Below are 55,081 nucleotides of genomic sequence, written 5' to 3'. Positions count from 1 at the left end.
GGTCGGCGACGTCGCGCTCCTTGAAGCCGACCCGACCCAGCTCCATCCGACTTATCTTGGACTCGGAGGAGCGGATCTCCCAGCCGGCGCCCTCCCGGGTCACCCCGCTGGACTCCCGGAGGCGGCGCAGTTGGGCGCCCAGCAGCATGCGCAGCACGGTCGGCCCGGTTGTCGGGCCGCCCTCGGCGGGAACCATCGTCACGTGCGGACCTCCGGACACCAACCCATGGCGGCCGGGCGCCCCGGCCCGGCCGACGTGTAAGCATGCCATGGACCGACAGTGAGATGAACTCCTCCGCGCCGGTGAATAAGTCCCGTCGCCGGGACGACCATCCCGGACGGTCAGTTGATCAGGTGGTCGAAATCTCCGTCCCGCGCACCGAGAACGAAGGCGGCGATCTCATCCACCGTGTAGATCAGCGCCGGCCCCTCCGGGTGCCGTGAGTTGCGGACCGCGATGCCCGCTCCCTCGGGCAGTTCGGCGAGTTCGACGCAGTTGCCGCTGGGGTTGCTGCGGCGACTCTTCTGCCAGCTCAGCGGAGGCAACTGGTGGATCGGTACGCCATTGGGTGGCTGCTGCATGGGGGCGTCTTTCTGTTACGAGCCCGCCGGTGGCCGTGGGAGGAGCGGTGACGGCGAGGGGGTGCGGTATCGACATTGGACGGTTCTGCACGTGCATCTGCTATTGCATCTGCATCCGACGGCGAGCATGATAACGCACATGATCGGTGCCCATCCGTTCACTTTGCGTTACCTCGACACGGGCAACGATCAGGCAAAACTGGGCCCGACGCGGCGCGCCGCGTCAACCGAAGGCGGGAGGCGGTCGCGGCGATGGGAGGGTTCGTGCCGGATCCGATGAGTATCGCCTCCGGCGTCTGCGCGGCGGGCGCGCTGCTCTCCTCCTGGCAACTACGCCGGCGGGCGGTGCGCGCCGAGGCCGAGATCGGCCACCTCCAGGCCGAGCTGGCCGCCGAACGGCACGCCGCCAGTCACGACCCGCTCACCGGGCTGCCCAATCGACGCGCCTTCTACCGCCTGGCAGCCGCCCTGCTCACCGACGCCGCCGGTCAGCCGTTGATCGCCGTGGTGCTCGATCTGGACGACTTCAAGCAGATCAACGACCGGTACGGGCACGCCGCCGGCGACCAGGTGCTGATCAGTGTGGCCGAGCGGCTCGCCGGCTTCGCCGGGGACAACCTCGTCGCCCGTCTCGGCGGCGACGAGTTCGCCGGGTTGCTCTCCAGCCCCACCGTCGACCGGCGCTGGATCGAGCACTCCACCCGCAGGCTCAGCGAGACCGTCGCCGCGCCGATCCGGCTGAGCGGGTGCAGCGTCCGGGTCACCGCGTCCGTCGGGCTCGCCCCGGTGACCGGTCCGGCCCAGCTCACCGACGCGCTCAGCCGCGCCGACGCGGCCATGTACCAGGCGAAGAGCCTCGGCGGCGCCCGGTCGCCCCGCCAACTCGTCGACAGCGCGTTCCTCGCGGAGCGCTGACCGTTCAGGTGACGGGCGCGCCGAACCACCTGGACAGCTGGCTGAGCAGGTCGGTCTGGTCGTCGCCGACCCACGCCACGTGACCGTCGGGCCGCAGCAGCACGGCGGGCACCTCCAACTCCTCGCTGACGTCGACGACGTGGTCGACCCGCTCCGCCCAGCCGGCGACCGAGAGCTGGCCGGTCTGGTCGAGCAGCAGGCCACGGCCGCCGTGCATCAGCTCGTAGAGGCGCCCCCGCTTCAGCCGTACGTCACGCATGTGGCGTCCGAGCATGTCGTGGCCCGGGCCGAAGTCGTAGCGAACCCCGATCGCGGTGATCTTCTCGATCAGGTACCGGTTGACGTCCTCGAAGTCCAACAGCTCCGACAACAGCTGGCGCACCGACCGCGGCCCCGGCTCGGGTGAAAGCAGCAGCATCTGCGCCCGGGTGTTGTTCAGCACGTCCGCGGCCACCGGATGCCGTTCGCTGTGGTAGCTGTCCAGTAGCCCCTCCGGGGCCCAGCCGTTGAGGTCGGCGGCCAGTTTCCAGCCGAGGTTGAACGCGTCCTGGATGCCGAGGTTGAGCCCCTGCCCGCCGGTCGGCGGGTGGATGTGCGCCGCGTCGCCGGCCAGCAGCACCCGGCCGACCCGGTAACGCTCGGCCAGCCGCGTGGCGTCACCGAAGCGGGAGAGCCAGCGCGGTGAGTGGACACCGAAGTCGGTGCCCGCGTACACCCGCAGTTGGTTCCTGAAGTCGTCGATGGTCGGTGGGACCGTGCGGTCCTCGACCACCCCCTCGGCCGGGACGAGGACGCGGTACACCCCGTTTCCGAGGGGCCCGAGACCGAATCGGAGATGGGTCTTGCGGACCTCGGCCACCACCTCGGCCACCGTCTCCGGCGGCACGCCCACCTCCATCTCGCCCAGCAGCGTCTCGACGCTGCTGGGCTCGCCCGGAAAGCCGACACCGAGCAGCCCGCGTACGGCGCTGCGACCGCCGTCGCAGCCGACGAGGTAGCGCGTCCGCAACTGGGCGCCATCGGCCAGCCGCACGGTCACCCCGTGGTCGTCCTGGCTCAGGCCGACGAGTTCGCTGCCGCGCCGGATCTCGACGCCGACCTCGCTGGCGTGCTCGCTCAGGATTCGGTCGGTGGTGGTCTGCGGGATGCCGAGGACGTACGCGTGTGCGGTGTCCAGCCCGCCCGGCGACGGCTTGGGAATCGCGGCGAAGAAGCCCCCGACCGGGTGCTGCTGTCCGACGGCGAGGAACCGCTCCAGCAGACCTCGCTGGTCCATCACCTCGATGCTGCGTGCGTGCAGGCCGAGCGCCCGGACGTAGCTGGTCGGCTCGGTCTCCTTCTCGAGCACGAGCGGGTGCAGCCCGTGCAGCCGCAACTCACTGGCCAGCATCAAGCCGGTCGGTCCGCCGCCGGCAATGATGACATCGATCATGGAATCCCCCGTTTTTCCCAGATTTGGGCGTCGGCTGGAGATTCTGCGGCACCACCGGGGTCTTGCCGCAAGCCCCCCGGTGCGATATATGTTGGAAGTGGCAGAGAGCGAATCCGCTCTTTGCCTTACTTTTTGTCCGACGTAGACGACGTGGTCGTCGCTCAGCGCTGCCCGTCAAGGTCGCGCAACGCCGCGTCGGCGAGGGTGACCAGACCCACCGGTGACACCAGCCCTCGCACGATCCGCGCCGCCCGGCTCCGGTCGGCCGCCTCGGCGTCGAGGTCCACCGCCTGGCGGGTCCAGTCGCTGAGGTCGTCGAGCGCGCGGACCGTGAGGAACCACGCCAGGCGCACAGCGTCGACGTCGGCCGTGCCGTAGCCGGCGAGCACGGCCCGCTGCTGCCCGGCGGTGATCGGCGCGAAGGCGAGCACCCCGCCGAGGACGAACATGAGGTCGCACTCGGGCGGGGCGAGCACCGCGTCGTCCCAGTCGATCAGCCAGACCCGCCCGTCCGCGCCGAGTAGCAGGTTGCCCAGGTGCGGGTCACCGTGGCAGACGACGTTCGAGCCGCGTCGGTCGCGCTGCTCGACGGCACGGCGCTCGACCTCACGGGTCAGGGTCCCCAGTCGGTCGGCCACCGCGGACCACACCCCCGCCAGCTCCGCCACCAGCGGGTCCGCGAGGTCGGCCGGGTCCGGGTCGCGCAGCCGCGCGGCCATCGCGCGGGTCGCGCCCACGATCGACGGGTACGCGGCACCGCCCGCCGGTAGCAGCCGGCTCAGCTCGTCGGTCACCGGCGCCGCGTGCACGGCGGCCAGCACCTCGCCGTACGCGCGCCAGTGCGCGCCGGTCATCGGGCCGTCGAGCGCCCGCTGGTCGGAGACCCACGGCACCACCGAGAGGCGGCGACCGTGGTGGTCGAGGGACAGCCGTCCGTCGACGGCCCGCAGCGGCGCGGCGATCCCCGGGACCCCTTGCTCGGCCAGGTACGCCGTGACAACCAGGCCGGCGGGGGTGCCACCACCGCTCAGCTTGACCGCGTACCGATTACCGTCGGCGGCCTGGGCCAGCCACAGCCGGGCGTGCTGGTCGGCCCCGTGGGTGACTCGTTCCATGCTGGACAGCCGCAGGCCGAAGCCCGTCCGTACCTGCTCGGCCACCTGCCGTGCGACGTCCTGCACCATGCGGACACCATGTCAGCGTTCCGGCCACCGACCCCAGCGATTTTGCCGGTCGCGCCGCGCTCAGCGCAGCGTGGCGAGGTGGCGGTCCAGCGCGGCGTACGACTCGGCGGCGCCCTGCGCCATGCCAGAGTCGATCATCCCGTCGCGCTCCCCCGTGGTGTCGAACCGCGTGGTGCTGGTGAGGGTGGTGCGCCCGTCCCGCTCGGTGAAGACCAACGTCTCCACCGCCACGTGGCCGGGCATGCCCTCGAACTCGAAGGTCTGCACGATCCGCTCGGGCGCGGCGATCTCCCGGTACTCACCGCGGAAGGCGTAGTCGTTGCCGTCCGTGGCGTGCTCGACGTACCGGTAGCCACCGCCCACCCGAAAATCGATCTCGACGTCCAGTGGGTTGCCCCGCCCCCACCAGTGCCGGAGGTGCTCGGCCTGGGTGTGCGCGGCGTAGACGAGCTCGCGGGGCGCGTCGAACGTCCGGGTGAGGGTGATCTCCCGGTCGGACGGCAGGTCGATCGTCAGGTCAGGGAGCTTGCTCATGGCGGGTCTCCTTCAGGTCGCGTAGGTAGTCGTCCAGGGCGTCGTAACGGTCGCTCCAGAGACGCTGGTACTGATCGACCCACTCGGCGAGAGTCCGGAGCGGCGCCGGGTCGAGCCGGCAGCGACGCCACTGGGCCTCGCGGGTCCGCACGATCAGCCCGGCACGCTCCAGCACCGAGAGGTGCTTGGAGATCGCCTGGACGCTGATCGGGAACGGCGCGGCCAGCTCGTTGACCGTCGCCTCGCCGGTTGCCAGCCGAGCCAGGATGGCCCGTCTGGTCGGATCAGCGAGCGCGGCGAACACGGCACTGAGTGAATCTTCGGCCATCTGCCTCTTTCAACCAGTAGGTTAATCAACCTTGCGGTTGAATATACAGCTCCCGGCGGCCGCGTCAACCTCCACCGACCGAACCGGGCCGCGGCGTTCTGGGACGCCGTAGGCGGGTATGGGGGAACCCGTACCCGAATACGACCGCCGAGAGGAACCGACGTGGCGACCATTCGCGCCCTCGTACTCAACTGCACCCTCAAGCCGTCGCCAACGCCGTCGAGCGCCGAGCAGCTCGGTCGGGAAGTGCTCGCCGAATTGGCCGCGCAGGGCGTGGAGGGCGAACTGGTCCGGGTCGTCGATCACGACGTGCGCTTCGGGGTGTCCACAGACGAGGGCGACGGCGACGGCTGGCCAGCCATCCGCGCCAAGCTGATGGCAGCCCAGGTGCTCATCATCGCCACGCCGATCTGGCTCGGTCAGCCGTCGAGCGTCTGCAAGATGGTCCTCGAACGCCTCGACGCCGAGTTGTCCGAAACCGACGCCGAGGGCCGACTCCGCACCTACGGCAAGGTGGCCGGTGTCGCCGTGGTCGGCAACGAGGATGGCGCCCACCACACCATCGGCGAGGTGCAGCAGGCACTCAACGAAGTGGGGTTCACCATCGCCGCCGCCGCCGCGACCTACTGGGTAGGCGAGGCACTGCACACCCTGGACTACCGCGACGCCGGCCCCAAGCCCGACACCACCGGCCGCACCACGAAGGCCCTGGCACTCAACAGCGCACACCTGGCCCGGCTCCTCGCCGACCAGCCGTACCCGCCGCCGGACGCCCGGAGCGCCGCGGTTGGCCCGAGCCGCGAGTAGAACCGACCGCCAGGTGGGTCACTGTCGGGCTGCCCCACGTTCAGCGGCAGCCCGGCGCGGAGTCAGCGCCAGCCGTAGCCAGCGCGCAACGCCTGCCCGACCCGGTCGAACCGAGGCCGATCCAACACGGCACCCTCCCGGCGGATGCTGTCCTCGCGCATGGTGAGCACCCGATCCAGCCGGACCCAGCTCGGCCGGTTGTCGCGGTCCCACTCACCCGGCCCGAGCGCGAACCAGTGCCGCTGCCCATCCCGCTCGCTCTGGCTGGACAGCATCAGCCCGAACAGGGTCCGGCTGTGCCGCCCGACGACCAGCACCGGCCGGTCCTTGCCCTGGCGGGGGTCGTCCTCGTACGGCACCCACGTCCAGACGATCTCGCCCGGGTCGGCCTGACCGTCGCGCTCCGGAGCGTAGGTCAGCTCCCGACGCTGCAACGCGCTCACCTGACGGCGGCGGGCCACCTGTGCGGGGGCCGGCCCGGTACGCCGGGGCGACGGAATCACCGCACCGACCCGGGAGATACGCGCCGCGACATTCCTCAACAGACCAGCCACGGCGGGCAGCCTACCCGCCGCCGAAGCGGGCGGTACGACAGACTGGCCCGATGGACGAGCTGCCCCGCGACCTACCGATCCTGGAGCGACGCGCGGTGCGGGTGGTGGTCACCGACGGCACCGACCGGGTGTTGCTGTTCCACACCCGCGACCCGGACCACCCCCGGCTGGGCACCTGGTGGGAGCTGCCGGGCGGCGGCATGGACCCCGGTGAGACCTATCGCGACACGGCGGTGCGGGAGCTGCGGGAGGAGACCGGCATCGTGGTCACCGTCGACCAGGTGGGCGCGCCGACCTGGCGGCGGCGGGCGAGCTTCCTGCACCGCCAGGTACGGCACGTCCAGGACGAGGTCGTCGTCGCCGTACGACTCGACGGCACCGGCCCGGACGTGGACGAGGCGCACCGGCTCGACTACGAGCGGGAGGACTACTTCGACTTCCGCTGGTGGCCGTTGCCCGAGGTGGAGACCAGTCGGGAACGGTTCTACCCCGGACAGCTCCCCCGGCTGATCAACCCCTTCCTCGCCGGCACGGAGATCGACGAGCCGTTCGAGCTGTGGTCGTGAGCCGTGCCGGCGGGCAGAGTGGGGGCATGAGGACCGATCTGCACGGGCCGCTCTCCGCGTACGCCGCGCGGCTGCACGCCACGGCCGGCGACCGGCACCACGTCGCCTCCCCGCTCGGCGCCTGGCTGCTGCTCGCGGTCGCTGCCACCGCGGCGGCCGATCCCGATCCGAACGCTACGGAGCTGGCACGCGCCCTGGGCACCGACCTGCCGAGCGCGGCCGAGGTGGCCCGAGCGCTGCTGGACGCGCCGCACCCGCTGGTCGGGTCCGCCACCGCGCTCTGGCACCGGTCGGGGCAGGGCGACCGCGGGCCGGCGGCGTGGCGGGCCGGGTTGCCGACCACGACCGAGGTCGGCGTCCTGCCCGATCAGGCCGGGTTGGACGACTGGGCGCGCGAGCACACCCTCGGCCTGATCGAGACGTTTCCCCTGCGGGTAGGGCCGGACGTGGTGCTGGCCCTGGCCAGCGCGTTGGCCACCCGGGTGTCCTGGGCGACCCCGTTCGACGTCGCCGACGCACGCGCGCTCGGCGCTGGCAGCCCGTGGGCCGGCCACCTGCGGCGGACGCTGCGCAGCCCCAGCCAGGGCCACCGGTGCGCCATCGTGTCCACCGCGCGGGTCGGTGACGTGATCGTGCACGCCGCACCGGCCCAGACGACCGACGGCGCGGGGCTGGTGGTCCTCTCGGTGGCCGCCGCGCCACAGGTGCCACCGGCCGAGGTGCTGGCCGTCGCGTACGACCTCAGCGCCGGCACGGCCGACGGTGCGCAACCGGCGGGTAGCCGCTCGCTGTTCGACCTGCCGCTCGGCGACACTGCGCTGTGGACGCTGAGCGAGGAGCGGGTACGCACCCGGGCGCGCGACGGCCGCGAAGAGCGACACCACGCCGTCCTCCCCTGCTGGTCGGCACGGAGCGACCACGACCTGACCGCCCCGGCGCTCGGCTTTCCGGCGGTGGCGGCCACGCTGGCGACGGCGATGGCGCTGCCGGTGCAGAGCTTCGAGGCACGGCAGACGGCGGTGGCCCGGTTCGACCGCTACGGCTTCGAGGCGGCGGCGGTGACCGGCATGTTCGGGCTGACCAGCCTGCCACCGGAGGGCGTGGCCCGTACCGCCGAGCTGCGCTTCGGCCACCCGTACGCCGTGGTGGCGGTCGCCACCGACACCCGGGCCGACGGTGCCACCGGTCCCTGGCACGGGGTGCCGGTCTTCTCCGCCTGGGTCGCCGAGCCCGACGACGTCACGGAGGCATGAGGTACCTCGCGGAGGATCAGGCAGCCGTCAGAACCCGCCGTCGCGGGGCAGACGCGCCACCATTTCCCGGAACTCCCGCACCGTCATCGCCGTGCGCAACGTGGCGAAGACGGCGCCGGTTCCGGCCCGGGCGGTGGCTGGGTCCACCCCGGCGCGCTGTTCCACCCGACGAAGGAACTCCGTCGGGCCGGCGTCCATCGGGGTCGCGCCGGCACCGCCGACCTCCAGGCCCACCCCGCTGGTCAACCCATCGGCGCCGGTGTCCGGGCCGAAGGCCCCGGCCGGGGCGGCTCCGGCGGCGTCCGGGGCCGGACCGCTCAGGTAGCCGTCGACCTCGTTCGGAAGGTGCCCGACGAGGTCGACGGGCGGCCCGTCGGTCACCCGCTCGGCCAACGTCTGGAGCACGGCGCGGGCGAGCACGGCGGCCTGCTCGGCCGGCAGACCGGACCGTTGGGACACCGCGTCGATGAAGTACGGGAACCCGTCTCCGTCGGTCACGCTCGGGCGGTTACCCCTGGCCGGCCACGACAAACTGCTGCTAGGCCAGCAGACCCTCGGCGAGCAGGTGGTCGAAGATGATCTGGTCGACCGGCGAGGTGCGGTGCCGGTCCGCGTACCCGAGCCAGGCCATCTCGGCGATCTCGCTGGCCGGCCGCAGCTGCCCCTGATAGTCGGCCCGGTAGCAGGTCATCCGCACGGTGATGCCGGCCGCGTGGCCGTGCGCCTGAGCGGTGAAGGTGCCCAGGTGCACGGCGCCGGGCACGTCCACCTCGACGCTCAACTCCTCGTCGATTTCCCGGCGCAGGGTCTCCAGGTCCGTCTCGCCCGGCTCGCGCTTCCCACCCGGCAGGTACCAGACGTCCTTGCCCACCGACCGGGTGCTCAGCACCCGACCGTCCTCGACGAGAACCCAGGCCACCTTGTCGATCTCGCGCACGGTGCTCCCTCCGGCCGCTGGGACCGGGGACGCTACCACCCACCACCGCGCTCAGTCGGCCAGCAGGTCGAGTAGCAGCGCGGCGGTCCAGCTGAACGCCGGTGAGCCCAGCCCGGCGCCGGTGTCCGGGTGGAAGTACTCGTGGCAGCCGGCCCCGGCGACCAGGCCGACCATCGAGCGGCGCAGCCCGGCGGCCAGCTCCGGGTGCCCGTGCGCGAGCAGCCCACGCCGGACCAGCCAGCCGATGTTGAGCCAGCTCGGCCCCCGCCAGTAGCGCAGCGGCTCGAAGTCGGGTGCGGTGCGGTCGTAGGTGGGTAGCGGCCGGTCCATCCGCCGGGCCACCCCGAAGCGCGCCGACCGGGCCTCGACGACCAGCGCGTCGGCCTGCCGGGTCGGCAGGTCGGGCAGGATCAGTGGGGTCAACCCGAGCACGGTACGGGCACCCACCAGGCGGTCCGTGCGCAGGTCACGAGGCTGGAACGTGCCGGTGTCCGGGTCGTACAACCGGCGCACGAGGGCCTCGGTGATCCGGGCCGCGCGGGCCCGGTGCGGCCCGGGGTCGTCGCCGACGAGGGCGGCGATCTCGGCGAGGGCGTGCTCGGCGGCCCCGGACGCCGCGTTGAACAGCGGGCACTCCACCAGGAACGGGTGACCGGTGGCCAGGTCGCGGTCGGAGTAGCCGTGGTCGCGGTAGGCGGCGACGATCGCCAGGTAGCGCGCGTAGTCCAGGTCCGTTGGGCGGTGCGCGGCGTCGGCGTGCGTGGTGTCGTGCCGACGGTACGCCCGCATCACGGCCGCCTCGGCCGGCACCGCGGCCATCGGCTCGTCCCACGCCGGGCTGTTGTCCAACCCGGACTCCCACGGGTGCACGACGCAGACCAGCCCGTCACCGGCTACGTCCCGCCGGTCGGCCAGGTAGCGCTGTTGGGCGACCAGCGCGGGATAGAGCCGGCGCAACGCGGCCAGCCCGGTGGGGTCGGGCGCCCGCCGGTACGCCAGCAACGCGGCGAGCGCGTGCACCGGCGGCTGGACCAGGCCGGAGGTGGCCACCTCCGGTGTTCCCGGCACGTCGGCGGAGCGCCACATCTCCGGTCCCGGGAAGTACGCGCCGACCCGCAGCGCCGGGTTGAACACGATGTGCGGCACCCGTCCGTCGGCCCACTGTGCCCGGAACAGGCTGGCCAGCTCCCGCCAGGCGCGGTCGGGGTGGACCTGGGCCAGCCCGATCGCGATGAACGCGGAGTCCCAGCTCCACTGGTGCGGGTAGAGGGTGCGCGAGGGCACCGTGTGGTCGTGCTCCCAGTTGGCGTCGAGCGTGTCGACCGCGAGTCGACGCAGCCCGGTCACGTCGGCCGGGCCACCCGTACGGGCGGCGTCGGCGCGCGTCGCTCCGACGTCAGCGGGCACGCCGACGCTGGTCGGCTCGGCAGCGGCGGGCGCGCCCACGCCTGTCTGTCCAGCACCGGCGGTCACGCGGCGGCCCGCCGGGGCAACGCGTGTCGCAGCACCGTGGCCGCCTGTTGCAGGGCCCGGACCGGGTCACCGCGGAGCCGGCACTCCAGGGCCAGCCAGCCCCGGTAGTCCAGCTCCAGCAGGGTACGCACCAGCGCCGGCCAGTCCAGGTGCCCGGCGCCGGGCTGGTACCGGTTGGAGTCGCTGACCTGCACGTGCCCGAGGTACGGCGCGGCGGCGCGCAACGCGCGGTGCACGTCGTCCTCCTCGATGTTCATATGGAAGGTGTCGGCGACCACCCGAACCGACGGCAACCCGAGCGCGGCGCAGAGCGCCACCGCCTCGTCGAGACGGTTGACCATGTGGTCCTCGTACCGGTTGAGCGGTTCCAGGAAGAGGGTGACCCCCTCGGCCTGGGCGTGTTCGCCCAGCTCGCCGAGGGCGTCGAGGAGCACCTGCCGGTCGCCGGCCGGCGGGCGGGGTGGCTCGAACGGCGGCAGTCGCCGGGAGAACATCCCCCAGGCGGCCGGGGTCATCACCCCGACGCCGCCCAGCTCGGCGATCACCGAGAGCTGGGAGCGCAGGTTGCGGACGGCGTCGGCGGAGCGGGTCGGGTCGAAGTCGCCGATGAAGTGGTCCATCTCGACGCAGACGGTGGGCATCACCACCCCGGCGGCGCGGGCCCGGCGCAGCTCGGGCAGCCGGCGGGCGAACGCGAGGTCGCCCCGGCCGCGTAGCTCGATGCCCTGGTAGCCGAGGGCGGCCGCGAGGGCGTACTTCTGGATCAGGTTGGCGCCCGGCAGGAGTTGTTCCTGACAGGCCAGCGCGATGGTGGTCATCTAGAACCTCAGCACGACTTGGAGGACGTCACCGGCGCCGCGGTCGAGCAGCGCGAGGGCGTCGGCGACCGCGCTGGCGTCGACGATGTGGCTGACCAGCGGCAGCGGGTCGACGCTGCGGTCGGCCACCAGGTCCATGAAGGTCTGCGCGACCCGGTCTCCGGTCCACCGGCCGGCCATGCTCGGCGCGGGGGTGGGGCCGGAGACCTGGGCGGCCACCAACTGGATGCGGTTGTGGTGGAACTCCTCGCCGAGGCCGAGCGCGTCGGCCTGGCCCTGGTAGAAGCCGGCGGCCACGACCCGGCCGGCGTGGGTGGTGGAGCGGATCGCCTCGTGCAGCGCCGGGTAGGCGCCGGACAACTCCAGGCAGACGTCGGCCCCCCGGCCGTCGGTGGCCTGGCGCAGCACGGCGGCGGCGGACGCGACGGTGGCGTCCACGGTGTATCGGGCGCCGTATCCGGCGGCGTGTGCCAGCCGGTCGGGCACCGGGTCGACGGCCACCACCCGGGCCCCGGAGAGCACGGCGAGCCGGGTGGCGAGCAGCCCGATGACGCCCTGCCCGAAGACACCGACCCAGTCGCCGAGGTGCAGGTCGCCGGCGAGCACGGCGGTCAGCGCGATGGCGCCGGGTCGGGCGAACACCGCGGCGAGCGGGTCCAGCCCGGTGGGGAGCGCACGGACCGCGTCGGCGGCGAGCACGGCCTCGGCCCGGTGCCCCCAGATGCCCCAGACGAGCTGCCCCGGATGCCGGTCGGTGACCTCCGGCGCGACCTCGATGACCTCACCGACCTCTTCGTAGCCGAAGCCGATCAACGGATAGGGCACCGGGGTGTGGCGGGGGACGAACATCCGGGCGGCGTCGTCCCAGTCCTTGCTGAGCCGGGGATTGCTGCCCCGGTAGAGGGTCAGCTCGGTGCCGGCGGAGATGCCCGAGTAGCAGGTGCGGACTCGGACCTGGCCGGGGCCGAGCGGATCCGGCGGGCAGGGCTCGAGGCTGATGCGTCGAGGCCCGGCGAGAGAGACCACCCAGTTGCCCATGTGTCACATCCCGGTAGCACTGGGCTCCAGGATAGACACAAAATCGCAATATGTCTTGTTATTGATCAATCGAAGGTGTTGAATCCGGCATGTACCCTTCGAGAGGAGTGCCACCGATGTCAGCACCTCCGAGGCGGATACTCGCCACCACCCTGATCATGACACTGGCAGCGTCCACCCTGCTGGCCTGCGGGGACGACCAATCAGACAGCAACAGCAAAAAGATCACCGTTTGGAGCCTGGAGGACGTGGCCGACCGGGTCACCGCCACCAAGGCGATCATCGCCGACTTCACCGCCAAGACCGGGATCCAGGTCGACCTCGTGACCGTCAACGAGGACCAGTTCCCCTCCCTGATCGCCGCCAACGCCGCCGCCGGCGACCTGCCCGACGTGGTCGGGTCGGTCTCCCTCGCTGGCATCCGTACGCTCGCCGGCAACGAGCTGCTGCACGCCTCGGCGAACGCGGAGGTCGTCGACAAGCTGGGCAAGCAGACGTTCTCGCCCCGGGCACTGGAGCTCACCGCCGACGACGGCAAACAGCTCTCCGTGCCCAGCGACGGGTGGGGGCAGTTGCTCGTCTACCGCAAGGACCTGTTCGCCGCGGCCGGCCTGCCCACCCCCGACACGTACGAGCGGATCACCGCCGCCGCGGCGCGGCTGAACACCGGCGGCGTCGCCGGCATCACCGCGGCGACCGCCCCCAGCGACGTGTTCACCCAGCAGACCTTCGAGCACCTGGCGCTGGCCAACGGCTGCCAGCTCACCGACGACTCGGGGAAGGTGACCCTGGACTCACCCCAGTGCGTCGAGGCGTTCCGCTTCTACGGTGACCTGATCCGCACCAGCTCGGTGAAGGGCGCGCAGGACGTGGACACCACCCGGGCCACCTACTTCGCCGGCAAGGCGGCCATGGTGATCTGGTCGCCGTTCATCCTCGACGAGCTGGCCGGGCTGCGCAATGACGCCAAGCCGACCTGCCCCCAGTGCCAGGCCGACCCGGCGTTCCTCGCCAAGAACAGCGGGTTCGTCACCGCGATCAAGGGCCCGAACGGCACCGAGCCGGCCCAGTACGGCGAGATCAGCTCCTGGGCCGTGCTGGACGGCGCGGCGGCCGACCCGGCGAAGTCCTTCGTGGAGTACATGCTCAGTGACGGTTACCCGCGCTGGTTCGGCATGTCCCCGGAGGGCCGCTTCCCGGTGCGCAAGGGCACCCCCGCCGAGCCGGAGGCGTACCTGACCGCCTGGAACACCAGCCAGGCGGGCGTGGACGCCAAGAAGCCCCTCAGCGACGTGTACGGCGACGAGGTGCTGGCCACCCTTCGCCGCAGCCCGGACACCTTCGGGCGGTGGGGTCTCAGTCAGGGGCAGGGCAAGCTGGTCGGCGCGATGCTCGGCGAGTTGCCGGTGCCCAAGGTGCTGGGCGACCTCGTCTCCGGCAAGTCCGACGCGGCGGCCACCGCCAACCGCGCCAAGAAGGACGTCGACGCCATCAAGGCGGGCGTCAATTGACCACCACCGCGCCCGGCCCCGGCCGCTCCCCCACCCGGGAGCGGCCGGCGCCACCCCGGCGCCGACCGTTGACCCTGCGCCGCCGCGAATCCCGGGCCGGGCTCGCGCTTGTCGCACCGACCCTGCTCGTCACCATCGCGGTCATCGGCATCCCGATCGTGTGGACCCTGGTGCTCGCCTTCCAGCGCGTCCGGCTCGCCACGCTGCGCAAGACCGGCCTGTTCGGCGAGTTCACCATGGACAACATCGACCGGGTGCTGCACACCCCGGGCTTCGCCGAGACGCTGTGGGTCACGCTGATCTACAGCATCGGCGGCACCGTCGGGTCGATCCTGCTCGGTCTGGTGGCCGCCCTGGTCGTCCGCCGGCCGTTCCGGGGCCGCACCCTGGTCCGGGCCTCCATGCTGCTGCCGTACGTGGCACCGGTGGTCGCGGTGACGTTCGTCTGGCAGGTGATGCTCGACCCGCAGCTCGGCATCGTCAACGCGTGGGGGCAACGCCTGCTCGGCTGGGACGCCCCGGTGCCGTTCCTCACCCAGGAGTCGACCGCGCTGGCCACGGTGATCGTCTTCGAGGCGTGGCGGTACTTCCCGTTCGCGTTCCTGTTCCTGCTGGCCCGGCTGCAGGCGGTGCCCGGCGAGTTGGAGGAGGCCGCCCGCGTGGACGGCGCCACCCCCACCCAGCGGTTCCGGCACATCCTGCTGCCGCAACTGCTGCCGGTGATCGCCCTGCTGGCCGTGCTGCGCTTCATCATGACATTCAACAAGTTCGACGACGTCTACCTGCTCACCGGTGGTGCGGCCGGCACCGAGGTGGTCAGCGTCCGGGTGTACGAGTTCCTCACCGCGCGTACCGACATCGGTGCCGCTGCCGCGCAGGCGGTCGTGCTGGCCGTGGTGCTCATCGTGTTCGTACTGATCTATCTGCGCTTCTTCGGACGGAGGGTGGGCTGATGGACCGGGACGTGGTCGAGACGGTGAGCCTGCGTTGGCTGCGCCGCCTGGTGATCGCCGTGTTCCTGGTGATCACCGTCTTCCCCTTCTACTACATGCTGGTGCTCTCGGTGCGCCCCATCGAGCGGCTGTTGCTCGACCCGGGCGCGCTGGTGGTCGGCTTCGGTGAGCTGACCGTCGCCACGTACGCCGAGGTGCTCAAGGCCACCGACGACGGTGGCCAGGGTTTCCTCACCTTCATCCGCAACAGCGGGCTGGTCGCCGTCGCGGCGACCGTGCTCACCCTGCTGGTCGCGATCCCCGGCGCGTACGCGGTGGCCCGGCTGCGGTTCTTCGGCCGGCGGCAGGTGGACTTCCTGTTCCTGGCGGTCTACCTGTTCCCGTCGATCGTCATCGCGATCCCGCTGTTCGTGGTGTTCACCCGGGCCGGGCTGCGCGGCTCGCTGTTCGGTCTGGTGCTGGTCTACATCTCACAGACGTTGCCGGTGTCGGTCTACATGCTGAAGAACTACTTCGAGACCATCCCGGTCAGTCTGGAGGAGTCCGCCGCCATCGACGGCGCCGGTCGGCTCGGCATCATCCGCCGTGTGAGCCTGCCCCTGGCCATGCCGTCGATCATGGCGGTCGCGCTCTACGACTTCATGATCGCCTGGAACGAGTTCCTCTTCGCCCTGCTGTTCCTGGTCGACAAACCCAACCGATGGACGGTGTCGCTCGGGTTGTCCCTGCTGGCCGACGGGGTGGAGGTCCCCAAGACGGTGCTGATGGCCGGGTCGGTCGTGCTCACCCTGCCCATCGTGATCCTCTTCTTCGCCAGCGAGCGGCTGCTCACCGAGGGGCTGACCAGCGGCGCGGAGAAGGGCTGACCGTCTCGTCCGGGTCGCCCGCCGGGTCCTCACCGGCCCGGATACGGTGGCCTCATGGCCAACCCGACCCGCTGGGCGACCGACACCGGCCCCGAGCACTCGCAGTGGTATATCGACCGTTTCCGCAAGCTCGTGGCCGAGGGCGCGGACCTGGCCGGCGAGGCCCGACTGGTGGACGCCCTCGTCGCGCCGGGCTCCCGGATCCTCGACGCCGGCAGCGGCACCGGCCGGGTCGGTGCCGCGCTGGCCGAGCGGGGGCACACGGTGGTCGGGGTGGACGCCGACCCCGCGCTGGTGGATGCCGCCCGCGTCGACTATCCCGGCCCGACGTGGCTGGTCGCCGACCTCGCCGAGCTGGACCTACCGGCGCTGGGCGAGGCGGAGCCGTTCGACGCGGCGGTGCTGGCCGGCAACGTGCTCGCCTTCGTCGCCGTCGGCACCGAGCCGGAGGTGCTGCGCCGGGTGGCCGCGCACCTGCGCCCCGATGGCGTGCTGACCGTGGGCTTCGGCACCGAGCGCGGCTACCCGCTGACCGCGTTCGACGCCGACGCGGTGGCCGCCGGGCTGCGCGTGGAGCAGCGCTTCGCCACCTGGGACCTGCGCCCGTGGCGCGACGACGCCCCGTTCGCGGTCACCGTCCTGCGCCGCCCAGCCGACTGACCACCGCCTGCCGCGCGCCGGCCGCGCCCAGCTTCCCGGTGATCCAGAGGTTTGCGTCAGTCCCGCGCCACATTCTGACGCAAACCTCTTGATCACCGCCGGGCCGGCCGGCCGGCTCGCAGGCGGCCGAGGGCTTTGGGTGGTCAGTCTGGGGCGGCGACGGCGCGCGCCGCGGCCGGGTCGAGGGTCGCGCCGGCGGGCACCAGGCTGACCAACCCGGCCGGCAGCCGTACCGGCCGCACGTCGCGGTAGCCGAGCATCGGGAGCACCTCCCGGTCGGCCAGCACGTACCGTCGGCCCAGGTCGGTGACGACGGAGACCGCGCCGCCGGTCGCGCCCGGCGCCGCCGCGGCCTCGACCACCGCCCCGCGGCCCGGCTCCACCACCACGTGGTCGGCCAGCACCGCGCCGCCGGTCGGCGCGGTGCGGGGCACGGCCGTCAGGTCCCGCAGCGGTACGCCCCAGCGCACCTCGCCAACCCCGCCGTCGTCGCCGATGCGGGTGCAGAGCGCTCCGCCGTCGCCGGCCGCGAGCCGGGGCGGGGTCGGTGGCGGGGCGTTCGGACCGGTCGGGGCGAGATCGGGCACCGTGGGCAGCGCGGCGAACCGGCCCAACGTCATCGGCACCGGCTCGACCTGCCCGGTGCGGGCCAGCAACAGCCCCGCCTGCAACTCGGTGATGCCGGCCAGACCGGCGTCGAGCGCCACCGCGTACTGCCGGCCGCCACCGGAGTTGCTCACCAGGTAGACCGTGCCGATCGCGGCACCCGGCACCCGGGTGGCGGGCCGGCCCAGCGCGGGCAGGTCGAGCGGGGCGAGGTCGGGCCCGGCGGGCAACGAGTTGAGCAGTGCCGGCGCCACCGGAACCGCCTGGGCCCGGGTGGTGGCGAGCGCCGCCAGCACCCTGCTGGGATCACGGACGAGGTAGCGGTGCTGGTGCCAGACCAGGTGCAGCCCACCGTCGGGGTGGCGCAGCAGCAGCGCGTCGTCGCCCAGCGGCCGGCCGCCCTCGGGCTCGGTGCCGATCAGCAGCGCGGAGCGGGGCGCCTCGACGCCCGCACCGGCCGGGACCGTCGAGCAGACCGTCCACGCCGTGGTGGCCAGCCGGCCTGGGGCGGGCAGTGAGTCGGGTGCGTCGGCGATGCCCAACGGCAGCCCGCGCGGCACCCCGTCGATCGTGCGTCGGGACACCAGCACGGTCTTCGACCGGTCCGCGCCGACGATGAGCAGCGCCGAGGCGTAGTTGAGCACCGGGTGCAGCTTCTGCTCGCGGTAGACGAACCGGGCCCCGGACTCCTTCTCCACGATCACCGCGCCGGGGTCGCGCCACCCCTTGCCGCCGCCGGCGAACAGGCCGTAGAGGGCGAAACCACCGAGCCCGATGGCCGCCACCAGGACGCTGGCCAGGCCGGCTCCGGCCAGCCGTCGAAACGGCGACTGCGCGGGGTCGGTCTCCCGCATGACCAGGGCGGCGACTGCCCGCTGGACGCTGAACTGGTAGGAGTGCAGCTGGTCCTGCCGCGACGGCATGAGGTCCCTCCGGTGGATCGGCCGGGCACAGGATATGCGCTGCGTCAATGTCCCGTGGACCCTGCGTGGCCGCCCGTCGCGGGGCGACCGGTACCATCCGTGGACGAATCCGGCGGCGAGAGGGCACCCGTGGGCGCGCGTTTCGAAGAGCTGGCCTGGCGGGAGACTCCGATCGGCGCGATCAGCCTGCGCCGACGCCGGGACCCGGCACTCCAGGTCGAGGTGTACGAGGTCAAGCTCGACGACGAGTACCTGATGTCCAGCCTCTTCCCGGTCGCGGAGATCGAGCTGGCCCGGCTCGGGCTCGTCGAGGTGGCCGGTGACTCGCTCGACGTGGTGGTGGGCGGTCTCGGGCTGGGCTACACCGCCTGCGCGGCACTGGGCGACCCCCGGGTGCGCTCCCTGTTCGTGGTGGAGGCGATCGAGGACGTGATCGACTGGCACCGGCGGGGGTTGCTGCCGTTCGCGGCAGGGCTCGCCGAGGATCCGCGGACCCGCTTCGTGCAGGCCGACTTCTTCGCGGCGGTCGCCGGTGACACCGGTTTCGACAGCGAGGTGCCGGGTCGGCGGTTCGACGCCGTGCTGCTCGACGTCGACCACTCCCCGCGCAACGTCCTGCACCCGAGCCACGCGGCGTTCTATCCGCCGGCCGGGTTGCGTCGCCTGGCCGCCCTGCTGCGCCCCGAGGGCGTCTTCGCGCTCTGGTCGGACGACCCACCGGACGCCGACTTCACCGACGCGCTCAGCGAGGTGTTCGCGGGCGTACGCGCGCACGTCGTGCCGTTCGCCAATCCGCTCACCGGCGGGGAGTCGGCCAACACCGTCTACGTGGCGCGCACCGGCCCCTGATCGACTCCGGTACGCCGCTGGCGCATGGTGTCGGCCGGACGGGGAACGAGAAGCCGGGCCGGCCGCACCAGGCGCGGCCGGTTACGGGAGGTCGACATGCGTGCACTGCTCTGGGTTGTCGGCGTGGTCGCCGGTGTGCTGATCCTGCTCGGATTGATCCTCGAGGCGGTCCGCTGGCTGATCATCATCGGTCTGATCGCGCTGGTGATCGTGATCATCCTGGGCGTCGTCAAGGGGCGGCAGGCCATGAGCCACCAGTCTCGCCGACGGTGACACACGGCGAACCGCTCAGAACCAGTCCGCGCGCATGTCGAGGGTCGTCCGATCCCGGCTCTCCAGCAGGTCGAACTGCGGGCCGGTTCGGGGCAACTCGACAGTGAAGAAGTAGCGTGCGGCCTGCCGCTTACCGGCGTGGAACGCGTCGCCGGCCCCCTCCGGCGGCAGCGCCAGCACCTGCTCCAGCCATATCCACGCGATCACCACGTGCCCGGCGGCCTCCAGGTAGGCGCTGGCGTTGGCCAGTGCGAGCACCGGGTCGCCGTCGGCCCAGAGTCGACGGGTGACCGTGGTGACCCGGTCCACCGCGGCGGCCAGCCGGTCCGCCAGCTCGGCCGCCTCTCCCCCGGCCTTCCGGGCCCGCTCGACCGTGTCACCGATCGTCGCGGTCAGCAGGGCCAGACCGGCCCCGCCCTGCATGGTCATCTTGCGCCCCAGCAGGTCCAGTGCCTGGATGCCGTGGGTGCCCTCGTGGATCGGGTTGAGCCGGTTGTCCCGGTAGTGCTGCTCCACGTCGTGGTCGCGGGTGTAGCCGGCGCCTCCGAGCACCTGGATCGCCAGGTCGTTGGCGGTGAGGCACCACTGCGACGGCCAACTCTTGGTGATCGGGGTGAGGACGTCCAGCAGCAGGTGCGCGCGCTCGCGGTCGGCCTCGGCCGGGGCGGTCTTCTGTTCGTCGAGCAGCCGCGCGCAGTAGAGCACCAGCGCCAGCGCCCCCTCCACGTAGCTCTTCTGTGCCAGCAGCATCCGTCGTACGTCGGGGTGGTCGATGATCGGCACCTGCGCGGCGGCCGGGTCCTTCGCGCCGACCGGCCGCCCCTGCGGCCTCTCCTTCGCGTACGCCAGGCTCTTGAGGTAGCCGGTGTAACCCAGCGCGGTGGCACCCGCCCCAACCCCGATCCGGGCCTCGTTCATCATGTGGAACATCTGCGCCAGACCCTGGTGCGGCGGGCCGACCAGGTGGCCGACCGCTCCGGCGCGGCCGGCGGGGGTGTGTGCGCCGTCGCCGAAGCTGAGCAGGGTGTTGGTGGTGCCCCGGAAGCCCATCTTGTGGTTGAGCCCGACCAACACCACGTCGTTGCGCTCGCCGAGCGACCCGTCCGGGCCGACCAGCACCTTCGGCACGATGAACAGCGAGATGCCCTTGACCCCGGGCGGTGCGCCGGGGATGCGGGCCAACACCAGGTGGACGATGTTCTCGGCCAACTCGTGGTCGCCGCCGGAGATCCACATCTTGGTGCCGAAGAGCCGGTACGTGCCGTCCGCCTGCGGCTCGGCGCGGGTGGTGATGTCGGCCAGTGAGCTGCCGGCGTGCGGCTCGGACAGACACATGGTGCCGAAGAACCGGCCGTCCAGCATGGGCCGGACGTAGGTGTCCACCTGCTCGGGGCTGCCGTGCGCCAGCAGCAGGTTGGCGTTGCCCAGGGTGAGGAACGGGTACGCCGAGGTGGCCACGTTGGCGGCCTGGAACCAGGTGAAGCAGGCCGCCGCGACCGCGTGCGGCAGTTGCAGGCCACCGACCGTGGCGTCCAGCCCGGCGGTGAGCAGGCCCGTCTCGGCGAAGCTGTCCAAAGCCGCGCGGACCTGCGGGATCAGCCGCACCCGCTGCCCGTCGAAGGTCGGCTCGGCGAGGTCGGCGGCCCGGTTGTGCGGGGCGAACTGTTCGGTGGCCACCCGCTCGGCGAGATCAAGGGCGTCGTCGAAGGTCTCCCGGGAGTGCTCGGCGTAGCGGGGACGCTCGACGAGTTCGGACACCCGCAGCCACTCGTGCAGCAGGAAGTCGAGGTCACGGCGGGAGAGCAGGGTGGACGGCACGGCACTCCTCAGCGGGCACGGGGGCGGGTCGGGCCGGGGCGACGGCCCACGGTCGCCCCGGCCCATCCTGGCCGATCGACCGGGCACGCACCACCGGCCCGGGTGGGGTTCGACGAGCGGAACTTGTCACACCGACCGATTAGCGTCGTTGCCCGTGACCGCACCCGGAGATGTCCCGCCCGAGGTTCTCGACCGGCTGCGGCCGATCTGTCTCGGGCTGCCGGAGACCTACGAGGAGCCCGCCTGGGTGGGCATCCGCTGGCGGATCCGCAAGCGGACGATCGCCCACGTGCTCACCGTCGACCCTGATCGCCAGCCGGTCCACGCCCGGGCCGCCGCACTCGATGAGCCCGCCTGCCTGCTGACCTTCCGGTCGCCACTCGACGAGATCGCCGGGCTCCTCGCCACGGGGCACCCCTTCTACAAACCGGACTGGAGTCCGAACGTGATGGGCATGGTCCTGGACGGGAACACTGACTGGGAGGAGGTGGGTGAGTTGCTCACCGAGAGCTACTGCGTGATGGCCCCGAAGCGGCTCGCCGCCCAGGTCGGCCCTCCGGCACCGCCGACCGGCTGAGCACCGAGGGCGCCCTGCCACCGGCTGAGCGCCGGCGGTGGGCTGCGACCGGCGGTTTCGGCCGGCACGCTCCGGGGATACCGCACCGGATGGCCGGAGCCGTCGTCACCGGCTGGAGCCGAGGCGCCGCCGGGCGGGTGAGGAGCGGGTCGATGTCGGCGCTGCCCACCGAGGAGGATCCCCGGTTGACGCCGGTGCTCCAGGAGGACCGGGTGTGCACGGGGGTGACCACCCTGCGCGGGCGGGTGTTCCTGAGCTACCCGTCGGCGGATGGGCCCGGCGTGCAGGTGGTCGAGGCGCTGCCGGACGGCCGTCGTGTGCCGTACCCCGATGCCGCGTGGAACCGCGCTGACCAGCCACCGGACGGGGCGTTCGTGCACGTCAACGGGTTGCGCGCGGGCCCGGACGGCCGGTTGTGGATCGTCGATTCCGGCGCGCCAGGGATCGGCGGCGCGCAGGTGCCGGGCGGCGCCCGGCTGATCGCGGTCGACCCGGACGGCGACCGCGTGGAGCGGGTCTACCACCTCGACGAGGCGGTGCACCCGGACAGCTACGTCGACGACGTCCGGTTCAACGGCCGGGTGGCGTACCTCAGCGACGCCGGAGCGGCCGGCCTCATCGTGCTCGACCTCGACTCGGGTCGGTCGCGACGGGTGCTCGACGGGCACCCGAGCACGGCGGGCGGCCCGGTGGTCGCCGACGGTCGCGCGCTGCGTGACCCGGACGGTGCCGAGGTACGCCTGCACGTCGACCAGTTGGAGGTGTCGCCGGACGGTCGCTGGCTCTACTACCAGCCGGCCTCCGGCGGGATGTCCCGGATCGCCACCCGCTGGTTGGACGATCCGTCGGTGTCCGCCGACGAGATGGCCCGGAGGGTCCAACGGTGGTGTGACACACCCAGCACCGGCGGCACGGCCATCGACGCCACCGGCGCCATCTACCTCAGCGACCTGGAACGGCATCGCGTCCTCGTCCTCGCACCCGACCGCAGCGTGCGGACGCTCGTCGCCGACCCCCGGCTGGCCTGGGTGGACGCGATGTGGCTGGACGCCGATGCCCGGCTCTGGATGCCGGCGGCCCAACTGCACCTGACCGCCGGGCTCAACGGCGGGCACTCGGCCGTCGAATACCCGGTCCAGATCTACCGGATGCCTGTCGAGGCCGGGCCGCCCGCACGGGACCACGCCTGAGTGTCTGGCCAGGCAGCGCTGGTGCGCCGGCGGCCGTCGAGCGGCACCCCCGGATCCTCGATATCCTGGCCGGCATGCACCGGAGCCGCGTGTACGCGCTTCTGATCGACGCTCCCGAGGCGGAGGCCGCCCGGGCGGCGGAGTTCTGGTCGGCGGCGCTCGGCGTCAGCACCCGGTCCGATCCTTCCGAGCCGCAGTTCGTGGGTCTGCACGAGGCGTTGCCGGGGCTGGTCACCGCGGTCCAGGCGGTCGACGACACGCCGCGCTTCCACCTCGACATCGAGACCGACGACGTGCCAGCCGAGACCGCACGGTTGCTGGCTCTGGGTGCCACCGAGGTGTCGCAGTGGCTGGAGTGCCGGATCCTGCGGGCGCCCGGTGGCCACCTGCTCTGCGTGCTTCCGGTGGCGAGTCCACCGGAGGTGTTCGCGGCCGAGGCCCGCACCTGGCCGTGACCCGCCGACCTGTCGCAGGTCGGCGTTAGGCTCCCGGCCATGGCTGAATTCGTGTTGGTGGTGGGGGCGTGGCTGGGGTCGTCGGCATGGGACGAGGTGGTCCCACCACTGCGGGCGGCCGGCCACGGCACTCACCCGCTGACCCTCTCCGGCCTAGCCGACAGGCGGGAGGCGCCCGCCGGGCAGCAGACCCACGTGCAGGACATCGTCGACGAGGTCGAGCGCCGCGACCTGCGCGACGTGGTGCTGGTCGGGCACAGCTACGCGGGCATTCCGGTGGGTCAGGCCGCCGAGCGGATCGGCGACCGGTTGACCCGGGTGGTCTTCGTGGACTCCGAGGTGCCGGTCGACGGTGGGTCGTTCGCCTCCGGTTGGTGGCAGGGCCAGGCGGCCTTCGAGGCGCAGATCGCCGACAACAACGGATTCTGGGCTCCGCTCGGCGCGGCCGACTTCGACGGTCAGGGTCTCACCGACGAGCAGATCGCGCGCCTGGTCGACGGTTCCACTCCGCACCCGGGCGCCACGCTGACCGAGCCGGCCGTGTTGAGCCGACCGCTGGGTGAGCTGCCGGCGACGTACGTCAAGTGCCTGCTCGACGGGCCTGAGCCCAACGACACCGTGGCCAAACTGCTGACCAGCGACCACTGGCGACTGGTCACGATGGCCACCGGCCACTGGCCGATGTTCTCCCAGCCCGCCGAGCTGGCCCGGCTCCTGTTGGCCGAGGCCGCCTAACCCGCGCCGCCTAACCCGCGCCGCCTAACCCGCGCCGCCTGGCCCGCGCCGGCTGGGGCCGCGCCCGCCTGGGCCAACGCGGACCGATCTGCTGACGGGGCAGCCGCGCGGTCAGTCCAACGAGCGGATACCTCAGTGGCATATTTATGACTCAGAGGTATGTGGCTCGTTCGGCTGGGTGCCGCCCACCGCGGCACGACCACGCGCCGCCGCAGCCCTCAGGCCCCGTCGAGGGTCTGGATGTGGCGCACCGGTGACGCCAGCAGCCACAGCACGGCGAGCACACCACCGAGGCCGGCGATGACCAGGGTGGGCCGCAGCCCGATGGTGGTGCCCAACGCACCGCCGAACAGCGCGCCGAGCGGTCGGATGCCGTAGTTGACGGCGCTGTAGGCACCGGCCCGGCGCCCTCGCGCGTCGTCGGGTGTCACGGCGGTGAGGAGGGCGTTGAGGTTCACGTCCATCAGCATCACCCCGACGCTGGAGACCATCTCGATGGCCGCCAGCATGGCCACCTTCGTCCACGTCGGTCCGGACACCAGCGCGGTCAGCGCCAGCGGTGCGGGGAAGACCACCGCGCCGATCATGGCGGTGGGGCCCAGACCGATGGCGCGCGAGATCCGCGGTGCGAGCGCCGCACCCGCGAACCCGCCGAGCGCGCCGAACCCGAGGGCGATGCCGATCGCGCCGGCCGACAGGTCGAGTTCGCGGCTGGCGTAGAGCACCAGCAGCGCGCTGGCGATGAAGGTGAAGAAGTTGACCGTGCTGGTGCAGCCGAGGGCGGCCCGCAGCACCGGGTGCCGCAGCACCAGCACGAGCCCTTCGCGGACCAGGCCCAGAGTGGACGTCCGACGCGGTGGGGGCGGCGACTCAATCACCGGGATGCGGCTGAGCAGCAGCGCGGAGCCGAGGAACGAGACCGCGTCGACGACGATCGCGACCGGCGCGCTGAGCGCCTGGACCAGCCCACCGCCGACGGCCGGGCCGGCGATGAAGGACACCGACCGGCTCATGCTCAGCTTGCTGGTCGCGTCCACGTACGCCGATCGTGGCACCAGGGCGACGAAGAACGCCTGACGCGCCATGGCGAACAGCACCGCACCGAAGCCGGTGAGCAGTGCCACCAGGTAGAGATGGGTGAGGGTGATCGCGTCGAACAGGTAGGCCACCGGCAGGCTGAGCAGCACCGCGGCGCGGATCAGGTCCGCGATGATCAGGAGTCGCCGCTTGTGGGTGCGCTGGTCCACCCAGGCACCCAGGAACAGGCCCAGCAGGTTGGGCAGCCAGATCAACGCGGTGAGGACGCTGACCTGCACGGGTGTGGCGGCGAGCAGGGTGACGGCGATCAGCGGTAGGGCCAGCTCGCTGATCCGATCGCCGAACTGGGAGATCGTCTCGCCGATCCAGAAGGTGCGGAACCGCCGGTCGCGGTGCAGGGCCGGCGGGGGCGCGGTGTCGGTGGCGGTCACGGTGTCGGTGGGGGCGTCGGTGGCGGTCACGACGCGGCCGGGTCGTCGCCGGGCTCGGGCAGCAGGTAGCGCAGCATCCGGACGATCCGCGCGTCGGCCGGCGACGCGTCGTCCTCCTTGCGCCGCACGTACGGGGCGAGCAGCTCCTCGATCGCGGCCTCCAGCTGGTGCAGCTCCTCGGGGGTGGCCACAAACCGGGTGTCGGCCACGCCGGCCACCCCGCGCCACTGCGCGTCCAGCCGGGGTTCGTCGTGCAGCAGCCACTGCTGCGGCGCCTCGGCGGCCCGGGCGAACATCTCACCGCGGAGCTGACGGCCGGCGGCCTGCCCCTCGGCATCGTCGGGCAACGCGAAGCGGAAGCCCCGGGCGGCCGCCTGCCACCAGCGCTCCCGCTTGCTGGCGGTGCCCTCCGCGTCGACGACCAGGCCGAACGTCGCGAGGTGCCGCAGGTGCCAGCTGACCACCGACGGGGTGGCGCCGACGTGCGGCGAGAGGCCCGTGGCGGTGGACGGGCCGTGCCGTTGGAGGCGGTCGAGAATGGCCAGCCGGACCGGGTGGGCCAGCGCTCGCAGCGCCTGCGGCTCGGTGATCTCGAAATCCCCGTACGGATTCTTGAGAGACATGTCTCGAGAGTAGTCTCTCAGATCCGAGCGCGGCAACCCCGAGCCGCCGCGGCGGTGCCGGGCCGATCAGGCGATGCCCAGCCGCGCCAACGGCTCGACCAGTTCCCGCTCCTCGTAGCTGAGGTGCGACAGGAGCGCGTCGGTCAGCAGGTCCACCGCGGCCCGCAGCTCGGCGAGGCCGTCCGGAGACCCGACGTACGCGACCAGCGCCCGGTCGACACCCTCCAGCACGTCGTGGATGACGTGGTGCTCCTGCTCCAGCCGGTCGACCACCGGGCCGAGTCGCGGGTCGCGCGCCCGCAACCGGGGGAAGAACGACTGGTCCTCGATGGTGTGGTGGGTGGTGACGATGCGGCAGTACGACTCGCAGTAGACGCCGAGCGTCCACCGGTTCTGCCGCATGGTCATCGTGTTGATGTGGGACCGGGCCGCGCCCGCGTCGATCTCTCCGGCCGCCACCTGCTCGATCAGGTCGTGGATCTGGGCGAGCTCGGCGCGCAGACCGTCGTGGATCTGCACGAGGTGCGCGCCGGTTGCCTGCTCCTGCGGGGTGTAGGTGCGCTCCGGGTCGGGTGCGGGCCCGGTCGGCCGGGTCGACTCGTCCCACACCTGCTGCCCGCTTCGCCGTACGCCGTCGTCGGGGGTCGGCACCACGGCGAACGCGCCGCCGGTCGTGGTGGCGCGGCTCGCCCGGGCCGGCGGCGCAGCGACCGGCTCCGGCGTACGCTCCCGGGCCGGCTGGGCCGGCGTACGCTCCTGGGCCGGCTGGGCCGGCTGGGCCGGCTGGGCCGGCTGGGCCGGCTGGGCCGGCTGGGCCGGCTGGGCCGGCTGGGCCGGCTGGGCCGGCTGGGCCGGCGTTGGAGCCGCACTCCGGTCACGTTCGGCCGCGACCAGCTCGCGGACGGCGGGGGCCACCTCGCCGGCGAACCGGCGCAGGTCGTCAGGGTCGTCGCTGCCGAGGATGAAGGTGCCGACGCCCTCCCCCAGTGCCAGCTCGGCCAACTCCTCGGCCCACTGCGCGGCGGGACCGTGCAACGGGCCGCGCCCCACGGCCGAGAACTGTCCGGAGATGTTGAGCAGCCGACGCACGTCCTGCGCGGACCGGCCGGCCTGCTGCGCGGCCTCGTCGATGATCGCGTTGCCCTTGGTCAGGTCGCCGGGCTGAAGGTAGCCCAGCGTGGGCAGCCAGCCGTCGGCCCGACGACCGGTGAGCTGGAGCATCCGGGGCTTGTACGCACCCAGCCAGATCGGCACCGGGTGGGCCGGCGCGGGCCCACGCTTGGCACCCACCACCCGGTAGAACTCGCCGTCGACCCGCACGCCGCCGCGCGTCTCGACGTCCCAGAGCTGACGGACGACCTCGATGGCCTCCTCCAGCGCTCGTACGCCCTGGCCGGGGGTCAGCCGCCGGCCTCCCATGGCCTCGATAGCGTCCCAGAACGCCCCCGCTCCGAGGCCGAGGCCGACCCGGCCACCACTGAGCAGGTCCAGGCTGGCCACACTGCGGGCGAGCACCGCCGGCGGGCGCAGCGGCAGGTTCGTCACGTTCGCCGCCAGGTGCACCCGGCTGGTGCGGGCCGCCACGAAGCTGAGCAGCGTCCAGGTGTCGAGGAACGCCGGCTGGTACGGGTGATCCTGGAAGGTGACCAGGTCCAGCCCGACCTGTTCGGCCAGGACGGCGACGCGGACCGTGCGGTCCGGATTGCCAGCGCTGGGCGTGACGAAGGATCCGAAAACCAGGTCGTGGCCGTAGTCGCTCATCTGCGAGCCTCCCGATTCCCCCGACGCCTCGGGCGATGCGTCGTGACCTTAACCTTATGCCACACAGAACATCTTCTGCCAACAAGGTCTGGCTCGCTGCGGTATTGTCGGGGGATGACGGGTGCCCCTCACCGGCCGGACCGGCCCGATCCGCTCGACGACGATCTGGGCTGGATGCTCGGGATCGTCTTCCGCGGCTACGTCCGGGCGGCCGAGCACGCGCTCACCGACTTCCCCGGTGGTCCGCGCGGCTACCAACTTCTCACCGCGGCGGTCAACGGGCCGGCCCGAAACCAGGGCGCGATCGCCGAGGAGATCGGCATCGACCGCACCGTCCTCACGTACCTGATCGACGACCTGGAGCGGCCCGGCTTCGTCACCCGGCGCGCGGACCCGGCCGACCGGCGCAACCGGCTGGTCGAGGTCACCGACGCCGGCCGTGCCGCCTGGGAGCAGCGGCGGTTGGCGCTGCGGCAGGTCGAGTCGCACCTGCTGGGGGCGCTCACACCAGCCGAGTCGGCGACGGTGCGGTCACTGCTGCAGAAGGTCGCCTGCTCGGCCCAGGCGGCGGACCCGCTGCGCGACCTCTGCGAGGTGGTGACGCAGGCGCAGGCCGACCCTCCGGCGCCCGCTGCGCGTCGGACCGCCGCCCCGGCGGTGCGGAGCGGTCGCACCGCCACCCCCCGAGCCCGCCGCCGCAGGCCCGACTGACTCACGAACAGCGTGGTGCAGGCCCGCCCCGCACCACCCGACGTCGTCCGTCGAGCGGTGCCGGACGGGCCCGCGATGTCGCTACCGTGCCCGGTCAGCGCACGTGCACGAACACCGGGTTCGAGTAGAACCACAGGTCGTCCCACGGGCTCTCCAGCCCGTCGGCGAGCGGCTCGGCCTCGTCGGTGCTGGTGCCACGCACCCGCGCGTAGGTGTCCGCCTCGACGTTGCGCAGGGTGTGCCGGATGACGTAGCTGTCGCCCTGCCGACGCCAGTCCCGCGGGCCGAACCGGGCCGCCACCTTGGTGGTGGGGTTGGTGTCGGCGTCCAGGCTGGCGCTCGGGCCGGTGATCTGGCCGACGATCAGGTCGACCCGGCGGACCTCGGGCCGGTCGCCGTTCGCGTTCAGCCCACCCAGCGGGCGGAAGGTGATCTCGATCTCGACATCGGTACGGCTACGACGGCTCACCGTGATCGTCTCGCCCACCTCGGCGGTCCTGCCCTGCGACGTGGCGGTGACGTCGAGGCTGCGGATCAGGTCACCGGTGGTGACCCAGATCCGGCCGTTGCGCAGACCGTCCATGATGTCGCCGTAGTCCTGGCGGGCGTGCACGTACGTCTTGCTGTACTCGCCGGGCCAGAAGTCGGAGCCACCGCGGGTCCAGTGCACGTGCGAGTCCGAGGTCGCGGTGATCCACCAGCGCCGGCCCTCGCCGAGCAGCGAGTCCCACAGGCCGCCGACCCGAGCGGTCATCTGGTCGAAGCCGCCGTAGGTGGGGTGGTTGCCGTACCCGCCCCGCTTGCCACCGTTGAGCGGACCGGCCTGGTGGCCCGGCGCGCCCTCGAAGCCGATGTAGACGTCCGGCGCGGCGTTGTTGCCGTTGCGGAACTCGCGCGGGGTGTCCTGACCGTAGACGCCGAGACCGGGCGCCGAACGGGACGCGTGGTGGGCGATCACCAGCGGCTTGTGCGGCATGCCCCGGGCGACCTTGAGGAACTCCACCATCTTGGCCTCGGTGTCGCGGGCCGGATCGGTGGGGAACGCGTCGTACTTGGCGAACCGGCTCTCCAGCTCGAACAGCTGCTTCGCCTCGTCGTCGTGACGCGGGATCATCAGCGTGTGGTGGTCCAGCGAGGGCGCGTCGAACTCCATGCCCCAGAACTGGAGCACCTCGGGGACCAGCTTGCGGGAACGCAGCAGGTCGGGGTACGCCTGCTCGATGTTCACCTTCGAGTGGGTCGGACCACCGTGGTCGGTGCACATCGCCCAGGTCAGGCCGAAGTTCTTCGCCATGATGGCGTTGGTGACGATCGGGTAGACCGCGTCCGCGCCCTTGTGGAAGACGATCGGGGACTTCGTGGTGTCGAACTCGCCGCTGTACTCGGAGTGGATGTGGTGGTCGCCCGCACGCCACGCCCGGTTCCTGGAGTTACCCCGGTCGGTCTTGTCCTCGTCACCCGGCCGGCGGTCCTCGGCCCACGCCGCTCCGGCGCCGACCAGTGGGCTGGCCGCGGCCAGTGTCGCGCCGACGCCCGCGTACTTGACCAGCTTGCGCCGGGACAGCTGCGCGTGCTCGGTCTCTTCGGGATGCTTGTCTCTCACCTGAGAGCCTCTCCTCGATCAAGCGAATGCTCTTTCGATCAAGGAGCCTCGGAGAGGGCGGTGAACGCCCGCCGTACGCAGCGGGTGCTCCCGATGAACACCCTGCTCCGACCGGCAGGGAGTGCCGGGCGGGCAGCAGGGGGTCACGCCGCGACCACCCAGTGTCCAGTCGGATCAGATCCGGGCGCGCGGCAGCCAGCCCAGGAATCGGAGCCGGACCCGAGGCAGCGGCAGCGTGGGCAGGTCCTGGGCGGCGGCGACGAGGCAGGAGCCGAGATAGACCGCGAGGGAGGCCCGCGCACCGCCGAACTCGGCGAGCAACTGGCTCTGCTTGGTGGCGCAGGGCCACTCGCGGCCGCATCCGGTGCAGGTCCAGCTCGGTGGGTTGGGGAGGTGCTCCGGCAGCTTGGCGCGACGGTACCGACCGACGACGCTGTTGTCCGAGCGAACGTCGCGCCGCCGTGCGGCGGGGCCCTCGTTGCGGCGGGCCACCGGACGGGCACCGGGCAGGTAGCGCCCGACGGTGCCGAAGAGCACCCCGACGCGGATCAGGACGTCCGGCCCCACGTGCTGAGCCAGCAACGCGGTCATCAGGTAGTGCCCCAGCAGGTCGAAGGCGTCCCGGTTCAGGCCCAGGTCGCGGCACAGGTCGACGAAGTCCGGCGTGGTCAGCGGGACCCGGTCGTCGAGTGCGCGGCGCAGCACCTCACGCAGCCCGCCACCGAGCCTCTCCAGCGCGTCGCCCTCACCCAGACCCAGGCTGTCCTCGTCCGCCACCCGGGCCAGTGCCTCGGCCACGGCCAGCCGAACGACGCGGTCAGGATCGGTACTGTCCAACGCTTCCCCCCTCCGTGGGTCGGCCTCCCGGCAGTGACCCGGTCGTCCTCCGACGAATCATGAACAAGATTTCGCTGTCGCCCGCGAGGGTGGCTAGGACAGCAGACGTAGAACCATTCGGCGCGTTAGCCGGAAAACGAAGTCGAGCTGCCGACACATCGCAGTGATTCACCGGACGACACGTCGGTGATTGTCGTATGGTGACATTCCCATCTACAGATATTGCGTCCCCGAGTCACCGAATGGTCGGGGCAGATCCGACGCCCGCAACCGGTCGCTGCCGTCCCGCTCGCGACGTTCCACCTTCACCGCACCGCCGGCCAAACGACGTGCCGGGTCACCGCCGAGTACCCCGGCACGTCCCGATCCTGCCGTCGGCACCCGTTCCCACGACCCGGCGGCACCTCCACCGGACGGAGACAGCGGATGACGTCATCGCCAGTGCAGACCCACCAGTTCGACAGCCGTGACCCGGCGGCCATCCAGGAATTCCTGTCCGCCACGTACGACCCGAAGCTGCGCATTCAGAGCAGGAACGGATACCGACTCACCCACCACCGGGTCGACACCGGTCCCTTCGCCATCGCGACCACCCGCCAGACCGGGCACCTGGAGATCGATGCCAGCACTCTCGGCGGGCTGGTCATCGGTCGCTCCCGCACCGCGCACGTCGATCGCTCCTGTGCCGGATCGGCCCACCGGTTCGGTCCCGGCGAGGTCTTCCTCGTCACCCGGCCGGAGGAGCCGTGCGCCGTCCGCTGGCACCCCGGCGAGGTGGAGCTCTGCGTACTGGACCTGTCGGTGCTGGCACAGGTGGCCACCACCGCGCCGGCCCGCCGACCCGGTCGAATCGAGTTCACCGAGTTGGGCGCCGCCGGTACGGCCCTCGCCCGGCAGTGGCGCAACACCACCAGCTTCGTCCGCGACGTCGTGTTGGACAGCCCGGCCGCCGGGGCGCAGTCGCTGGTGATCGGCAACGCCGCCCGGATGCTGGCCGCGGCGGCGCTGGCGGTCTTTCCCAACACCGCGTTCACCGAACCGACCGCCGCGGACCGGAACGACGCCACCACCGCCACGCTGCGACGGGCGATCGCGTTTCTGGAGGAGCACGCCGACCGGGACATCAGCGCGGCCGACATCGCCGGCGCCGCCGGTGTCTCCCTCCGGGCGGTGCAACTCGCCTTCCGTCGTCACCTCGGCACCACCCCCATGGCCTACCTGCGTCGGATCCGGCTCGTCCGGGCACACCACGACCTGGTACGCGCCGACCCGCGCCAGGAGACGGTCTCGGCGATCGCCAGTCGGTGGGGGTTTGCCAGCCACAGCAGGTTCACCGCGCGATACCACGCCAGTTACGGTGTGCCGCCGCGCGAGACGCTGAACACCTGAGGCAGGTCGCGCAGGACGCCAACCAGGGCTGGCGGCGACTCACGTTCGTCGGGACGGGCCGGAGCTAGCCTCGGTCGCGCTCGTGGCTGTCGCGGGCGGTCTGCACCTCGGGCACCGAGGCCTCCAGCAGATCGGCGAGGCCCCGCAGTTGCTCGGCGACCCGGGCGCCGAGGGGGGTTAGCGAGTATTCGACCCGCGGTGGGATCGCGGTGAGCACCTCGCGGGTGAGCATCCCGTCGCGTTCCAGGGTCTGCAGGGTCTGGGAGAGCATCCGCTCGCTGACCCCGTCGATGCGGCGCCGCAGCGCGTTGAACCGGTAGCGGCCCTCGCCGAGCGCCAACAGAGCCAGCGAGGCCCACTTCGAGGTGACGTCCTCGAAGGCCGCACGGGAGGTGCACCCCCGGGCGAAGACATCGGTGACGAATTCCTGGGTAGGCCCCGCCGGATCCTGGGCCGGCATGTCGCTCACCTCACCAGCCTATCCCATACTGCTGATCGGTTAGTGCTGTAGATTAGTAAGTGCTTACTGATCTGCGACTACCTCCGGAGGTTCCCATGCCCACCTATGCCGTCACCGGCGCCACCGGCCGACTCGGCCGCCTGGTGATCGAGCAACTGCTCGACAGCGGCGTACCCGCCGCCGAGATCGCCGCCGTCGTCCGCAGCCCAGAGAAGGCCGCCGACCTGGCCGCGCGGGGGGTCGAGATCCGCAAGGCCAACTACGACGACCCGTCGACGCTGCCCGGCGCGGTGGCCGGCGTACGCCGCCTGCTGCTCATCTCCGGCGACGCTCCCGGTCAGCGCGTCGCGCAGCACACCGCCGTCATCGACGCCGCCAAGCTCGCCGGTGTCGAGCGTCTCGTCTACACCAGCATCCTGAAGGCCGACACCACCGCGAACCCGCTCGCCCCGGAGCACAAGGCCACCGAGGAGATCCTCGCCGCGTCCGGTCTGACCTACACCGTCCTGCGCAACAGCTGGTACACCGAGAACTACACCGACCAGCTGCCGCAGTACCTGGGGTCCGGCACGATCCTCGGCGCCACCGGCGGCAGCAAGATCTCCGCCGCGACCCGGGCCGACTACGCGGGGGCCGCCGTGGCGGCCCTGACCCGCGAGGAGGACGGCAATGCCGTCTACGAACTGGGCGGCACCGCGTTCACCTTCGACGAGCTGGCCGAGGCCGTCACCGAGGTGACCGGCACCCCAGTCGTCCACAAGGACATGTCCGCCGCCGAGCTGGCCTCGGCCCTGGAGAACGTCGGCCTGGACGCGGGCACCGCCGGTTTCGTGGCCGCGCTCGACCACTCGATCGCCAAGGGCGAGCTGGCGACCGACAGCGACGACCTCAGCCGACTGCTCGGCCGGCCGAGCACCCCGCTGCGCGACGCCATCCGGGCCGCACGGGCCTGACCAGAGTCATCGCCGAAGCGGGCGGCGGGGCGGCGGCCGCCGCCGCCCGCCACGCGGTGAAGCTGGACCCGTATCCTCGACGACATGGTGAGGCACGTCGACGACCAGCTCTCCCGGCCCACCGGGCCTCCACGTCGACACCCCGCGTGGTCCGACCTGGACATTGTGGCGTCGGCCCGGTGAGCGGCGATTTCGTCGTCCGCGCCGCCGTAGCGCAGGACGACCCCGAGCAGGTCTTCGACGTGCTGTGGCAGCTCGCTCCCGACGACGCACGGCCGGACGCCGGCCGGCTGGCCACCGCCTGGCGCGACCTGCACGCGCAGGCTGGCCGCCGCCTCCTGGTGGCCGTCGCCGGGGACACCTTCGTGGGCACCCTGGACACTCTCGTCGCCCCGAACCTCACCCACGGCGCGCGACCGTACATGGTGGTGGAGAACGTGGTGGTCGCGCCCGGCTGGCGCCGTCGCGGGGTCGCCCGGGCCCTCATGCTGGCGGCTCTCGACGACGCGACGGCGGCCGGTTGCTACAAGGTCCAGCTGGTGTCGAACGCCGCGCGCACCGAAGCCCACCAGTTCTACGCGTCCGTCGGCTTCGCCCAGTCCGCTGTGGGTTACCGCCGATACCTCACCACCGCGACGTGACACCGGAGGCGGGCGCGAGCATCCCGGCAGCCGCCGTCGGCGAGCCGGCGGAGTTCGCCGACGTCCGCCCGCTCCGCTACCCCGGGCCGGTCAGTCGGCCTCGGTCGGCGACGCGAGCAGCAGACCCGTCAGCAGACTGCGCAGGGTCCGCTCGACGAGGTCCGCCCGGGGCGCCGGCCCGGAGGGCTGACTGAACGCCGCGACAAGGTGCGGGTACGCCGCGAGGTCCAGTCCGGCGAAGCTGAACGCCCCGGCGGCGGACTCGCGGCGGGCGAAGAGGCTCACCACGCCGGTCATCATCGCGATGGCCTCGAACTTGGCGGACACGGGGCAGCGCACAGGCTTCAGGATCCGGATGCAGTTGTCGAACCAGGCCAGGCTCTCGGGGCCGATGCCGGAGGGCCGGTGGATCACGTCGAGCAGCCACGGGTGGGCGCCGAACAGCGCCAACTGCCGGCGGCCCAACAGCACCATCGTGTCCAGCCAATCGCCCTCCACCTGCGGGTACGGGCGCAGCTCCCCCACGGCCCGGTCGGTCATCAGGTCCAGCAGGTCGTCGCGGGAGGACAGGTAGCGGTAGAGAGAACCGGCGCCGGTGCCGAGCGAGGCGGCCACCGCGCGCATCGACACCGCGCCCAGCCCGTCGGTGTCGGCCAGTGCGATGGCGGCCACGACGATGGCGTCCCGACTGTGCGCCGGAGCGGGGCCGCGACTGCCGCGTTCGGGCCTGCTCCAGATCGGCTGCCGGTCGGAGCCGCCACTCGCGGATGTGTCACTCACTGATCTACTGTAAACTGCAAACGGCGTTCGCTGTTTAGACTCGGCGTCGGAAGGATGCCGCCGGCACCCAGCGAACGAGTCACGCTGCACGGATGGCACGGTCGCCCAGCGTCATTGATCTTGGCTAGTCTGGTGGACATGCCCGCACACCATCCGCACCGCCACGACGACGGCCGGAGGTGGGCCCCCACCGCGGCGCGCCTGATCGAGCCGGCCGACTGGTGAGTGGCGCACACGTGCCCGCCCAGCGCGGTGGGCCGCCCGCACCAGCGCAACCGCACCGCTCGGGTTGGACCGACCGTTGCGACCGGCTCGCCCGGTCCCGCCCCTTCGAGATCGCCATCGTCGTGGTCATCCTCGCCAACGGCATCGTCCTCGGCCTGGAGACGTACGACGACCTGAGCCCGGCGGGCAGCGCGCTGCACGGGCTGGAACTGTTCTTCCGGGCCGTCTTCGTCGTCGAGATCGCCGTCCGGCTGGCGGCGTACGGCAGGCGCCCACAGGACTTCTTCCGACACGGCTGGAACGTCTTCGACTTCGTGGTGATCGCGGCGATCTTCATCCCGGGCCTGCACGGCGACCCGGCGTTGCTGCGGGTCGTGCGGGTCGCCCGCATGGTCCGTCTGGTGCGGTTCTCGCCGGGTCTGCGGACCATCGTCTCCGCGCTGTGGCGCAGCCTGCCGGGCGTCACCGGGTTCCTCGCCCTGGCCGTGGTCACGCTCTACGTGTACGGCATGGCCGGCTGGCTGATCTTCGGAAACCGGTATCCGGAGGAGTACGGCGACATCGGCCGGTCGCTGCTGACGCTGTTCGTGCTGCTGTCGCTGGAGACGCTGCCGGACCTCATCGAGCAGGGCATGGCAATCTCACCGTGGACGCTGCTGTACTACGTCAGCTACGTGGTCATCACCGTCAACCTGCTGCTCAACATCCTCATCGCGGTCATCGTGAACTCCATGGAGGAGGCCCGCCGGCTGGAGATGACCGAGCGACTGGCTCCCGGGTACGACGAGGACGGCGACGGTGTACCTGACGAGGTGGACCGGATCGCGCTCACCCAACGGCTGGACGACCTGCGGGCGGTCATCACCGAGTTGGAACGTGAGCTGCGCATCGACCGGGACGACGGGCACGGCCGACCCCACCGGGACGACGCCCGCGCCAGACGGTGATCGGACGCTCGCGCTGCGTCTTCGGGTTCGGATAGTGTCGACGGCGGTCCCATCGGCCTCCCTGAAGGGGTAACGGCATGACGGCCAGTGTCGACAATGACCAGACCACCACCGATCCCACGGACACGCTCGGCACGGTGATCGACGAGGTGATCCGCCCGCAGGCGCCCATCGTCGACCGGGATGGGGCCTTCCCCCGTCCGGGTGTCGACGCTCTCGCCGCAGCCGGCCTGCTCGGCCTGGCCTCCTCGACCGAGGTCGGTGGCGGCGGCCACGGCATGCGGACGGTCGCCGAGGTCATCGAGCGGCTGGCCGCCGAGTGCGGGTCCACCGCGATGGTGGTGCTCATGCACTACGCGGCGACCGCCGTCATCGAGGCGCACGGCCCGCGCGACGTCCGCGCGGCCATCGCCGCCGGCGACCACCTCACCACGTTGGCCTTCTCCGAGTACGGCTCGCGCAGCCACTTCTGGTCGCCGACCGGCACCGCGACGGCCGCCGACGACGACACCGTCCGCCTCGACGCCCGTAAGAGCTGGGTCACCTCGGCCGGGGAGGCCAACAGCTACGTCTGGTCGAGCCTTCCGCTGACCCGCGACGCCGGCCCGATGACGCTGTGGCTGGTGCCGGCCGACAGCGCGGGCCTGAGCGTGACCGGCGACTTCGACGGGCTGGGGCTGCGCGGCAACGGCTCTCGCCCGATGACCGCCGACGGGCTCCGGGTTTCGCCGGCGGCGAGGATGGCTGCCGACGGGGCCGGGCTCGACACCGCGCTCGGCGTGGTCCTGCCCTGGTTCCTGGTGCTCAACACCGCCTTCTGCCTCGGTCTCGCCGACAGCGCGGTGGCCGAGGCCGGCCGACATCTCACCCGGACCACCCTCGCGCACACCGGCGCCGCCCTGCGCGACGCGCCCGTCACCCGACGCGACCTCGCCCGCCTGATGATCCGCACCGACGCGCTGCGGGCCTTCCTGGGCGACACGCTGACCGCACTGGAGACCGGCCGCGACGACGCGACGCTGCGGGTGCTCCAGGTCAAGGCGCTCGCCGGCGAGACCGTCGCCGACGTGACCGACGGCGCGATGCAGCTCTGCGGCGGCAGCGCCTTCCGCAAGGAGTTGGGCCTTGAGCGCCGTTTCCGGGACGCCCGCGCGGCCCGGGTGATGGCACCCACCACCGACGCGCTGCACGACTTCGTCGGTCGGGTCGCCACCGGCCTGCCGCTGCTCGACCAGGCCAACCGCTGATGCCCGCGCCAACCGTCCTGCTGGGCGCGGTCGCGTACGACCCGAAGGTGGTGACCATCTGGGAGGGTTTCCGCGCCTGGCTGCGCGGCCGGGGCCTGGACTTCGACTTCGTCCTCTACTCGCACTACGAGCGACAGGTCGAGGATCTCGTCGCCGGGCGGATCGACGCGGCCTGGAACTCTCCCCTGGCCTGGCTGCGGGCCGAGCGGCTGGCGGCCGCCAACGGCACGACCGTCCGCGCGCTCACCATGCGCGACACCGACCAGGACCTCACCTCGGTCGTGGTGGTTCGCGCGGGCTCGCCGGTGCGCCAGCTCGCCGACCTCGCTGGGCGGGTGGTCGCCGTCGGGGCGGTCGACAGTCCACAGGCGACGCTGATTCCGCTGGGTCACCTCGCCGCGGCCGGGGTGACTGTCGACGTACGCCGCTTCGACGTGGGAGTCGGCCTGCACGGCGACCACATCGGCGGCGAGCGGGACGCGGCCCGCGCCCTGGTGGCCGGGGAGGTCGACGCCGCCTGCATGATCGATGCCAACCATCTGGCGTTCGTTCAGGAGGGCACGTTACCGCCCGAGGGCACCCGGATCGTGGCGCAGACCGCACGCTACGACCACTGCAACATGACGGTCCGCGCGCCGGAGCCCGACGGGGTCCGGCTCCTCGGCACACTGCTGCTCAGCATGTCGTACGCCGATCCGCTGGTGCGTCCGCTGCTCGACCTGGAGGGCCTGACGGCCTGGCGGGAGGGCCGCACCACGGGGTACGCCGCCCTCGCCGAGGCGGTCGACGCCAGCGGCTTCTACTCCCCCGACGGGCGGGTGACGGCCACGGACTACCGGCCGTGAACGCGACACCTGTCGCCGAGGTCGACCTGGGTGACCTGGGTTTCGGCCGGGGTGCGCACCTGCTCGTGCAGCGCGCCCTGGCCGGGTTGCCGCCCGGCGGCCGATTGGCGGTCTCCGGCCGCGACCCGGCGCTGCGCGTACACCTGCCCGCCTGGTGTCGTGGCCGTGGCCATCTGGTCGAATGGCCGGACCGGGGCGACCGGGGCGACCGGGGCGACCCGGTGGCGGTGGTGGTCCGTGGGTCGGCGGATGACGACCGCTGGTTCGGCGCCGAGCGGGCCGGGCCGGCCCTGCCCTCGGCGCTCAGCAGCCGTCCACCGGCGCGGTGGGGGCTCGGCGCCCGGGGCGCGCTCCTCGAAGCCGGTGGTCCGGAGGCCCGGTTCGACCTGAACGACCGCGACCTGGTCTGGGCCGACATCGCCCCCCACCTGTACGCGCAGGCCGCCGCCCGACAGTGGGACCCGCAGGCCGCGGTGCCGTGGGACGACCCGTTCGCGCTGCCGACCGACGTCGAGGCCGCGGTCGTGCAGGTGATGACCTATCTGGTCGAGAACGAGCAGGCCGCCCTCGTCGTGCCGGCCCGGTTCGTGGGGCGCATCCACCCGCACTTCCGGGAGGTGGTGCAGCTTCTCGCCGTGCAGATGGCCGACGAGGCCCGGCACATGGAGGTCTTCAGCCGGCGGGCACTGCTGCGGGGCGCCGAGCTGGGAACGTCATCCGCCGGCGGTCGGCAGTCGCTGTTCACGCTCGTCGCGGAGTCGGACTTCGCGTTGGCGTCGTTCCTGCTCTCCGTGCTCGGCGAGGGCAGCTTCGTCGATCTGCTCTCGTTCCTGCACGAGAACGCCCCGGACCCGGTGACGCGCCGGATCTGTTGGCTCGCCATGCAGGACGAGCGCCGGCACGTGGTGTTCGGCATGGCACACCTGGAGCACCAGGCGCAGCTGGATCCGCTGCTGCGGGACCGACTACGGGCGGCCATCCACCGCCGCCACGACGCGCTTGCCGACACCGCGGGGCTCAACGCGGACGTCTTCGACGCGCTGGTGGTGCTCGCGGCGGGTGGTTGGCATCCGGACGACGTGTCCGCCGGCTTCGACCGGGTGCGGGCTCTGCAACACGCGATGGACCAGGGCCGTCAGCGCCGTCTCGTCCGACTGGGTTTCCGGCCCGACGAGGCGGCGGCGCTCTCCGCCCTGCACACCCGCAACTTCATGTAGGGGCGCAGTACGGTGGAACGGCCATGACCAGCAACTCCAGCGCGGTCCGCGAGGCACTCTTGCGGCTACGCGAGCAGACCGAGGCTCAGGCCACCGCCCTGGAGGGCGACCTGCGGAGCCTCTTCGAGGCGTCCCGGTCGTCCAACGCCGACGACGAACACGACCCCGAGGGCAGCACGATCGCCTTCGAACGCGCGCAGCTCATCGCCGTCCTGGACGCCACCCGCCGCCGCTTGGCCGAGCTGGACGTCGCGCTGAAACGGGTCGACGACGGCAGCTACGGCGTGTGCGAACGGTGCCTGCGCCCCATCCCCGCCGAGCGGCTCGTCGCCCGCCCGTCAGCACGTACGTGTGTGGCCTGCGCCAGCCGACGGTGACGGTGCCGGCCGTCAGGTGATGGTCGGGCTACGACGTTCCAGCAGGACGACGACCCCGCACCGCCTCGTCGATCATGGAGTTGTGGTGGGTGACAAAGTGCCTGCACAACACCAAATCGGGCACCACAACTCCATGATCGACGAGACTGGAAGATCGGCGCGGATGGGGCGTTCCTCAGGGGCAACGCGTGGGTTGAGGTCGCCGCCTAGAAGTCGTCGTCGAAGGCGACGGTGCCGGTCACCCCGACCTGGTACGCCGACACCCGCCGCTCGAAGAAGTTGGACAGTTCCTGCACGTCCTGCAACTCCATGAAGCCGAACGGGTTGCTCGAACCGTAGTGTGGCGCGATGCCGAGCTGGGCGAGGCGGCGGTCGGCGACGTGCTGGAGGTACTCCCGCATGTCGGTCAAGGTCAGACCGGGCACGCCGTGGCCCAACAGGTCCTCGGCGAACTGCACCTCACACTCGACCGCCTCGGTGAGCATCCGGCGGACCTGGTCGGCGAGGTCGTCGTCGAACAGGTCCGGCTCCTCGGCCCGGACGGTGTCGACGACGTCGAACGCGAACGCCATGTGCATCGACTCGTCGCGGAACACCCAGTTCGTGCCGGAGGCGAGGCCGTGCAGCAGGCCGCGGGAGCGCAGGAAGTAGACGTACGCGAAGGCGCCGTAGAAGAACAACCCCTCGATGCAGGCGGCGAAGCAGATCAGGTTGAGCAGGAACGCCCGTCGGTCCTCGCGGGACCGCAGCTCCCGTAGGTCGTTGAGGGAGTCGATCCACCGGAAGCAGAACTCGGCCTTACGACGGATCGAGGGGATGTTCTCGATGGCCGCGAAGGCCTCGAAGCGCTCGGTCTCGTCGGGCACGTACGTGTCGAGCAGGTTGAGGTAGAACTGGACGTGCACGGCCTCCTCGAACAGCTGCCGGGACAGGTATAGGCGGCCCTCGGGGCTGTTGACGTGCTGGTAGAGGTTGAGCACCAGGTTGTTGGCGACGATCGTGTCGCCGGTGGCGAAGAACGCCACCAGGCGGCTGACCAGGTGCCGTTCGGCCGGCGACAGCTTGTCCAGGTCGGCGAGGTCGGCGTGCAGGTCGACCTCCTCGACCGTCCAGGTGTTGCGGATCGCGTCGCGGAACCGGTCGAAGAAGTGCGGGTAGCGCATCGGGCGGAGAGTGAGGTCCATCCCGGGGTCGAGCAGCATGTGTGTGGTCCTCGTGTCGGTGGTGCTGACGTCGGTGGTGGTCACTGGCAGGCCTCGCACGACTCGGGGTTCTCCAGCGAGCAGGCCAGCGCCTCCACGTCGACGGCGACGGGCGCCACGGCGCTGACGGTGGCCTGCTGGATCCGGGTGGCGGGGCGCGAGCGCAGGTAGTAGGTGGTCTTCAGCCCGGCCTTCCAGGCGTACAGGTACATCGAGGAGAGCTTGCCGATGGTCGGTGCGGCCAGGAACAGGTTCAGCGACTGGGACTGGTCGATGAACGGGGCGCGTGCGGCGGCCAGGTCGATCAGCGCCCGCTGCGGCAGCTCCCACGCGGTGCGGAACAACTCCCGTACGCCGGCCGGCAGTTCGGCGATGTCCTGCACCGACCCCTCGGCCCGTTTGATCGCCGACCGGATCCGCTCGGTCCACAGGCCGCGGGCCTTCAGCTCGCGTACCAGGGCGGTGTTGACCTGGAGGAACTCCCCCGACAGGGTCTCGCGCTTGAACAGGTTGGACACCTGCGGCTCGATGCACTCGTAGCACCCGGCGATCGAGGCGATGGTCGCGGTGGGCGCGACGGCCACCAGCAGCGAGTTGCGCAGCCCGTACGCCTCGACCCGCTCGCGCAGCGCGTCCCACCGCGCGGTCTGCGTACCCTCGACGCCCCACAGGTCGGGCTGGAGCTGGCCCCGCGCGGCCCGGGTCTGCAGGTACGCCGGATGGGCGCCGAAGTCGCGCGCCAGGTCGGCGGAGGTCTCCAGCGCGGTCAGGTACAGCTCCTCGCTGATCCGGGTGGACAGCTCCCGGGCGGCCGGCGAGTCGAACGGCAGCCGCAGCGCGAAGAAGACGTCCTGGAGGCCCATCAGCCCGAGCCCAACCGGCCGCCAGCGGGGGTTGCTCGCCGCCGCCTGTGCCGTCGGGTAGTAGTTGATGTCGATGACCCGGTCGAGGAAGGTCACCGCCGTCCGCACCGTGGCGCGCAGCCGCTCCCAGTCGATGCCGCCGTCGGTGAGGTGGGCGGCGAGGTTCACCGAGCCGAGGTTGCACACGGCGGTCTCGGCGTCGCTGGACACCTCGACGATCTCGGTGCAGAGGTTGGACAGGTGCACCACGTTGCCCGGCTCGGCGGTCTGGTTGCAGAGGCGGTTGGCGGCGTCCTTGAAGGTCATCCACCCGTTGCCGGTCTGGGCGAGGGTGCGCATCATCTTCCCGTACAGCTCCCGCGCCGGGACCTGCCGCACGTAGCGCCCCTGCGCCTCGGCCTCCCGGTACGCGGCGTCGAACCGCTCCCCCCACAGGTCGGGCAGCTCGGGCACCTCGTGCGGGTCGAACAGCGACCACGGCTCGTCGGCCTCGACCCGGCGCATGAACTCGTCCGGGATCCAGTTGGCCAGGTTGAGGTTGTGGGTGCGCCGGGCGTCCTCGCCGGTGTTGTCCCGCAGTTGCAGGAACTCCTCGATGTCCGGGTGCCACGGCTCCAGGTAGACGCAGGCCGCGCCCTTGCGCCGGCCACCCTGGTTGACCGCGGCGACGCTCGCGTCCAGCGTGCGCAGCCACGGCACGACCCCGTTCGACTGCCCGTTCGTGCCCCGGATCAGCGCTCCCCGGGAGCGGACCCGGGAGTAGGCGATGCCGATGCCACCGGCGAACTTGGACAGGTTGGCGACCTGGGCGTACCGCTGGTAGATCGAGTCCAACTCGTCGAGCGGGGAGTCGACGAGATAGCAGGAGGACATCTGGGTGTGCCGGGTCCCGGAGTTGAACAGGGTCGGGGAGCTGGGCAGGTAGGCCAGGCTGGACATCAGCCGGTAGAAGCCGACCGCCTCGTCCGCCGTCCGGGACAGGCCGCAGGCAACCCGCAGCAGCCAGTACTGCGGGGTCTCCAGCACCAGTCGGCTGGTGGGGTGGCGCAGCAGGTAGCGGTCGTACACCGTACGCAGGCCGAAGTACTCGAACCGGCGGTCGCCGTCCGGGTCGACGGCGGCGTCGAGGGTCGCGGCGTGTGCGGCGACGAACGCGGCGGTGTCGGCACCGATCAGGCCCTCGGCGTGGCCGACCCGGATCGCCGCGCTGAACGAGGTGATGCCCTGTCGACGCACCTCCTTGTCGACGTAGCCGGCCAGCAGCCGCGCGGCGAGCCGCGAGTACTGCGGCTCCTCACCGATCATCTCGGCCGCGGTCTGGATGGACAGCCGGTCCAGTTCGGCGGTCGTCGCGCCGTCGTAGAGGCCGCTGATGGTGCGGGTGGCCACCCGCATCGGGTCGACGTCGGTCAGGTCGTCGGCCCACCGCTCGACCGCTCGGACGATCTTGTTCACGTCCACGGGTTCGGTGCCGCCGTCGCGCTTGCGGACCTGCATCGGCGTGCGCCGCACTGTCGCGTCGCCGCTGGCCGGGACTACCTCGGTGACTGTCACCACTCGCTCCTCGGAGTTCGAGACCTGGTGGCCCGGACGCGAGGAGACAGACACCGACGGACGCCACGCCAGCCCGGCGTGGGTCAGGTGGCGTCAGCCGTCCCACGCGGCCTCGGACCGCCGCCCACCCGGGTGCGGGTACGCGGCGCGCTGGCAGGTCTTCGGACTCGCGGGCACGACCGGGATCGCCGGTCTCCTACTGGCCGTCGCTTCCCAGGCCGATTGGTGGCCCAGTGCTGATGACGGCGGTCGTTCCCACTCACCGCTGCGGGACAGTCCCGGAATTCCACCGGGTTCCCTGTTGCCTCGACCGCCCCGGATGGACGGCCGAACCAGCTGCGCTCGACACCATATATAGGGACGCAGCCGTTGTCACACCCCACATGTCGGTCTCGGGCGTGTCGGCGGCGGGCGGTGACCACCGTCACCCATGCGGCCGACCACGCCAGCCCGACCGTCGCCCGGCAACGGAGACGGAGACGGTCGGCCACCTCGCCGCGCGCGCCGGTCAGGCGGTGCCACAGGCGGAAACGCCCATCAGCGCGAACCAGCAAACATCATATGTCTACGGGCCAACAGTGATCGACATCGTTGACGCGCCAAGACAACTCTCCGTATACTCCCAATGATCATCTGATCTTTAGCCTAGCCGGGCGAGGAGCGCATGCCGCAGATCACTGCCGTCACCGTCGAAGACGTCCGCTTCCCCACCTCCCTGACCGCTGACGGGTCAGACGCCATGAACAAGGACGGCGACTACTCGGCGGCCTACGTCGTCCTGCACACCGACGGCGTCGACGGCGTGGGCGCCCCGCTCACGGGGCACGGCCTGACCTTCACCATCGGTCGAGGCAACGACATCGTCGCGGCGGCGGCGGTCCACCAGGCACAGCGCCTCGTCGGCCTGGACGTGGCGACGATGGCAGCGGACATGGGCGCGGTCTACCGCCTCCTCACCTCCGACTCGCAGCTGCGCTGGCTCGGTCCGGAGAAGGGTGTCGTCCACCTGTCGCTGGCGGCCGTGCTGAACGCGTCGTGGGACCTGGTCGCCCGGGTCGCCGACAAACCGCTGTGGCGGCTGCTCGTCGACATGTCCCCCGAGCAACTCGTCGACATCGCGGACCTGCGCTACCTGTCCGACGCGCTGACCCGGGACGAGGCGCTGGCCATCCTGCGGGCCAAGGAGGGCACGAAGGCCGCCCGCCTCGCCGAGCTCGACCGGACCGGCTACCCCGCCTACACCACCTCGGCGGGTTGGCTCGGGTACGGCGACGACAAGCTGCGCCGGCTGTGCCAGGAGGCGGTGGACACCGGCTACGGCTACGTGAAGCTCAAGGTGGGCGCCAACCTCGACGACGACATCCGCCGGTGCGCGATCGCACGGGAGATCCTCGGGCCGGACCGCAACCTGATGATCGACGCCAACCAGGTGTGGGACGTCGGTCAGGCCATCGAGTGGGTCACCGCGCTCGCCCGGTTCAAGCCACTGTGGATCGAGGAGCCGACCAGCCCCGACGACATCCTGGGCCACGCGGCGGTCCGCCGTGCCGTCGCTCCGATCGGCGTCGCCACCGGCGAGCACTGCCACAACCGGGTGATGTTCAAGCAGCTGTTCCAGGCCGAGGCCATCGACTTCTGCCAACTGGACACCGGCAGGTTGGCCAGCATCAACGAGATCGTCGCCGTGCTGCTGCTCGCCGCGAAGTTCGACGTCCCGGTGTGCCCACACGCCGGCGGCGTCGGGCTGTGCGAGATGGTCCAACACGTGTCCGTGCTCGACTACGTCGCGATCTCGGGGGATCTCACCAACCGGGTCACCGAGTTCGTCGACCACCTGCACGAGCACTTCACCGACCCGTGCGTCATCCGGGACACCGGCTCGGGCAGCGGTTACGTCCTGCCCAGCCAGCCCGGCTACTCCACCCGGATGCGCCAGGAGTCGGTCGCGCTCTACCGCTTTCCCGACGGCCACTACTGGGCGGCGACAGACCCGACTACCGTGTCATCTCCGGAGGCGTACGTGATCGCGGGTGGGAAGGCCACCCCCGCCGGCCGCTAGGGGGGTCATGTCTCGCACGGACGAAGTGGTCAACGGCATCAAGCGGATGATCCTCGAAGGTCAGTTCCGGCCCGGCGACCGGTTGCCCATCGAGAAGGATCTCGCCGAGCAGCTCGGTGTCTCGCGGGGGTCCCTGCGCGAGGGGATGTCGGCCCTGTCGATCCTCGGCATCGTCAACATCCGGCAGGGCGACGGCACCTACGTCACCAACCTCGACGCGCCACAACTGTTGGCCCCGATGGGTTTCGTGGTGGACTTCCAGGGTCAGGGCGACCCTCGGCACATCCACACCGTTCGCCGTCTGTTGGAGTGCGAGGCCGCCTGCCTGGCGGCGACCAGGATCACCGACGAGGCCCTGGCTCAGGCGGGTGACCTGCTCGACGAGGCGGCCCGGTTGATCGGCCAGTCACCGCCGGACCACGAGCGGATCATGGAGATCGACATCGCCTTTCACCGGATCATCGCGGTGCACGCCGAGAATCCGGTGCTCGTCGGCCTGATCGAGGCCTTCGCCGGGCGCACCATCCGCGGCCGGCTCTGGCGGAGCCTGCACGAGGAGGGCGCGGACCTGCGCACCCACGACGAACACGTGGCGATCCTGAAGGCCCTCGTGGCGCGCGACCCGGAGCGGGCCCGCACCCGGATGGCCAACCACCTGATCGGTGTGGAGGAGTCGTTGCAGGGTTTACCCGACGATCCTGACGCGAGCATCGACACGACCCGGTCCTGACCGCCGCGGCCTCACGACTGCACGTCGAGCAGCCCCTCGTCGTACAACGCCGTCCAGAGCTGATCCGGAACGCCCACGTCGGATCACCGCTCGTCCCGGTCCACGCTGGTGCTGCCGGTCATCGCCGCGACCAGGTCGTCGGTGGTGACCTCGTCGGCGCGGAGTTGGGCCGCTCGTCGGCCGAGGCGCAGCACCTCGACCCGGTCGGCGATCTCGAGTACCTGCGGCATGTTGTGGCTCACCAGCACCACCGACATGCCGGCGTCGCGGGCACGCCGAACGACGTCGAGCACCCGCCCCGTCTGGACCACGCCCAGCGCCGCGGTGGGCTCGTCGAGGATGACCACGTTGGTCGCCCAGATGATGGCGCGGGCCACCGCCACGCACTGCCGCTGCCCACCGGAGAGCATCGCGATCGGGGTGGTGACCCGGGGGATCCGTACGCCCAGTTCGTCGAGGGCGGCGGCGGCGCCGTGGCGCATGGCGCGCTTGTCCAGCAGCCCGAGCCGACCGAGCGGTCCGGAGCGCAGGATCTCCCGACCGAGATACAGGTTGGCGGCCACGCTGAGGTCGTCCGCGACGGCGAGGTCCTGGTAGACGGTCTCCACCCCGGCCCGCCGGGCATCGACCGGAGTGGAGAACTGGACCGGACGGCCGCCGACCCGGATCTCGCCCTCGTCCGGCGGATGCACACCGGACAGGGTCTTGATCAGGGTGCTCTTTCCGGCGCCGTTGTCACCGATCAGCGCGACGACCTCGCCCCGGCGGACCGTGAAGTCGGCGCCCCGCAACGCCTCGACGTGCCCGAACCGTTTGACGATGCCGCGGGCTTCGAGGACCGGCGGTTCGGCGTCGGTGGGGTGCTGCTCGCTGTCGGCGGTGGCCGTGGGGATGCCGCCCATCACTGCACCGGCGGGTTGGCGCAGCTGGGCTCGAGCACCGCCTTGATCTCCGCCGAGTCGATGTTCTCCTTGGTGACGAAGGTGACGCCGGTGTCGGCCGATGCCAGCGGCGCCTTGTCCCGAAGGTGCTTGACCATCTTGTCGACGCCGAAGTAGCCCATCTTGAACGGGTTCTGCACGACCAGGGCCGAGATCTGGCCGTTGCGCACCCCGGCGATCTCGTCCGGGGCCGCGTCCCAGCCGATGATGACCACCTTGCCGGACTTGCCGGCCGCCTGGATGGCCTGCGCGGCACCGAGCACGCTCGGCTCGTTGGCCGCGAAGACGCCGGCGAGCTTGGGGTTGGCGGTGAGGATGTTCTCGGTGACCCGCCGTGCCTCGTTGACGTCACTGCGGCTCGGCTGCTGGCCGACCAGCTTCAGGTTGGGGTACTGGGCGAGGCCGGCCTTGAAGCCGTCGACCCGCTCGGTGTTGGTCTGCGATCCGGGCTGGAACTCGACGAGCGCCACCTCGTGGTTGCCGGGACCGAGCTCGGTGGCGAGCAGCTTCGCCGCCTCGGTTGCCGACGCGCGGTTGTCGGTGGCGAAGAGGGGCACACCCGACGGCTGCGGGCTGGTGCCGGAGTCGATCATGGCGACCGGGATGTCGGCGGCGAGCGCCTGGTCGGTCGCCGGCGCCAGCGCGCTGGAGTCGGTCGCCGCGTAGACGATGCCGTCGACCTTCTTGGTGACGAAGTTCTGGATCAGGTTGACCTGACCCTCGACGTCGGTCTCGGTGGTCACCCCGTCCCACTGGACGGTGACGTCCCCCGCGCGCTGCGCGGCGCACTCCGCGCCCGCCTTGACCGTGTTCCAGTAGTCGGCCCCGACCGCCTTGGGTACGACGGCGAGCTTCAACGGGCCGCTCGCGTCCTTGGTCGCGCCGTCGCCGCCGTCCCGGACCTCGACCCCGCCGCAGGCGCTGAGCAGCGCGGTCGCCGCGGCCGCGGCCAGGATCGCCTGCGCGCGCAGGAGTGGTCCTCGCGTCCGCCGGCTGGTGGTGGTGTGTGCCATGGTGTGTGTCCTTCCTCGTTCGGACTCTCGAAATGGCATGTCAACCGCGTGATTCCAGCCGCCTGCGGCGGTACTGGTCGAAGTAGACGGCGGCCCAGATGATCACGCCGACGATCACCTGCTGGTAGTGGATGCTGATGTCGAGCAGGACGGCGCCGTTGCGGACCAGGGCGATGAGGAACGCGCCGATGATGGTCCCGACGATCCGGCCCTGCCCGCCGAACAGGCTGGCACCGCCGATGACCGCGGCGGCGATGACGTCGAGCTCCAGCGAGATCCCGTAGTTGGGTTGGCCGGAGTTGACCCGGGAGGCGGCGATCATGCCGCCCAGCCCGACCAGCACGCCGGCCAGCACGTACACCCCGGTCAGGTGCCGACCCACCCGGATGCCGGAGCGGCGGGCCGCCTCCAGATTGGAGCCCATCGCGTACGTGTACTGACCGAAGCGGGTCTGGGAGAGCAGGAAGGCGACCCCGACGGCGACCAGGACGGTGATCACCACGGCGAACGGGATGCCGAGGATCTCCCCGTTGCCGAGCAGTTGGAAGGAGCGGGGCAGGCCGTAGACGCCGACCGCTCCGGTGATGATGAAGACGAGGCCGCGGCCCACGGACATCGTCCCCAACGTCGCGATGAACGGCGGAATCCGGGCCACCGTCACCAGCAGCCCGTTCAACAGCCCGGCCAGCGCCCCGACGCCGATCGCGACCGCGGTCGCCGCCCAGAGCGAGAAGCCGAGGTCGCGTACGACCATCGCGCCCAACACGCCGGCGAGCGCGGCGACCGACCCCACCGACAGGTCGATGCCCTTGGTGATGATGACCATCGTCTGGGCCGTGGCGATGATGGCGATCACCGCCGTCTGCGCCCCGATGTTGAAGAGATTGTCGGCGGTCAGGAAGTAGGGGCTCGCGAAGGTCAGGGCGATGAACAGGACGACCAACGCGGTCGCGGCGGTGAACTCGGAGACGGCGTGGGAGATCCGTTCCCGGAACCAGTCGCTGAGCTCGCCGCGCTGCGTGCCGGCGGTTGCCTCGACGCTACTCATCGTCGGACCTGACCTCCCCAAGCGTGGCGCCGGCAACCCGACGGGGACCCGCCGACGAGCCGAACGCCTGTGAGCGACCGACCCCGCTCGGCTGGCAGCGCGGCCAGGTGGCCGCACGACCCTCGACATAGGTCGGATGTTTCCCACGATCAGGCGTTACCTTGCCACGCATTCACATATGTTGCCAAGGTCTTACGGGCATGTTTTGCCATCGTCATCCGCACCACCGAAGGCATAGGTCTGACCAGACCGACATCGGCTGCCGTCGCTAGCATGTTATCGATAACATGCTATGTCCCCAGTTCGGAAGGGCGCCGCTGAGTCAGGAGGGGGCAAGCTGGTACACCCGGTCGGCGGTCTGGCGCCAGATCGCCGCCCGCTCGTCGTCGGACAGCGGGTCCAGCAGCTCGCCGAGGACCGTGACCCAGCGGGTGTACGAGGTGGCGAGCAGGCACACCGGCCAGTCCGAGCCGAACATCAGCCGATCCGGCCCGAAAACGTCGAGGGCGTGCTCGACAGCGGGCCGCAGGTCGACTGGCGTCCAGGACGGGCCGTCCACCTCGGTCACCAGGCCGGAGAGCTTCGCCGTCGTGTTGGGCTCGGCCGCGAGCGCCCGCAGGTCGCGGCGCCAGTCAGCGAAATCGGCGCGTCCCCGCGGAGGTTTGCCGAGGTGGTCGAGGACGAACCGCACCCGGGGCAGGTCGCGGACGAGCCGGGTGGCCGCCGGCAACTGACGATGGCGCACCAGGAGGTCGAAGGCGAGACCGGCGGCACCGACCGCGGCGATGCCCCGCCGCACGTCGGGGCGGTCCAGATAGGTCGGGTCGGGCTCGGACTGGACGAGGTGGCGGATCCCGACCAGCCGTTCGCCGCCCCGCGCCCTCCGTAGTCGGTCGAGGCGGCGGCCGACATCGGCGGCGGTGAGGTCGACCCAGCCGACGACCCCGGCCACGAGTGGGTCGTCGGCCGCGATGCCGAGCAACTCCGGCGTCTCCGACCGGACGGCGACGGACTGCACGACCACGGTTCGGGTGACCCCGGCGGCCCGGGCCGCCGGGGCGAGCTCGACCGGCGTGAAGTCGTCGTCGATCGCGGCCATTGTGTGCGGGTCGATCCAGGGCTGCGGGTGCCGGGCCCGGACCCAGAGGTGATGGTGCGCGTCGACGATGCCCGGCCGCCGCGCGACCTCGTCGGCCGTCACCGGACCCGTCCTGGCGTGTTCCCGTCCACCCCACACCCCGCCCAGCCACTGATCGAACCCTCCGGGTCGACCCGGAGCCACAGCGCGATCTGGCAGTTGACCATGTTAGCGGTAACAGGCTGCTCATGAGTCGCGGAACGCGCGCCACGATCAACCTCCAGCAGTGTCGCCTTTTGGTCTGACGAATCCGTTGGCACCTCGCGGCTGGACCGACTCACCGGCCTCCGGTGGGGGACGTGTTCGCGGCGCGGGGTCCCGGGTTGACCGCCCGAGGCGGCACCGATACCGTCGACCCACTATCTGCGGCGACGCGAGGGAAGCCGGTGTGAATCCGGCGCGGTCGCGCCACTGTGAGCGGTCCCCCAACCACAACCGGGGTGCCGCGAGCCAGGACGCTCGGTCGTCCGCAGCCTTGCGATGGGGACGCGTCATCCCTGGGGAGGTTCGTGTATTTATGTCTAGCTCCGCTTCCAGCCAGCCGGTGGTGCACCCCGTTGGCAGTGCCCGTCTCCTGTGGACGGCTCTGGCGACCGTTGCCGTGCTCGCCCTGCTGGCGTACCTCGTCGCCTTCGACCAGGGGGCCGTCTCGCGCAGCGGGACGTACCTGCACGAGCTGATGCACGACGGCCGGCACCTGCTGGGCGTTCCGTGCCACTGAACACCACCGCCGCTCCCCCGTTCCTCGCCGTCCTCGTCCGCGGGCTGCTCGCCGGCCTGATCGCCGGCCTGCTCGCCGGGGCGTTCGCGTACGTCGCCGGCGAACCGCACGTCGAGGCGGCCATCGCCATCGAGGAGGCGGCGACGCACGTCGAGCCCGCCGCTGGTGCGCACGACCACGAGGACGCCCTGGTCAGCCGGACGGGTCAGCGCGGCGGTCTGTTCCTGGCCACCGGCCTGTTCGGGGCCGCGATGGGTGGTCTGCTGGCCACGGCGTACGTCCTGCTGTCCCGTCGGCGGCGCGACGACGACGGACGGTCGGGCCTGCTGCTGGCCGGCGCGGCGCTGCTCGGCGCGGTGATCGTGCCGTTCCTCAAGTACCCGGCGAACCCACCGGCGGTCGGCGACCCGGCCACCATCGACCAACGGACCGTCACCTACCTGTTGATGGTGGTGCTCGGGTTGGTGGCCGTGTGGGCCGGCTCGCTGGGCTACCGGTCGGTCGGTGCCCAGGCGCCGACCTGGCAGCGCGCCGCCGCGGCCGTGGGCGGGTTCGTACTGGTCACGGCGGTGTCGTACGTGGTCATGCCGTCCTTCCAGGAGGTTCCGGCGGACTTCCCCGCGACCCTGCTGTGGGACTTCCGCCTGGCCTCGCTCGGCACCCAGGTCGTGCTCTGGACCGGCATCGGTCTGCTGTTCGCGGCCCTGATGCACCACGAGCGGCGTCGCCGGGCCGCCACCGCGCTGCCGAGCACGTGACCGGCACCAGCCTCCGGCTGGTCGCCCACGGTCACACCGCCGCTCTGCGTCGGGCCCGCTTCGGCGGCACCGACGACGGCCTGGACGAGGGTGGCCGGCGTGCCGCCCTCGCCCAGGCCCATGCGGATCCGGACCGGCGTGGGCACCTCGGGGTGCACGACACCTGCCTGTCCAGTCCGGCGTCGGCGGCCCGGCAGACCGCCGACGCCTTCGGCCTGCTGCCGACGATCGAGGCGGCGTTGGCCGACTGTGACTACGGCGACTGGTCCGGACGGTCGCTCGAGGAGATCGCCGGCACGCAGCCGCAGGCGCTGCACGACTGGCTGTCCGCGCCGGGCTCCGCGCCGCACGGCGGTGAGTCCGTCGCGGCCGTGCGGGATCGGGTCGGTGGCTGGCTGGACGAGCTGCACGGCGTCGGTGGACGCGTCATCGCGGTCACCCACCCGCTGGTGATCCGGGTCGCGGTGGTGCACGCCCTCGGCCTGCCGGTCGCGACGTACCGCCAGGTGGACGTGGAGCCCCTGGCCGTCGTCCGACTCACCAGTCAGGGCACCCGCTGGCAGCTCCGACTGGGCGCGCCGCGCGCAGGTTGAGGTCACGCCAACGGCGCGGGCCGCGCCCACCAGGAGTGGACACGGCCCGCGCTCGTTCGGCGGCTGTCGGCCGCTTGCTCAGTGCTGCCGGTGGGGCAGGTGCAGCTCGACCGGCTCGGGCGGAAGGTCGTCGACGCCAGCGGCGACAGCCTGTTCGTGACGGCGACGCGCCGAGGGCAGGGCGAGTGCCGCGAAGACGGCCAGGACCGCGACGCCCGCGCACACCCAGAAACCGGCGGTGAACGCCGCGTCGGTGGGCAGGCCCTGAGGAGTGCTGTTCGACGTGATGACGGCCGCCACCACCGCCGCGCCGATGCTGCTGCCGATGGTCCGGGCAATGGTGTTGACGCCGCTCGCCTCGCCGGTCTGCCCGGCCGGGACGCTCTCGATGATGGCGTTGGACATCGCCGCGAACGCCAGACCGATGCCGGCGCCGGTGAGCACCCCGGAGAGCAGCACCTGCCAGGTCGCGCCGTGCGCGAGTGCCGGCAGCGCGAAGGCGACGACGACCGCGACCGTGCCGAGGAACATCGGAACCTTGGGGCCGAAGCGCCGGTCCAGCAGGCCCGCGAGAGGGCCGAAGACCACCATCATCAGGACGGTGGGCAGCAGGAACAGGCCCGCCTGGGACACCGTCTTACCGAACCCGTAGCCGGTGGCCGCGGGAAGTTGGAGCAGGGTCGGTACGAGCACGAACGTCCCGAACATCGCGAAGCCGAGGATCAGGGCGACGAGGTCGGTGGCCCAGACACCGCGAATCCGCATCAGGCGCATGTCGATGAGCGGCTCGCGTACCCGAAGCTCGACCCGGACGAACACGACCATCGCGACCGCACCGAGCACGAACAGGCCGATGGTCTTCGGCTCGATCCAGCCCCAACCCTGCCCCTTGCTCACGGCCAGCAGCAGCGAGACCAGCGACACCGACAGGATGGCCGCGCCGAGCATGTCGAGCCGTCCGGGCGTGCGGACCCGCGACTCGGGCATCCCGAAGATCGCTCCGAGCAGCGCGACGACGACGAGGACGAGCGGCAGCCAGAACAGCCAGTGCCACGACAGGTGCTCCACGATCGGGCCCGCGGCCACGATGCCGACACCGGCGCCGACACCGAAGATCGCCGACAGCAGGCCGACGGTGACGCCGACCTTCTCCCGGGGCAGTTGGTCGCGGACGATGCCGATCGACAGCGGCAGGATGGCTCCGGCGGCTCCCTGCAGGGCCCGCGCGACGATCAGCACGGTCAGGTTGGGCGCCAGGGCGGCGAGCAGGGTGCCCGCGGCGAGGGCCGCGAGGACGCCGATGAGGACCCGACGCTTGCCGACCATGTCACCGAGGCGTCCGAGAATGGGCGTCAGCACCGAGGCGGCCAACAGGTACGCCGTGAGCACCCAGCTGATGTCTCCGGTCGAGACGCCCAGGTCCCTGCCGATGGTCGACAGCGCGGGCGCCACCAGCGACTGGAGCACCGCGAACGCCAGGCCGCCCAGCGACAGGTACAGCACCAGAAGGGTGCTGTTGGCGCGCGGGGCCGCGCTGGGCGCGGAGCCGAGGTGGGTCGACTCCTCGATGGTGTGGGTCATGAAATCCCCGAACTAGATGTAAACGTTTGCTGACTTAGCCAGTATGCGCAGCCACAGGCGTATGTCAACAGTCGTTTACGTCACCCTGCGCCGCGACCCCGGCCTTGCGCTCGCCGGTAAGTCAACATATGTTTACTTGCGGACAGCCGACGAGCAGAGCGAAGGAAGGACGCGCCGTGACAGCAGCAGAACCGCCTGTCCCCGCGACCAGCAGCACCGCCGGGGAACCGGCCCAGCGTCGCCGTCGGGACGCGGCCGAGACCCGGCAACTGCTGCTCGACGCCGCTCGCCAGCGCTTCGCCCGGGACGGCTACGCGGCCACGACCGTCCGGGACATCGCCGACGACGCGGGCGTCAACGTGGCGCTCATCAGCCGCTACTTCACGTCCAAGGAGGGCCTGTTCGAGGCGTGCCTGCGGGCGGCCGGCGACGAGTTGCGCCGGACGACCGGGCAGACGCCCGCCGACCGGGTGCCCGAGGCCATCGCCCGGCACATCGCCGACCTCGGCGCGGCGGGCCTGTCGAGCCAGCTCTCACTGCTGTTGCGGTCATCCGGGGACGCGGGGGCCGACGAGATCCGGCGCGGAGTCCTGGTCCGTTCCAGCGAACAACTGGCGGCGGCTCGTGGGTGGCGTCCCGGCGAACCGGGCAGCGAGCAGCTCCTGCTCCGCGCCCAGATGGCCCTCGCCGCCGGCATCGGAGTCGCGGTGTTGCGGTCGTCGATCCGGCTGGAACCGCTGAGTTCCGCGACCGAGGAGGACCTGGTCGGGCCGCTGCGCGACCTGGTCGACGCGCTGCTGCCGCGCACTGACGGTTGATCATTCGACGCGGCGTGGGGGGGGGGGGGGTGGGCCCCCCCCCCCCCCCCGGGGCCCCCCCCCCCCCCGGGGGGATCCCCGGGCGCAGCTAGGGAGGGGCCCCGGAGGGCGCCCCGCGGGCGCGGGGCGCCGGCCGCTCG

At 71.7% G+C, this 55,081-nt stretch carries 57 protein-coding genes and 2 riboswitches (1 of these 59 only partly in view); of the genes, 29 read left to right on the top strand and 28 right to left on the bottom strand.

The features are described 5' to 3' along the window. Both ACIBD9_RS26825 and ACIBD9_RS26820 read right to left on the bottom strand, forming a co-directional pair. A protein-coding gene (locus ACIBD9_RS26825; protein ID WP_396721853.1) for a helix-turn-helix domain-containing protein crosses the window boundary here: on the bottom strand, positions 1-196 show its 5' portion. It extends 686 nt beyond the left edge of the window; 196 of the gene's 882 nt are visible here — the first part of the coding sequence; the start codon lies at positions 194-196; its stop codon lies off the left edge, out of view. Between the two features lie 146 nt (positions 197-342). Further along, complete coding sequence (locus tag ACIBD9_RS26820) at positions 343-582, bottom strand: DUF397 domain-containing protein (RefSeq protein WP_091406718.1); 240 nt, start codon at positions 580-582, stop codon at positions 343-345. Positions 583-846: 264 nt separating this feature from the next. On the opposite strand from ACIBD9_RS26820, the gene ACIBD9_RS26815 reads away from it, so the two are divergent. Next, the gene (locus ACIBD9_RS26815; RefSeq protein WP_387170290.1) at positions 847-1,497 is read left to right on the top strand and encodes a GGDEF domain-containing protein; all 651 of its coding nucleotides are present in this window, start codon (positions 847-849) and stop codon (positions 1,495-1,497) included. Positions 1,498-1,501: 4 nt separating this feature from the next. On the opposite strand, the gene rox is transcribed toward ACIBD9_RS26815, so the two are convergent. From rox to ACIBD9_RS26795, 4 genes are all read right to left on the bottom strand, one after another. Further along, positions 1,502-2,929, bottom strand: coding sequence for a rifampin monooxygenase (gene rox, locus ACIBD9_RS26810; protein ID WP_396721826.1), 1,428 nt, complete (start codon positions 2,927-2,929; stop codon positions 1,502-1,504). A 161-nt stretch (positions 2,930-3,090) separates the two neighbouring features. Beyond that, a complete protein-coding gene (locus tag ACIBD9_RS26805) occupies positions 3,091-4,113 on the bottom strand; it encodes a phosphotransferase enzyme family protein (protein WP_396721825.1) in 1,023 nt (340 codons plus the stop codon). A gap of 60 nt (positions 4,114-4,173) precedes the next feature. After that, positions 4,174-4,647 (bottom strand): SRPBCC family protein, encoded by a 474-nt coding sequence (locus ACIBD9_RS26800; RefSeq protein ID WP_396721823.1) that lies wholly within the window; start codon positions 4,645-4,647, stop codon positions 4,174-4,176. After that, on the bottom strand, positions 4,631-4,975 hold the full coding sequence (locus ACIBD9_RS26795) for an ArsR/SmtB family transcription factor (RefSeq protein ID WP_396721822.1): 345 nt from the start codon (positions 4,973-4,975) through the stop codon (positions 4,631-4,633). The genes ACIBD9_RS26800 and ACIBD9_RS26795 overlap by 17 nt, the downstream gene beginning before the upstream one ends. A 162-nt stretch (positions 4,976-5,137) precedes the next feature. Between ACIBD9_RS26795 and ACIBD9_RS26790 the strand changes: the two genes are divergently transcribed. Continuing rightward, the gene (locus ACIBD9_RS26790) at positions 5,138-5,782 is read left to right on the top strand and encodes a flavodoxin family protein (RefSeq protein ID WP_396721821.1); all 645 of its coding nucleotides are present in this window, start codon (positions 5,138-5,140) and stop codon (positions 5,780-5,782) included. Positions 5,783-5,844: 62 nt separating this feature from the next. On the opposite strand, the gene ACIBD9_RS26785 is transcribed toward ACIBD9_RS26790, so the two are convergent. Continuing rightward, positions 5,845-6,336, bottom strand: coding sequence for a type II toxin-antitoxin system PemK/MazF family toxin (locus ACIBD9_RS26785; protein WP_030336385.1), 492 nt, complete (start codon positions 6,334-6,336; stop codon positions 5,845-5,847). Positions 6,337-6,386: 50 nt separating this feature from the next. On the opposite strand from ACIBD9_RS26785, the gene ACIBD9_RS26780 reads away from it, so the two are divergent. Together ACIBD9_RS26780 and ACIBD9_RS26775 are read left to right on the top strand one after the other, a co-directional pair. Further along, positions 6,387-6,902, top strand: coding sequence for an NUDIX hydrolase (locus ACIBD9_RS26780; RefSeq protein ID WP_396721819.1), 516 nt, complete (start codon positions 6,387-6,389; stop codon positions 6,900-6,902). A 26-nt stretch (positions 6,903-6,928) separates the two neighbouring features. Continuing rightward, positions 6,929-8,155 carry a hypothetical protein gene (locus tag ACIBD9_RS26775; RefSeq protein WP_396721817.1) on the top strand — a complete coding sequence of 409 codons (1,227 nt, stop codon included), beginning with the start codon at positions 6,929-6,931 and terminating at the stop codon, positions 8,153-8,155. Positions 8,156-8,182: 27 nt separating this feature from the next. Here the strand turns inward: ACIBD9_RS26775 and ACIBD9_RS26770 are convergent, their stop codons facing one another. The 5 genes from ACIBD9_RS26770 to ACIBD9_RS26750 form a co-directional block, all read right to left on the bottom strand. Beyond that, entirely contained in the window at positions 8,183-8,653 is a 471-nt protein-coding gene (locus tag ACIBD9_RS26770) for a DUF2267 domain-containing protein (RefSeq protein WP_396721816.1), read from the bottom strand. Between the two features lie 40 nt (positions 8,654-8,693). Next, positions 8,694-9,092 (bottom strand): NUDIX domain-containing protein, encoded by a 399-nt coding sequence (locus tag ACIBD9_RS26765; protein ID WP_396721814.1) that lies wholly within the window; start codon positions 9,090-9,092, stop codon positions 8,694-8,696. 51 nt (positions 9,093-9,143) lie between these two features. After that, a complete protein-coding gene (locus tag ACIBD9_RS26760; RefSeq protein WP_396721851.1) occupies positions 9,144-10,439 on the bottom strand; it encodes an MGH1-like glycoside hydrolase domain-containing protein in 1,296 nt (431 codons plus the stop codon). Between the two features lie 122 nt (positions 10,440-10,561). Beyond that, positions 10,562-11,383: a TIM barrel protein gene (locus ACIBD9_RS26755; protein WP_396721813.1), complete on the bottom strand. Its 822-nt coding sequence runs from the start codon at positions 11,381-11,383 to the stop codon at positions 10,562-10,564. Then, positions 11,384-12,421: a zinc-binding alcohol dehydrogenase gene (locus tag ACIBD9_RS26750; protein ID WP_396721811.1), complete on the bottom strand. Its 1,038-nt coding sequence runs from the start codon at positions 12,419-12,421 to the stop codon at positions 11,384-11,386. A 116-nt stretch (positions 12,422-12,537) separates the two neighbouring features. On the opposite strand from ACIBD9_RS26750, the gene ACIBD9_RS26745 reads away from it, so the two are divergent. The 4 genes from ACIBD9_RS26745 to ACIBD9_RS26730 are packed head-to-tail and all read left to right on the top strand — an operon-like array spanning position 12,538 to position 16,411. Then, a complete protein-coding gene (locus tag ACIBD9_RS26745) occupies positions 12,538-13,932 on the top strand; it encodes an ABC transporter substrate-binding protein (RefSeq protein ID WP_396721809.1) in 1,395 nt (464 codons plus the stop codon). Next, positions 13,929-14,885, top strand: coding sequence for a carbohydrate ABC transporter permease (locus tag ACIBD9_RS26740; RefSeq protein ID WP_396721808.1), 957 nt, complete (start codon positions 13,929-13,931; stop codon positions 14,883-14,885). The genes ACIBD9_RS26745 and ACIBD9_RS26740 overlap by 4 nt, the downstream gene beginning before the upstream one ends. After that, a complete protein-coding gene (locus tag ACIBD9_RS26735) occupies positions 14,885-15,751 on the top strand; it encodes a carbohydrate ABC transporter permease (protein WP_091406739.1) in 867 nt (288 codons plus the stop codon). The genes ACIBD9_RS26740 and ACIBD9_RS26735 overlap by 1 nt, the downstream gene beginning before the upstream one ends. Positions 15,752-15,805: 54 nt before the next feature. Further along, a complete protein-coding gene (locus ACIBD9_RS26730) occupies positions 15,806-16,411 on the top strand; it encodes a class I SAM-dependent methyltransferase (protein ID WP_396721806.1) in 606 nt (201 codons plus the stop codon). Positions 16,412-16,554: 143 nt separating this feature from the next. Here the strand turns inward: ACIBD9_RS26730 and eccB are convergent, their stop codons facing one another. Continuing rightward, entirely contained in the window at positions 16,555-17,940 is a 1,386-nt protein-coding gene (eccB, locus tag ACIBD9_RS26725) for a type VII secretion protein EccB (protein ID WP_396721804.1), read from the bottom strand. A 129-nt stretch (positions 17,941-18,069) separates the two neighbouring features. Here eccB and ACIBD9_RS26720 point away from each other — a divergent pair, with 129 nt between their 5' ends. Further along, a complete protein-coding gene (locus ACIBD9_RS26720; protein WP_396721802.1) occupies positions 18,070-18,789 on the top strand; it encodes a spermidine synthase in 720 nt (239 codons plus the stop codon). A gap of 96 nt (positions 18,790-18,885) precedes the next feature. After that, complete coding sequence (locus ACIBD9_RS26715) at positions 18,886-19,062, top strand: hypothetical protein (protein WP_198041500.1); 177 nt, start codon at positions 18,886-18,888, stop codon at positions 19,060-19,062. A gap of 15 nt (positions 19,063-19,077) precedes the next feature. On the opposite strand, the gene ACIBD9_RS26710 is transcribed toward ACIBD9_RS26715, so the two are convergent. Beyond that, positions 19,078-20,880 carry an acyl-CoA dehydrogenase gene (locus ACIBD9_RS26710; RefSeq protein ID WP_396721800.1) on the bottom strand — a complete coding sequence of 601 codons (1,803 nt, stop codon included), beginning with the start codon at positions 20,878-20,880 and terminating at the stop codon, positions 19,078-19,080. A gap of 154 nt (positions 20,881-21,034) precedes the next feature. Here ACIBD9_RS26710 and ACIBD9_RS26705 point away from each other — a divergent pair, with 154 nt between their 5' ends. The 4 genes from ACIBD9_RS26705 to ACIBD9_RS26690 all read left to right on the top strand — a co-directional run bounded on the left by ACIBD9_RS26705 (position 21,035) and on the right by ACIBD9_RS26690 (position 23,837). Then, complete coding sequence (locus ACIBD9_RS26705; RefSeq protein WP_387170321.1) at positions 21,035-21,457, top strand: MmcQ/YjbR family DNA-binding protein; 423 nt, start codon at positions 21,035-21,037, stop codon at positions 21,455-21,457. Positions 21,458-21,609: 152 nt separating this feature from the next. Continuing rightward, positions 21,610-22,647, top strand: coding sequence for an SMP-30/gluconolactonase/LRE family protein (locus ACIBD9_RS26700; RefSeq protein WP_396721799.1), 1,038 nt, complete (start codon positions 21,610-21,612; stop codon positions 22,645-22,647). 74 nt (positions 22,648-22,721) lie between these two features. Continuing rightward, positions 22,722-23,102 (top strand): VOC family protein, encoded by a 381-nt coding sequence (locus ACIBD9_RS26695; protein WP_238659389.1) that lies wholly within the window; start codon positions 22,722-22,724, stop codon positions 23,100-23,102. 39 nt (positions 23,103-23,141) lie between these two features. Continuing rightward, on the top strand, positions 23,142-23,837 hold the full coding sequence (locus ACIBD9_RS26690) for an alpha/beta fold hydrolase (RefSeq protein WP_396721797.1): 696 nt from the start codon (positions 23,142-23,144) through the stop codon (positions 23,835-23,837). Positions 23,838-24,055: 218 nt separating this feature from the next. Here ACIBD9_RS26690 and ACIBD9_RS26685 read toward each other — a convergent pair whose 3' ends face one another. The 3 genes from ACIBD9_RS26685 to ACIBD9_RS26675 all read right to left on the bottom strand — a co-directional run bounded on the left by ACIBD9_RS26685 (position 24,056) and on the right by ACIBD9_RS26675 (position 27,690). Next, the gene (locus tag ACIBD9_RS26685) at positions 24,056-25,336 is read right to left on the bottom strand and encodes an MFS transporter (protein WP_396721795.1); all 1,281 of its coding nucleotides are present in this window, start codon (positions 25,334-25,336) and stop codon (positions 24,056-24,058) included. Further along, positions 25,333-25,929: an ArsR/SmtB family transcription factor gene (locus ACIBD9_RS26680; RefSeq protein WP_387170331.1), complete on the bottom strand. Its 597-nt coding sequence runs from the start codon at positions 25,927-25,929 to the stop codon at positions 25,333-25,335. The genes ACIBD9_RS26685 and ACIBD9_RS26680 overlap by 4 nt, the downstream gene beginning before the upstream one ends. Before the next feature lie 66 nt (positions 25,930-25,995). Next, a complete protein-coding gene (locus ACIBD9_RS26675) occupies positions 25,996-27,690 on the bottom strand; it encodes an LLM class flavin-dependent oxidoreductase (RefSeq protein ID WP_396721793.1) in 1,695 nt (564 codons plus the stop codon). A gap of 114 nt (positions 27,691-27,804) precedes the next feature. Here ACIBD9_RS26675 and ACIBD9_RS26670 point away from each other — a divergent pair, with 114 nt between their 5' ends. Next, the gene (locus ACIBD9_RS26670; RefSeq protein WP_396721792.1) at positions 27,805-28,401 is read left to right on the top strand and encodes a MarR family winged helix-turn-helix transcriptional regulator; all 597 of its coding nucleotides are present in this window, start codon (positions 27,805-27,807) and stop codon (positions 28,399-28,401) included. 94 nt (positions 28,402-28,495) lie between these two features. Here ACIBD9_RS26670 and ACIBD9_RS26665 read toward each other — a convergent pair whose 3' ends face one another. Continuing rightward, on the bottom strand, positions 28,496-30,004 hold the full coding sequence (locus ACIBD9_RS26665; protein ID WP_396721790.1) for a phosphoesterase: 1,509 nt from the start codon (positions 30,002-30,004) through the stop codon (positions 28,496-28,498). Positions 30,005-30,178: 174 nt separating this feature from the next. Continuing rightward, positions 30,179-30,841, bottom strand: coding sequence for a hypothetical protein (locus tag ACIBD9_RS26660; RefSeq protein WP_396721789.1), 663 nt, complete (start codon positions 30,839-30,841; stop codon positions 30,179-30,181). 426 nt (positions 30,842-31,267) lie between these two features. On the opposite strand from ACIBD9_RS26660, the gene ACIBD9_RS26655 reads away from it, so the two are divergent. Next, positions 31,268-32,230 carry a helix-turn-helix transcriptional regulator gene (locus ACIBD9_RS26655; protein WP_396721788.1) on the top strand — a complete coding sequence of 321 codons (963 nt, stop codon included), beginning with the start codon at positions 31,268-31,270 and terminating at the stop codon, positions 32,228-32,230. A gap of 64 nt (positions 32,231-32,294) precedes the next feature. On the opposite strand, the gene ACIBD9_RS26650 is transcribed toward ACIBD9_RS26655, so the two are convergent. Then, positions 32,295-32,690 (bottom strand): winged helix-turn-helix transcriptional regulator, encoded by a 396-nt coding sequence (locus ACIBD9_RS26650; RefSeq protein WP_396721849.1) that lies wholly within the window; start codon positions 32,688-32,690, stop codon positions 32,295-32,297. Positions 32,691-32,785: 95 nt separating this feature from the next. On the opposite strand from ACIBD9_RS26650, the gene ACIBD9_RS26645 reads away from it, so the two are divergent. Both ACIBD9_RS26645 and ACIBD9_RS26640 read left to right on the top strand, forming a co-directional pair. Next, positions 32,786-33,643, top strand: a complete 858-nt coding sequence (locus tag ACIBD9_RS26645; protein WP_396721786.1) for an SDR family oxidoreductase — start codon at positions 32,786-32,788, stop codon at positions 33,641-33,643. A 179-nt stretch (positions 33,644-33,822) separates the two neighbouring features. Further along, entirely contained in the window at positions 33,823-34,284 is a 462-nt protein-coding gene (locus ACIBD9_RS26640) for a GNAT family N-acetyltransferase (RefSeq protein WP_396721784.1), read from the top strand. Positions 34,285-34,374: 90 nt separating this feature from the next. Here the strand turns inward: ACIBD9_RS26640 and ACIBD9_RS26635 are convergent, their stop codons facing one another. Continuing rightward, complete coding sequence (locus ACIBD9_RS26635) at positions 34,375-35,064, bottom strand: TetR/AcrR family transcriptional regulator (protein ID WP_396721782.1); 690 nt, start codon at positions 35,062-35,064, stop codon at positions 34,375-34,377. Positions 35,065-35,285: 221 nt separating this feature from the next. Here ACIBD9_RS26635 and ACIBD9_RS26630 point away from each other — a divergent pair, with 221 nt between their 5' ends. From ACIBD9_RS26630 to ACIBD9_RS26610, 5 genes are all read left to right on the top strand, one after another. Then, entirely contained in the window at positions 35,286-36,236 is a 951-nt protein-coding gene (locus ACIBD9_RS26630; protein ID WP_396721781.1) for an ion transporter, read from the top strand. A 77-nt stretch (positions 36,237-36,313) separates the two neighbouring features. Beyond that, positions 36,314-37,483 carry an acyl-CoA dehydrogenase family protein gene (locus ACIBD9_RS26625; RefSeq protein ID WP_396721780.1) on the top strand — a complete coding sequence of 390 codons (1,170 nt, stop codon included), beginning with the start codon at positions 36,314-36,316 and terminating at the stop codon, positions 37,481-37,483. Further along, positions 37,483-38,328: a phosphate/phosphite/phosphonate ABC transporter substrate-binding protein gene (locus ACIBD9_RS26620; protein WP_396721778.1), complete on the top strand. Its 846-nt coding sequence runs from the start codon at positions 37,483-37,485 to the stop codon at positions 38,326-38,328. The genes ACIBD9_RS26625 and ACIBD9_RS26620 overlap by 1 nt, the downstream gene beginning before the upstream one ends. Next, positions 38,325-39,545 carry a ferritin-like domain-containing protein gene (locus tag ACIBD9_RS26615; protein WP_396721777.1) on the top strand — a complete coding sequence of 407 codons (1,221 nt, stop codon included), beginning with the start codon at positions 38,325-38,327 and terminating at the stop codon, positions 39,543-39,545. Before ACIBD9_RS26620 ends, ACIBD9_RS26615 begins: the two co-directional genes overlap by 4 nt. Positions 39,546-39,568: 23 nt before the next feature. Continuing rightward, positions 39,569-39,922, top strand: a complete 354-nt coding sequence (locus ACIBD9_RS26610; RefSeq protein ID WP_396721775.1) for a TraR/DksA family transcriptional regulator — start codon at positions 39,569-39,571, stop codon at positions 39,920-39,922. Positions 39,923-40,128: 206 nt separating this feature from the next. On the opposite strand, the gene ACIBD9_RS26605 is transcribed toward ACIBD9_RS26610, so the two are convergent. Both ACIBD9_RS26605 and ACIBD9_RS26600 read right to left on the bottom strand, forming a co-directional pair. After that, entirely contained in the window at positions 40,129-41,124 is a 996-nt protein-coding gene (locus ACIBD9_RS26605; RefSeq protein WP_396721847.1) for a ribonucleotide-diphosphate reductase subunit beta, read from the bottom strand. A gap of 41 nt (positions 41,125-41,165) precedes the next feature. Then, the gene (locus ACIBD9_RS26600; protein ID WP_396721845.1) at positions 41,166-43,484 is read right to left on the bottom strand and encodes a ribonucleoside-diphosphate reductase subunit alpha; all 2,319 of its coding nucleotides are present in this window, start codon (positions 43,482-43,484) and stop codon (positions 41,166-41,168) included. 191 nt (positions 43,485-43,675) lie between these two features. Further along, a riboswitch (cobalamin riboswitch) is annotated at positions 43,676-43,893 on the bottom strand. A 312-nt stretch (positions 43,894-44,205) separates the two neighbouring features. Here ACIBD9_RS26600 and ACIBD9_RS26595 point away from each other — a divergent pair. Together ACIBD9_RS26595 and ACIBD9_RS26590 are read left to right on the top strand one after the other, a co-directional pair. Continuing rightward, positions 44,206-45,600 (top strand): enolase C-terminal domain-like protein, encoded by a 1,395-nt coding sequence (locus ACIBD9_RS26595; protein WP_396721773.1) that lies wholly within the window; start codon positions 44,206-44,208, stop codon positions 45,598-45,600. 7 nt (positions 45,601-45,607) lie between these two features. Beyond that, complete coding sequence (locus ACIBD9_RS26590) at positions 45,608-46,330, top strand: FadR/GntR family transcriptional regulator (protein ID WP_396721771.1); 723 nt, start codon at positions 45,608-45,610, stop codon at positions 46,328-46,330. Positions 46,331-46,413: 83 nt separating this feature from the next. On the opposite strand, the gene ACIBD9_RS26585 is transcribed toward ACIBD9_RS26590, so the two are convergent. The 4 genes from ACIBD9_RS26585 to ACIBD9_RS26570 form a co-directional block, all read right to left on the bottom strand. After that, positions 46,414-47,232, bottom strand: coding sequence for an ATP-binding cassette domain-containing protein (locus ACIBD9_RS26585; protein WP_396721770.1), 819 nt, complete (start codon positions 47,230-47,232; stop codon positions 46,414-46,416). Then, the gene (locus ACIBD9_RS26580; RefSeq protein ID WP_387170364.1) at positions 47,232-48,284 is read right to left on the bottom strand and encodes an ABC transporter substrate-binding protein; all 1,053 of its coding nucleotides are present in this window, start codon (positions 48,282-48,284) and stop codon (positions 47,232-47,234) included. Before ACIBD9_RS26580 ends, ACIBD9_RS26585 begins: the two co-directional genes overlap by 1 nt. Before the next feature lie 40 nt (positions 48,285-48,324). Further along, positions 48,325-49,332: an ABC transporter permease gene (locus ACIBD9_RS26575; RefSeq protein ID WP_238660579.1), complete on the bottom strand. Its 1,008-nt coding sequence runs from the start codon at positions 49,330-49,332 to the stop codon at positions 48,325-48,327. Between the two features lie 322 nt (positions 49,333-49,654). Beyond that, the gene (locus ACIBD9_RS26570) at positions 49,655-50,533 is read right to left on the bottom strand and encodes an amidohydrolase family protein (protein WP_396721768.1); all 879 of its coding nucleotides are present in this window, start codon (positions 50,531-50,533) and stop codon (positions 49,655-49,657) included. A gap of 315 nt (positions 50,534-50,848) precedes the next feature. Next, positions 50,849-50,929, top strand: a riboswitch (cobalamin riboswitch). Positions 50,930-50,987: 58 nt separating this feature from the next. Between ACIBD9_RS26570 and ACIBD9_RS26565 the strand changes: the two genes are divergently transcribed. From ACIBD9_RS26565 to ACIBD9_RS26555, 3 genes are read left to right on the top strand one after another with little or no spacing between them, the layout of a single operon-like run. Then, on the top strand, positions 50,988-51,191 hold the full coding sequence (locus ACIBD9_RS26565) for a CbtB domain-containing protein (RefSeq protein WP_396721767.1): 204 nt from the start codon (positions 50,988-50,990) through the stop codon (positions 51,189-51,191). Beyond that, a complete protein-coding gene (locus ACIBD9_RS26560) occupies positions 51,182-51,949 on the top strand; it encodes a CbtA family protein (RefSeq protein ID WP_396721765.1) in 768 nt (255 codons plus the stop codon). The genes ACIBD9_RS26565 and ACIBD9_RS26560 overlap by 10 nt, the downstream gene beginning before the upstream one ends. After that, on the top strand, positions 51,946-52,542 hold the full coding sequence (locus ACIBD9_RS26555; protein WP_396721763.1) for a histidine phosphatase family protein: 597 nt from the start codon (positions 51,946-51,948) through the stop codon (positions 52,540-52,542). Before ACIBD9_RS26560 ends, ACIBD9_RS26555 begins: the two co-directional genes overlap by 4 nt. 78 nt (positions 52,543-52,620) lie before the next feature. Here ACIBD9_RS26555 and ACIBD9_RS26550 read toward each other — a convergent pair whose 3' ends face one another. Further along, on the bottom strand, positions 52,621-54,123 hold the full coding sequence (locus ACIBD9_RS26550; RefSeq protein ID WP_396721761.1) for an MFS transporter: 1,503 nt from the start codon (positions 54,121-54,123) through the stop codon (positions 52,621-52,623). A gap of 176 nt (positions 54,124-54,299) precedes the next feature. Between ACIBD9_RS26550 and ACIBD9_RS26545 the strand changes: the two genes are divergently transcribed. After that, the gene (locus tag ACIBD9_RS26545) at positions 54,300-54,941 is read left to right on the top strand and encodes a TetR family transcriptional regulator (protein ID WP_396721760.1); all 642 of its coding nucleotides are present in this window, start codon (positions 54,300-54,302) and stop codon (positions 54,939-54,941) included. Positions 54,942-55,081 lie beyond the last annotated feature (140 nt).

This window comes from Micromonospora sp. NPDC050784, assembly GCF_044456765.1.
In the GTDB taxonomy this organism is placed as follows: Bacteria; Actinomycetota; Actinomycetes; order Mycobacteriales; family Micromonosporaceae; genus Micromonospora; species Micromonospora foliorum.
This window is presented reverse-complemented; position numbering and strand designations above follow the sequence as displayed.

Bases quoted from the DNA above. Each gene is read 5' to 3' on its own strand.
- ACIBD9_RS26775 (WP_396721817.1), top strand. From the start codon at position 6,929: ATGAGGACCGATCTGCACGGGCCGCTCTCCGCGTACGCCGCGCGGCTG.
- ACIBD9_RS26680 (WP_387170331.1), bottom strand. From the start codon at position 25,929: ATGTCTCTCAAGAATCCGTACGGGGATTTCGAGATCACCGAGCCGCAG.
- ACIBD9_RS26550 (WP_396721761.1), bottom strand. From the start codon at position 54,123: ATGACCCACACCATCGAGGAGTCGACCCACCTCGGCTCCGCGCCCAGC.
- ACIBD9_RS26575 (WP_238660579.1), bottom strand. From the start codon at position 49,332: ATGAGTAGCGTCGAGGCAACCGCCGGCACGCAGCGCGGCGAGCTCAGC.
- ACIBD9_RS26750 (WP_396721811.1), bottom strand. From the start codon at position 12,421: ATGGGCAACTGGGTGGTCTCTCTCGCCGGGCCTCGACGCATCAGCCTC.
- ACIBD9_RS26650 (WP_396721849.1), bottom strand. From the start codon at position 32,690: ATGCCGGCCCAGGATCCGGCGGGGCCTACCCAGGAATTCGTCACCGAT.
- ACIBD9_RS26600 (WP_396721845.1), bottom strand. From the start codon at position 43,484: ATGCAGGTCCGCAAGCGCGACGGCGGCACCGAACCCGTGGACGTGAAC.
- ACIBD9_RS26690 (WP_396721797.1), top strand. From the start codon at position 23,142: ATGGCTGAATTCGTGTTGGTGGTGGGGGCGTGGCTGGGGTCGTCGGCA.
- rox (WP_396721826.1), bottom strand. From the start codon at position 2,929: ATGATCGATGTCATCATTGCCGGCGGCGGACCGACCGGCTTGATGCTG.
- ACIBD9_RS26805 (WP_396721825.1), bottom strand. From the start codon at position 4,113: ATGGTGCAGGACGTCGCACGGCAGGTGGCCGAGCAGGTACGGACGGGC.
- ACIBD9_RS26620 (WP_396721778.1), top strand. From the start codon at position 37,483: ATGCCCGCGCCAACCGTCCTGCTGGGCGCGGTCGCGTACGACCCGAAG.
- ACIBD9_RS26565 (WP_396721767.1), top strand. From the start codon at position 50,988: ATGTCTAGCTCCGCTTCCAGCCAGCCGGTGGTGCACCCCGTTGGCAGT.
- ACIBD9_RS26730 (WP_396721806.1), top strand. From the start codon at position 15,806: ATGGCCAACCCGACCCGCTGGGCGACCGACACCGGCCCCGAGCACTCG.
- ACIBD9_RS26800 (WP_396721823.1), bottom strand. From the start codon at position 4,647: ATGAGCAAGCTCCCTGACCTGACGATCGACCTGCCGTCCGACCGGGAG.
- ACIBD9_RS26655 (WP_396721788.1), top strand. From the start codon at position 31,268: ATGACGTCATCGCCAGTGCAGACCCACCAGTTCGACAGCCGTGACCCG.
- ACIBD9_RS26595 (WP_396721773.1), top strand. From the start codon at position 44,206: ATGCCGCAGATCACTGCCGTCACCGTCGAAGACGTCCGCTTCCCCACC.
- ACIBD9_RS26715 (WP_198041500.1), top strand. From the start codon at position 18,886: ATGCGTGCACTGCTCTGGGTTGTCGGCGTGGTCGCCGGTGTGCTGATC.
- ACIBD9_RS26610 (WP_396721775.1), top strand. From the start codon at position 39,569: ATGACCAGCAACTCCAGCGCGGTCCGCGAGGCACTCTTGCGGCTACGC.
- ACIBD9_RS26755 (WP_396721813.1), bottom strand. From the start codon at position 11,383: ATGACCACCATCGCGCTGGCCTGTCAGGAACAACTCCTGCCGGGCGCC.
- ACIBD9_RS26695 (WP_238659389.1), top strand. From the start codon at position 22,722: ATGCACCGGAGCCGCGTGTACGCGCTTCTGATCGACGCTCCCGAGGCG.
- ACIBD9_RS26780 (WP_396721819.1), top strand. From the start codon at position 6,387: ATGGACGAGCTGCCCCGCGACCTACCGATCCTGGAGCGACGCGCGGTG.
- ACIBD9_RS26735 (WP_091406739.1), top strand. From the start codon at position 14,885: ATGGACCGGGACGTGGTCGAGACGGTGAGCCTGCGTTGGCTGCGCCGC.
- ACIBD9_RS26585 (WP_396721770.1), bottom strand. From the start codon at position 47,232: ATGGGCGGCATCCCCACGGCCACCGCCGACAGCGAGCAGCACCCCACC.
- ACIBD9_RS26645 (WP_396721786.1), top strand. From the start codon at position 32,786: ATGCCCACCTATGCCGTCACCGGCGCCACCGGCCGACTCGGCCGCCTG.
- ACIBD9_RS26675 (WP_396721793.1), bottom strand. From the start codon at position 27,690: ATGAGCGACTACGGCCACGACCTGGTTTTCGGATCCTTCGTCACGCCC.
- ACIBD9_RS26820 (WP_091406718.1), bottom strand. From the start codon at position 582: ATGCAGCAGCCACCCAATGGCGTACCGATCCACCAGTTGCCTCCGCTG.
- ACIBD9_RS26745 (WP_396721809.1), top strand. From the start codon at position 12,538: ATGTCAGCACCTCCGAGGCGGATACTCGCCACCACCCTGATCATGACA.
- eccB (WP_396721804.1), bottom strand. From the start codon at position 17,940: ATGCCGTCGCGGCAGGACCAGCTGCACTCCTACCAGTTCAGCGTCCAG.
- ACIBD9_RS26795 (WP_396721822.1), bottom strand. From the start codon at position 4,975: ATGGCCGAAGATTCACTCAGTGCCGTGTTCGCCGCGCTCGCTGATCCG.
- ACIBD9_RS26670 (WP_396721792.1), top strand. From the start codon at position 27,805: ATGACGGGTGCCCCTCACCGGCCGGACCGGCCCGATCCGCTCGACGAC.
- ACIBD9_RS26580 (WP_387170364.1), bottom strand. From the start codon at position 48,284: ATGGCACACACCACCACCAGCCGGCGGACGCGAGGACCACTCCTGCGC.
- ACIBD9_RS26700 (WP_396721799.1), top strand. From the start codon at position 21,610: ATGTCGGCGCTGCCCACCGAGGAGGATCCCCGGTTGACGCCGGTGCTC.
- ACIBD9_RS26605 (WP_396721847.1), bottom strand. From the start codon at position 41,124: ATGCTGCTCGACCCCGGGATGGACCTCACTCTCCGCCCGATGCGCTAC.
- ACIBD9_RS26625 (WP_396721780.1), top strand. From the start codon at position 36,314: ATGACGGCCAGTGTCGACAATGACCAGACCACCACCGATCCCACGGAC.
- ACIBD9_RS26590 (WP_396721771.1), top strand. From the start codon at position 45,608: ATGTCTCGCACGGACGAAGTGGTCAACGGCATCAAGCGGATGATCCTC.